The sequence below is a fragment of the Streptococcus orisasini genome (assembly GCF_001431045.1).
GTDB lineage: Bacteria > Bacillota > Bacilli > Lactobacillales > Streptococcaceae > Streptococcus > Streptococcus orisasini.
Window position 1 is genome coordinate 1 of sequence record NZ_BCLE01000030.1, and the last position, 57,671, is coordinate 57,671.

Annotated in this window: 49 protein-coding genes and 1 tRNA gene (1 of these 50 running past the window's edge); 42 read left to right on the forward strand and 8 right to left on the reverse strand. The window is 41.7% G+C overall.

All coding sequences use genetic code 11. From position 1 onward, the window contains the following. Positions 1-348: 348 nt before the first annotated feature. Both SCSH_RS05840 and SCSH_RS05845 read left to right on the forward strand, forming a co-directional pair. On the forward strand, positions 349-1,440 hold the full coding sequence (locus tag SCSH_RS05840) for an iron-containing alcohol dehydrogenase family protein (RefSeq protein WP_057490960.1): 1,092 nt from the start codon (positions 349-351) through the stop codon (positions 1,438-1,440). 28 nt (positions 1,441-1,468) lie between these two features. Further along, complete coding sequence (locus tag SCSH_RS05845; protein ID WP_057490961.1) at positions 1,469-1,846, forward strand: RidA family protein; 378 nt, start codon at positions 1,469-1,471, stop codon at positions 1,844-1,846. 154 nt (positions 1,847-2,000) lie between these two features. On the opposite strand, the gene SCSH_RS10905 is transcribed toward SCSH_RS05845, so the two are convergent. Both SCSH_RS10905 and SCSH_RS10910 read right to left on the reverse strand, forming a co-directional pair. Then, the gene (locus SCSH_RS10905; RefSeq protein WP_082581954.1) at positions 2,001-4,574 is read right to left on the reverse strand and encodes an acyl-CoA dehydratase activase-related protein; all 2,574 of its coding nucleotides are present in this window, start codon (positions 4,572-4,574) and stop codon (positions 2,001-2,003) included. Between the two features lie 11 nt (positions 4,575-4,585). After that, positions 4,586-6,388 (reverse strand): BadF/BadG/BcrA/BcrD ATPase family protein, encoded by a 1,803-nt coding sequence (locus SCSH_RS10910; RefSeq protein WP_082581955.1) that lies wholly within the window; start codon positions 6,386-6,388, stop codon positions 4,586-4,588. A gap of 498 nt (positions 6,389-6,886) precedes the next feature. Here SCSH_RS10910 and SCSH_RS05855 point away from each other — a divergent pair, with 498 nt between their 5' ends. The 10 genes from SCSH_RS05855 (at position 6,887) to SCSH_RS05900 (ending at position 16,008) form a co-directional block, all read left to right on the forward strand. Further along, on the forward strand, positions 6,887-7,495 hold the full coding sequence (locus SCSH_RS05855; protein ID WP_057490962.1) for a TetR/AcrR family transcriptional regulator: 609 nt from the start codon (positions 6,887-6,889) through the stop codon (positions 7,493-7,495). 102 nt (positions 7,496-7,597) lie between these two features. Then, positions 7,598-8,371 (forward strand): DUF1003 domain-containing protein, encoded by a 774-nt coding sequence (locus SCSH_RS05860; RefSeq protein ID WP_057490963.1) that lies wholly within the window; start codon positions 7,598-7,600, stop codon positions 8,369-8,371. Next, complete coding sequence (rapZ, locus tag SCSH_RS05865) at positions 8,364-9,254, forward strand: RNase adapter RapZ (protein WP_057490964.1); 891 nt, start codon at positions 8,364-8,366, stop codon at positions 9,252-9,254. The genes SCSH_RS05860 and rapZ overlap by 8 nt, the downstream gene beginning before the upstream one ends. Then, a complete protein-coding gene (locus SCSH_RS05870) occupies positions 9,251-10,228 on the forward strand; it encodes a YvcK family protein (protein ID WP_057490965.1) in 978 nt (325 codons plus the stop codon). The genes rapZ and SCSH_RS05870 overlap by 4 nt, the downstream gene beginning before the upstream one ends. Next, positions 10,225-11,136 (forward strand): DNA-binding protein WhiA, encoded by a 912-nt coding sequence (gene whiA, locus SCSH_RS05875; protein ID WP_057490966.1) that lies wholly within the window; start codon positions 10,225-10,227, stop codon positions 11,134-11,136. Before SCSH_RS05870 ends, whiA begins: the two co-directional genes overlap by 4 nt. A gap of 15 nt (positions 11,137-11,151) precedes the next feature. Next, entirely contained in the window at positions 11,152-12,549 is a 1,398-nt protein-coding gene (locus tag SCSH_RS05880; protein ID WP_057490967.1) for a C69 family dipeptidase, read from the forward strand. Between the two features lie 325 nt (positions 12,550-12,874). Next, positions 12,875-14,398 carry a metal ABC transporter solute-binding protein, Zn/Mn family gene (locus SCSH_RS05885; protein WP_057490968.1) on the forward strand — a complete coding sequence of 508 codons (1,524 nt, stop codon included), beginning with the start codon at positions 12,875-12,877 and terminating at the stop codon, positions 14,396-14,398. 154 nt (positions 14,399-14,552) lie between these two features. Further along, the gene (locus SCSH_RS05890) at positions 14,553-15,308 is read left to right on the forward strand and encodes a class I SAM-dependent methyltransferase (RefSeq protein WP_057490969.1); all 756 of its coding nucleotides are present in this window, start codon (positions 14,553-14,555) and stop codon (positions 15,306-15,308) included. Positions 15,309-15,362: 54 nt separating this feature from the next. Then, on the forward strand, positions 15,363-15,710 hold the full coding sequence (locus SCSH_RS05895; protein WP_057490970.1) for a cupin domain-containing protein: 348 nt from the start codon (positions 15,363-15,365) through the stop codon (positions 15,708-15,710). Beyond that, a complete protein-coding gene (locus tag SCSH_RS05900; protein WP_057490971.1) occupies positions 15,703-16,008 on the forward strand; it encodes a cupin domain-containing protein in 306 nt (101 codons plus the stop codon). The genes SCSH_RS05895 and SCSH_RS05900 overlap by 8 nt, the downstream gene beginning before the upstream one ends. 49 nt (positions 16,009-16,057) lie before the next feature. Here the strand turns inward: SCSH_RS05900 and SCSH_RS05905 are convergent, their stop codons facing one another. From SCSH_RS05905 to yghU, 3 genes are all read right to left on the reverse strand, one after another. After that, positions 16,058-16,300 carry a type B 50S ribosomal protein L31 gene (locus SCSH_RS05905; RefSeq protein ID WP_057490972.1) on the reverse strand — a complete coding sequence of 81 codons (243 nt, stop codon included), beginning with the start codon at positions 16,298-16,300 and terminating at the stop codon, positions 16,058-16,060. Between the two features lie 93 nt (positions 16,301-16,393). Further along, complete coding sequence (locus SCSH_RS05910; protein ID WP_057490973.1) at positions 16,394-17,329, reverse strand: DHH family phosphoesterase; 936 nt, start codon at positions 17,327-17,329, stop codon at positions 16,394-16,396. Between the two features lie 74 nt (positions 17,330-17,403). Next, the gene (gene yghU, locus SCSH_RS05915; RefSeq protein ID WP_057490974.1) at positions 17,404-18,195 is read right to left on the reverse strand and encodes a glutathione-dependent disulfide-bond oxidoreductase; all 792 of its coding nucleotides are present in this window, start codon (positions 18,193-18,195) and stop codon (positions 17,404-17,406) included. 110 nt (positions 18,196-18,305) lie between these two features. On the opposite strand from yghU, the gene add reads away from it, so the two are divergent. The 13 genes from add to addA all read left to right on the forward strand — a co-directional run bounded on the left by add (position 18,306) and on the right by addA (position 35,066). Further along, entirely contained in the window at positions 18,306-19,325 is a 1,020-nt protein-coding gene (gene add / locus SCSH_RS05920; RefSeq protein ID WP_057490975.1) for an adenosine deaminase, read from the forward strand. 61 nt (positions 19,326-19,386) lie between these two features. Further along, positions 19,387-19,830, forward strand: coding sequence for a flavodoxin (locus tag SCSH_RS05925; protein WP_057490976.1), 444 nt, complete (start codon positions 19,387-19,389; stop codon positions 19,828-19,830). A 215-nt stretch (positions 19,831-20,045) separates the two neighbouring features. Next, positions 20,046-21,428, forward strand: a complete 1,383-nt coding sequence (gene sufB, locus SCSH_RS05930; protein ID WP_057490977.1) for a Fe-S cluster assembly protein SufB — start codon at positions 20,046-20,048, stop codon at positions 21,426-21,428. A 183-nt stretch (positions 21,429-21,611) separates the two neighbouring features. Continuing rightward, positions 21,612-21,881, forward strand: coding sequence for a 30S ribosomal protein S14 (gene rpsN, locus SCSH_RS05935; protein WP_057490978.1), 270 nt, complete (start codon positions 21,612-21,614; stop codon positions 21,879-21,881). Between the two features lie 154 nt (positions 21,882-22,035). Next, positions 22,036-22,713, forward strand: a complete 678-nt coding sequence (locus tag SCSH_RS05940; protein WP_057490979.1) for a TVP38/TMEM64 family protein — start codon at positions 22,036-22,038, stop codon at positions 22,711-22,713. 44 nt (positions 22,714-22,757) lie between these two features. Beyond that, entirely contained in the window at positions 22,758-23,048 is a 291-nt protein-coding gene (locus SCSH_RS05945; protein WP_057490980.1) for a chorismate mutase, read from the forward strand. Continuing rightward, complete coding sequence (locus SCSH_RS05950; RefSeq protein ID WP_057490981.1) at positions 23,032-24,249, forward strand: chloride channel protein; 1,218 nt, start codon at positions 23,032-23,034, stop codon at positions 24,247-24,249. The genes SCSH_RS05945 and SCSH_RS05950 overlap by 17 nt, the downstream gene beginning before the upstream one ends. Positions 24,250-24,307: 58 nt before the next feature. Next, complete coding sequence (locus SCSH_RS05955) at positions 24,308-25,534, forward strand: chloride channel protein (protein ID WP_057490982.1); 1,227 nt, start codon at positions 24,308-24,310, stop codon at positions 25,532-25,534. Between the two features lie 209 nt (positions 25,535-25,743). Next, entirely contained in the window at positions 25,744-26,088 is a 345-nt protein-coding gene (gene rplS / locus SCSH_RS05960; RefSeq protein WP_003087647.1) for a 50S ribosomal protein L19, read from the forward strand. Positions 26,089-26,216: 128 nt separating this feature from the next. Then, positions 26,217-26,288, forward strand: a tRNA-Arg gene (locus SCSH_RS05965). 389 nt (positions 26,289-26,677) lie between these two features. Then, positions 26,678-27,925, forward strand: coding sequence for an FtsW/RodA/SpoVE family cell cycle protein (locus SCSH_RS05970; RefSeq protein ID WP_057490983.1), 1,248 nt, complete (start codon positions 26,678-26,680; stop codon positions 27,923-27,925). A gap of 279 nt (positions 27,926-28,204) precedes the next feature. Then, positions 28,205-31,444: an ATP-dependent nuclease subunit B gene (gene rexB / locus SCSH_RS05975; RefSeq protein WP_057490984.1), complete on the forward strand. Its 3,240-nt coding sequence runs from the start codon at positions 28,205-28,207 to the stop codon at positions 31,442-31,444. Further along, positions 31,434-35,066: a helicase-exonuclease AddAB subunit AddA gene (addA, locus tag SCSH_RS05980; protein WP_057490985.1), complete on the forward strand. Its 3,633-nt coding sequence runs from the start codon at positions 31,434-31,436 to the stop codon at positions 35,064-35,066. The genes rexB and addA overlap by 11 nt, the downstream gene beginning before the upstream one ends. A gap of 130 nt (positions 35,067-35,196) precedes the next feature. Here the strand turns inward: addA and SCSH_RS05985 are convergent, their stop codons facing one another. Further along, positions 35,197-36,195, reverse strand: coding sequence for a LacI family DNA-binding transcriptional regulator (locus SCSH_RS05985; RefSeq protein ID WP_057490986.1), 999 nt, complete (start codon positions 36,193-36,195; stop codon positions 35,197-35,199). Positions 36,196-36,465: 270 nt separating this feature from the next. On the opposite strand from SCSH_RS05985, the gene SCSH_RS05990 reads away from it, so the two are divergent. From SCSH_RS05990 to galE, 3 genes are all read left to right on the forward strand, one after another. Continuing rightward, a complete protein-coding gene (locus SCSH_RS05990) occupies positions 36,466-37,638 on the forward strand; it encodes a galactokinase (protein WP_057490987.1) in 1,173 nt (390 codons plus the stop codon). A 4-nt stretch (positions 37,639-37,642) separates the two neighbouring features. Continuing rightward, positions 37,643-39,118, forward strand: coding sequence for a UDP-glucose--hexose-1-phosphate uridylyltransferase (gene galT / locus SCSH_RS05995; protein ID WP_057491097.1), 1,476 nt, complete (start codon positions 37,643-37,645; stop codon positions 39,116-39,118). Positions 39,119-39,497: 379 nt separating this feature from the next. Further along, positions 39,498-40,493 (forward strand): UDP-glucose 4-epimerase GalE, encoded by a 996-nt coding sequence (gene galE / locus SCSH_RS06000; protein ID WP_057490988.1) that lies wholly within the window; start codon positions 39,498-39,500, stop codon positions 40,491-40,493. A gap of 238 nt (positions 40,494-40,731) precedes the next feature. Here galE and SCSH_RS06005 read toward each other — a convergent pair whose 3' ends face one another. After that, a complete protein-coding gene (locus SCSH_RS06005) occupies positions 40,732-41,553 on the reverse strand; it encodes an AraC family transcriptional regulator (RefSeq protein WP_057490989.1) in 822 nt (273 codons plus the stop codon). Positions 41,554-41,665: 112 nt separating this feature from the next. Between SCSH_RS06005 and SCSH_RS06010 the strand changes: the two genes are divergently transcribed. The 7 genes from SCSH_RS06010 to dexB all read left to right on the forward strand — a co-directional run bounded on the left by SCSH_RS06010 (position 41,666) and on the right by dexB (position 51,610). Next, the gene (locus tag SCSH_RS06010; protein WP_057490990.1) at positions 41,666-43,828 is read left to right on the forward strand and encodes an alpha-galactosidase; all 2,163 of its coding nucleotides are present in this window, start codon (positions 41,666-41,668) and stop codon (positions 43,826-43,828) included. Between the two features lie 13 nt (positions 43,829-43,841). Continuing rightward, on the forward strand, positions 43,842-45,095 hold the full coding sequence (locus tag SCSH_RS06015) for an extracellular solute-binding protein (RefSeq protein ID WP_057490991.1): 1,254 nt from the start codon (positions 43,842-43,844) through the stop codon (positions 45,093-45,095). An 11-nt stretch (positions 45,096-45,106) separates the two neighbouring features. Further along, positions 45,107-45,979 carry a carbohydrate ABC transporter permease gene (locus SCSH_RS06020; protein ID WP_057490992.1) on the forward strand — a complete coding sequence of 291 codons (873 nt, stop codon included), beginning with the start codon at positions 45,107-45,109 and terminating at the stop codon, positions 45,977-45,979. 16 nt (positions 45,980-45,995) lie between these two features. Further along, positions 45,996-46,829, forward strand: coding sequence for a carbohydrate ABC transporter permease (locus SCSH_RS06025; protein ID WP_057490993.1), 834 nt, complete (start codon positions 45,996-45,998; stop codon positions 46,827-46,829). 272 nt (positions 46,830-47,101) lie between these two features. Then, positions 47,102-48,547: a sucrose phosphorylase gene (gene gtfA, locus SCSH_RS06030; RefSeq protein ID WP_057490994.1), complete on the forward strand. Its 1,446-nt coding sequence runs from the start codon at positions 47,102-47,104 to the stop codon at positions 48,545-48,547. Positions 48,548-48,569: 22 nt separating this feature from the next. Beyond that, positions 48,570-49,700 (forward strand): ABC transporter ATP-binding protein, encoded by a 1,131-nt coding sequence (locus tag SCSH_RS06035; RefSeq protein WP_057490995.1) that lies wholly within the window; start codon positions 48,570-48,572, stop codon positions 49,698-49,700. Between the two features lie 299 nt (positions 49,701-49,999). Beyond that, entirely contained in the window at positions 50,000-51,610 is a 1,611-nt protein-coding gene (gene dexB / locus SCSH_RS06040; protein WP_057490996.1) for a glucan 1,6-alpha-glucosidase DexB, read from the forward strand. Between the two features lie 77 nt (positions 51,611-51,687). On the opposite strand, the gene SCSH_RS06045 is transcribed toward dexB, so the two are convergent. After that, positions 51,688-52,452, reverse strand: a complete 765-nt coding sequence (locus tag SCSH_RS06045; protein ID WP_057490997.1) for a DeoR/GlpR family DNA-binding transcription regulator — start codon at positions 52,450-52,452, stop codon at positions 51,688-51,690. Between the two features lie 261 nt (positions 52,453-52,713). Here SCSH_RS06045 and lacA point away from each other — a divergent pair, with 261 nt between their 5' ends. The 7 genes in view from lacA to lacG are tightly spaced (at most 24 nt apart) and all read left to right on the forward strand, a layout consistent with a single transcriptional unit that may run on beyond the window. Further along, a complete protein-coding gene (gene lacA / locus SCSH_RS06050) occupies positions 52,714-53,139 on the forward strand; it encodes a galactose-6-phosphate isomerase subunit LacA (protein ID WP_057491098.1) in 426 nt (141 codons plus the stop codon). A 19-nt stretch (positions 53,140-53,158) separates the two neighbouring features. Then, positions 53,159-53,674, forward strand: coding sequence for a galactose-6-phosphate isomerase subunit LacB (gene lacB / locus SCSH_RS06055; protein WP_057490998.1), 516 nt, complete (start codon positions 53,159-53,161; stop codon positions 53,672-53,674). A gap of 14 nt (positions 53,675-53,688) precedes the next feature. Beyond that, positions 53,689-54,621 (forward strand): tagatose-6-phosphate kinase, encoded by a 933-nt coding sequence (locus tag SCSH_RS06060; protein WP_057490999.1) that lies wholly within the window; start codon positions 53,689-53,691, stop codon positions 54,619-54,621. A 2-nt stretch (positions 54,622-54,623) separates the two neighbouring features. Next, complete coding sequence (lacD, locus tag SCSH_RS06065; protein ID WP_057491000.1) at positions 54,624-55,604, forward strand: tagatose-bisphosphate aldolase; 981 nt, start codon at positions 54,624-54,626, stop codon at positions 55,602-55,604. 24 nt (positions 55,605-55,628) lie between these two features. Continuing rightward, on the forward strand, positions 55,629-55,943 hold the full coding sequence (lacF, locus tag SCSH_RS06070; RefSeq protein ID WP_057491001.1) for a PTS lactose transporter subunit IIA: 315 nt from the start codon (positions 55,629-55,631) through the stop codon (positions 55,941-55,943). A gap of 3 nt (positions 55,944-55,946) precedes the next feature. Then, complete coding sequence (locus SCSH_RS06075; RefSeq protein ID WP_057491002.1) at positions 55,947-57,656, forward strand: lactose-specific PTS transporter subunit EIIC; 1,710 nt, start codon at positions 55,947-55,949, stop codon at positions 57,654-57,656. Between the two features lie 11 nt (positions 57,657-57,667). Next, positions 57,668-57,671: the start of a 6-phospho-beta-galactosidase gene (lacG, locus tag SCSH_RS06080; protein WP_057491003.1), read on the forward strand. It continues 1,403 nt past the right edge of the window; only the first 4 of its 1,407 coding nucleotides appear in the window; it begins with the start codon at positions 57,668-57,670; its stop codon lies beyond the right edge, outside the window.

Consider the following 57,671-nt stretch of genomic DNA (forward strand, 5'->3'; position numbering starts at 1 on the left):
TAAATTTGGGTCTTGTTTCGCTCTTTTTGTTTTAAGATTTTTCTTTCATAAGCAGCAGCCTAATACGTTAGTATAAAATGATAATGACTATCACAGAATTAGCTTTTCCTTGCAGCAATTGAAAAATAGCTTTGATTAAATAAGAAGTATCGTATTGATGATGGAGATTTATAAAAGTCCAGTGTTAATTTTTGAAAATTCTGCTATAATAAGAATTATCGTGATGGAAGTAAGAGCATGATTTTTCTTAAATGATGTTTTTAATTTTACTTTCACCCCTTAGAATTCTTTTGTCACCGCCCAAGAAAAGACGATGACTTTGTTGGCTTATATGAAGGAGGACAATTGATGACAACAAATATAATGGCAAATTATAGCTATGGCGAACATTGCTTTGAAGAGATTCCGGAGGTTTTAAAGCCCTATCGCATTAAAAGTGTTGCTTTTATTGGAGGGAAACGAGCTCTGGCAAGTTCTGAAGATGACGTGAGGGCTGTTTTGGAAAAAGCAAACATAGCAGTTACAGGCAGTTTTATTTATGGGACAGACTCAACTCAGTCAAATATTGATAAGTTGGTAGCTAATCCGCAGGTGCAAAAGGCAGATGCTATTTTTGGATTTGGCGGAGGAAAAGCGCTTGATACAGCTAAAATGGTTGCTAAAGCGCTCAATAAAGATACATTTACTTTTCCTACCATTTGTTCTAATTGTTCTGCTGGAACAGCGATTGCAGTTGTCTACAATGATGATCATTCTCTTTTGAGATATGGTTATCCCGATTCTCCGCTTCATATTTTCATCAATACGCGTGTCATTGCAGAAGCACCTGAAAAATATTTTTGGGCAGGAATTGGCGATGGTATCTCAAAAGCGCCTGAAGTAGAACATGCCATCAAGGAAGCAAAGAAAAGAGGTCTAACAGCATTTCCTCATACTGCAACTCTCGGTGAGGCTGTGGCCTTGTCTTCAAAAGATGCCTTTTACCGCTATGGTCAGCAAGGACTGGAAGATGTTCGGAATAACAAGCCGTCTCGGGCGGTTGAAGAAATTGCGCTTGATATCGTGGTATCAACCGGTTATGCCTCTAATTTAGTTAATCAGCCTGATTTTTACTATAATTCCTGTCATGCTCATGCCTTTTACAATGGCACAACTGCCATTCAGCGGGAAGGAGAATTTTTACACGGGGTTGTTGTCTCATACGGTGTGCTTGTCCTGCATGCTTATTTCAATGAACAAGAGGAATTAGAACGTGTGGCTGCTTTTAATAAAAAACTAGGTCTGCCAACAACACTGAGTGATTTGAACTTATCAGAAAAAGATATTCCTAAAATTGTTGAAGTAGCTCTGACAACCAATGAATACCGCAATACGCCCTTTGATCCTGAAAAATTTGCGGAGGCCATTCGTACAGTTGACCGTCTGGGTCAGCAGTTATAAGTAAACTACCAAGAAAGAAGGAAACACTATGAAAAATATTCACACAGATAAGGCTCCCGCAGCTATTGGACCATATGTTCAGGGAAAGGTTGTTGGCAATCTTTTGTTCGCATCTGGTCAGATTGCCCTCTCACCAGAAACTGGCGAAATTGTTGGTAAAACGATCGAAGAGCAGACGCAGCAGGTCTTAAAAAATATCTCAGCTATTCTGTCAGAGGCAGGCACAGATTTTGACCATGTTATCAAAACAACCTGTTTCTTGGCTGATATTAAGGATTTTGTTCCTTTTAATGAGGTTTATGCGACAGCTTTCGGTCAGGAATTTCCAGCACGCTCAGCTGTTGAAGTAGCCCGTCTGCCAAAAGATGCTAAAATTGAAATTGAAGTCATTGCTTCTATTGACTGATGAAAGCAGACGCAAAAACTCGGGTTTATCGCCCGAGCTTTTGTTTATTTTGAGAACGAAAATCATCGATGAAAAGTTAAAAACGAGAGGGTGGGGCAGCAATCATGGATGTCTGTTCCACACTCTCGTTTTTTATGTCAGTCAGCGGTTTTTGCTAGGCTTTTTGCATTTTCTTGGCAGTGGCCATCATGAGGCGGATACGGTTGAGTTGGTTGACTTCTGATGAGCCTGGGTCGTAGTCAATTGGGGCAATATTGGCTCCCTTATATTGACGGCGCAGCTCTTTGACCATCCCTTTTCCAACGATGTGGTTAGGCAGGCAGCCAAATGGCTGCAGGCAGACGATATTTTTAACATCGTTGTTGAGCAATTCAATCATTTCACCTGTTAGGAACCAACCTTCACCGGTATGGTTACCGATGGAGATAATCTTAGAAGCCCCTTGGGCGATGTCATAGATGGACTCGATGCCTTCAAAGCGCTGCGATTTTTCCAAGGCCTTGTTCATCGGTTTTTCAAGGAAATTGATGACATCAATGCCTAGTTTGGCAAAGCGGCGTGATTTTTGACTCATGTTGAGCTCGTCAGCCTTCCAAATTTGATTGAAGAGGGAGTAGTTCATAAAACCAATCAAGTCAGGAACGACAGCTTCGCCGCCTTCTCTTTCGATGATACCGACAATGTCGTTGTTGGCAGTTGGGGCGTATTTGACCAGAATCTCACCGACAACACCCACTCGTGGTTTTTGACCGAAGTCAATGGTTTCAAGCGTGTCAAAATCACGAATAATGCGTTTCATGTTACGGTTAAATTCAAAGTATGATCCTGATTTGATATTTTTCTTAGCGGCGCTCAGCCATTTTTCATAAAGAGCATTGGCAGAGCCAGAAAGAGCCTCGTAAGGACGGACACGATAGAGGACACGCTCAAAGAGGTCGCCATAGAGGACGGCGATGAGCAGGCGCTTGACAAAGGGTAAAGTGATGTTCCAACCAGGTGTTTCTTCAGTCCCTTGGTTGCCCATGGAAATAGAAACGACAGGGATTTGCGGGAAACCAGCATCCTTGAGACCCTTGCGAAGCAGTGGAATGTAGTTGGTTGCACGGCAGCCACCACCTGTTTGTGTCATCATGACGCTGGTGTTGTTCAAGTCGTACTTGCCGCTTTTTAGTGCCTCTATCAGCTGGCCAATAGTTATAATAGCAGGATAGCAGGCATCATTATGGACAAATTTGAGGCCGACATCAACGGCCTTTCGATCCATAGCAGGCAGGATTACGACATTGTAACCTGCTTGCTTGAAGGCTTCTTCAATGAGGCCGTTTTGGTGGATAGGCGACAACATGGGCATGAGCAGGGTGTGGGTCTTTTTCATTTCCTTGGTGAAGACAGGCTCTTGCTTGTGCTCTTCCTCTTCTAGCTCTTGTGAAAATTGCGGAGCTTGATTGAAGATGTGGTCAAGGTTAGCCTTTTTCAGCTTGGAATCACGTTCTTCCACGGCAGCCTTGAGCGAACGCAGGCGGATGCGGATGGCCCCCATATTGCTGCCTTCGTCGATTTTGAGGACGGTGTAGAGTTTGTTGTGGCCGCGCATGATTTCTTCCACTTGGTCAGTCGTCACGGCATCAAGCCCGCAGCCAAAGCTATTTAATTGGACCAGTTCAAGATTAGGATTTTTAGAGACGACACGAGCCGCCGCATAAAGGCGGGAGTGGTAAACCCATTGGTTGACAACACGCAGGCCGCCAACTTCTTCCAAGCCTGACACCATATCTTCGGTGAGAACATGGAAGCCCTCTTGGGTGATAATATTGGCAATTCCATGGTTGATTTCTGGATCAAGGTGATAGGGACGGCCAGACAGGACAATGGCTTTTTCATTTTTCATGGCAATGCTGGTCAATAATTCATCTGCCTTGTCTTGCAGGTCTTTTTTGAAATCATCCAGTGCCTTGTAGCCGTCTGCAACAGCAGTACGGATTTGTTCAACAGTGATGTCTTGATAGTCAGCGAAAGCCTTTGCCAAAGAATGTACCAGTGTTTCAGGGTCAGCTAAGTTGACGAAGGGATGGTAGAATTTTACCTTACCGTCACGGATAGGGTCCATGTTCTTTTCAATAACTTCAGGGTAACCTTGAACGATAGGGCAGTTGTAGTGGTTGGGAGCCTTGCTATTTTCAATGCGCTCGTAGATAACGCTAGGGTAAAAAATGGCGTCCACCTTTTTATCAATCAAGGATTGGATGTGGCCGTGCACTAGCTTAGCTGGATAGCAGACCGTATCAGATGGAATGGTTTCAATCCCTTTTTCAAATAATTTTTTATCTGACTTAGGCGAAATCTGGACACGAAAGCCAAGCTTAGTCAAGATAGTGTGCCAAAGTGGATAATTTTCGTACATGTTAAGCACGCGGGGAATTCCAATGACACCGTGTAGGGCATCACGTTTTGACAGAGCCTTGAATTTAAAGAGTTTTTTATATTTGTAGTCAAGCAGATTTTCTTTAGCTTGGCTGCGGTCAAATTTGATTTTGGTGACTTTTTCAGCCCCGCGCTCGCAGCGGTTTCCGGTGACGAATTTGGAGCCATCAGGGAAGATAGTGACCGTCAAGGCACAGTTGTTTTCACAGAGGCCACAGCGTGTAAATTCTTTTTGGGAAGTGAATGTATTCAATTCATCTAGACTCATGATGCTTGAACGGTTATAATTTATCATTTGTTCTGTCATAGCATTCTCCTTTAGGCCTTGACTGATTTAGAAGTGACTTCTTGGAAAACAAGAGGTTCTTGAGGTTTCACTGTCAGTTCGTCTTCGTATTTTTCCTGGGCAATGAGGGCACAGCCATAAGCCCCCATAAGACCGGCAATATTTGGCCTGACGACCTGACGACCCGATACTAGTTCAAAAGCGCGCAGAACAGCTTCGTTGTAAAAGGTGCCGCCTTGGCAGACGATTTTTTCACCTAGATCTTCAGGGCGTTTGAGCTTGATAACCTTGTAGAGGGCATTTTTGATAACAGAGTAAGAAAGCCCTGCGGAAATGTCGGCAACAGTTGCCCCTTCTTTTTGAACTTGTTTTACTTTAGAATTCATAAAGACGGTACATTTAGACCCCAAATCAACAGGGTATTCCGCTAAGAGAGCTGCCTGTGCGAAATCTTTGACATCGTATTTTAATGACTTGGCAAAGGTTTCGATGAAGGAACCACAGCCAGATGAGCAGGCTTCGTTGAGTTGGATACTTGAAAGAGCACCATCTCGGACAGACATGGCTTTCATATCCTGTCCGCCGATGTCAAGGATAAAGTCGACGCCAGGATTGAAGTAATTGGCAGCCTTGAAGTGAGCTACAGTTTCCACTTCGCCGTAATCAACGCGCAGGGCGGCCTTAATCAGATTTTCACCATAGCCCGTCACACAGGAACGAGCAATAAAAGCTTCGTCTGGCAGCTGGTGATAGAGCTTTTTTAAAATAGCGATAACTTTTTCAAGGGGCTGACCTTGGTTGTTGCCATAGTGCTGGAAAAGAATACAGCCGCCTGAATCTGTCAAGATAACTTTAGAAGTAGTTGAACCAGCATCAATTCCCAAGAAGACTGGACCAGACGCAGCAGCGATGTCCTTATACTGAGCGCTGGCTTCATTATGATGTGCGCGCCAGTCTTCCAATTCTGCTTGATTTTTAAACAGAGGATCCAGAGTATTTTTAGGAATCAGGGATTTTGAAGTATTTTTTTCAAGGTTTTCAAGAATCTGTGTCAGCTTCATCTGAACATGATTTTCTTCAAGTGCTGCTCCCATGGCCACAAAAAGCTGCGGATTTTCTGGGAAAATCACATGTTCAGGAGCAATATTAAGGGTTTCAATGAAGCGCTGACGCAGCTCACTCATGAAGAAGAGCGGGCCGCCCAAAAAAGCTATATTACCTGTAATTTTACGGCCTGAAGCAAGGCCTGCGATAGTTTGGTTGACCACAGCCTGAAAGATGGAAGCAGCAATGTCTTCCTTACGGGCACCTTCGTTGATGAGGGGCTGCACATCTGTCTTGGCGAAAACTCCGCAGCGGCTGGCAATGGGATAGATAGTTTCGTAGCCCTTGGCCAATTCATTGACACCGTTAGCATCAGTCTTTAAAAGCTCTGCCATTTGGTCGATGAAAGCTCCCGTACCGCCAGCACAAGTCCCATTCATCCGCTGTTCAAGGGTGTCGCCAAAAAAGGTCATCTTGGCATCCTCACCACCCAATTCAATGACCACATCGGTTTGTGGGATGAGTTTTTCAACAGTAGTTGTAGCAGCGATTACCTCTTGAACAAAGGGAATACCAGCTACATCAGACAGGCCGATGCCGCCTGATCCTGTAATAGCAATACTGACTTTTTGGTCACCAATATCAGCAATAGCTTCCTTTAGAACTTTAACAGTGGCTGTTTTGACATCTGAAAAATGGCGTTCATAGCGTGAAAAAAGCAAGTGATAACTATCATCAAATACAACCAGCTTAACCGTTGTGGATCCAACATCAATTCCTGCTTTATACATATTTAAGATACTTTAAGCGGTCAGAAAGCACAGTGAACCTGTGTCAAACTACTATACTCCAAATAACTGAAAGGGATTTTTAAGATATTACTACAGCGTTTTGCAAGCATGAGCACAGTAGTCAGGCGTCTTGCCTTAGTCTTTGGTTTAGAAATGACTGTAGGTAGAAGTAAATACCATGTTTATTCCAGTCTCGTTTTCATTTTGAGTTTAGTCGAAGATTAAAAAATTGGTTCGAGCAGTTTGGCTTTCTGTCCGCATTTAGCTCCTTTCTGCCTTTTTAAACGACAGAGTGTCTGTCTTACAACAAGATGTTGCTTAACCAACAGTCTGTTTGTTATAATCTTATTATAAAACGATGCTTGTCAAATGCAATCGTTGATTTTTTGAAATCTGTTGTTTAAACAACACAATTGCCACAAAGTGTTGATTATCTTGTGGCTGTAAATTTTTTTAATGACTGTATCTTGCTTGGCAAAGCTAATAGAAGGAAAACACATGAAATTTACAGATATTCGTTACCTGCGAACAGAAAAACTTATTTTTGATGCTTTCACTAAACTCTTGAGTGAAAAGCCCTATGAAAAAATTACCGTACAGGACATTGCTGATGAAGCCATGATTAACCGTGCTACCTTCTATGCCCATTATGCTGATAAAGATGAATTGCAACAAGGAATTCAAAAGCAGCTGCTGCAGCAATTATCTGATATGATTGATGCGGCTCAGGTGACAAATGGTGATATTGTACAGGTTAGAAAAGCAGAAGCTCTACTGGCAAATTTTTACCATAGTTTAGAAAAGAACCGCTCCATTGCTAAAATCACTCTGCGGAGTATCTCACATGAAATTATGCAGGAAAATTTTGGCAGACTCTTAAGGGAAAAATATGCTGATTTGCTGGAAAAATTGAATGTCACAGAATCTGGGGAGTCTGTACCGACCGATTTTATCGTTGCTTATCTGACCAGTATTTTTACAGGAACACTTCTGTGGTGGATAAAATCCAACTTTGATATGCCTGCTAAAGAACTGGCTCGCCTTGTCATTACCTTGGTCAGCAACGGTCATTTGACTGTTTTGGGTGTTACCATTAATCGCGATTAAAAATGAGTGGCTAGAGTGAGTGTGGCTAAGCCCTCTTTTTATATTCAGTCCCCATTGGAGTGTTTTTTTGCTATAATAGAAGCAATAGAAAGAAGGCAGAATATGACCAAGGATAAACGGTTGCTGGATGCCATTGACCATAAAAGCTATCTTTTAGAAGAAGGAGTCTTTTTATCCGATTTGGACAAACGCTTGCAAAAACTTCTCTTGCAGCATCATCCGCAGCTGACTGATAAAAGTTTTATTAGTTATAAAAATCTAGCCCAGTACCGCTTGATTTTTTTACAGGAAATCATTGCAAAGGCTAACAAAAAGAATGATTATGTTCGTGAGACAGTTTATGAAGTAAGCAAAAATCAGGATTACAAGGCTTTGGATTTGCAGGAAGAATGGAACAATAAAATTACCTTTGGTCAGCGGATTGCTGATGATGTTGCGCGTTTTGGCGGTTCTTGGACTTTTATCATTTGCTTTGTTGCCTTGATGCTTATCTGGATGGTTTTCAATATTATCAAACCCTTTGGCTGGGCTTTTGATGCCTATCCCTTTATCCTCTTGAATTTAGCTCTGTCTACTTTGGCGGCCATTCAGGCCCCTTTGATTATGATGAGTCAAAACCGCGCTTCGGATTATGACCGTCTGCAGGCCAAAAATGATTATAATGTTAATAAAAAATCAGAAGAGGGTGTAAGACTCCTGCATGCTAAGCTTGACCACTTGGTACACCAAGATCAGTCAGATCTCTTGGAAATCCAGAAGCTGCAGGCAGAAATGCTGGTTTCTGTTACCAAGCAATTAGCGACTGTAGAGGAGCAAAATCAGGCTTTAATTGAAAAAATAGAACAATTAGAACAAAGGAGCAGTGAAAATGTCTGACAAAAAAATTGATCTTGTTATTGTCACAGGCATGAGCGGTGCTGGAAAGACAGTAGCTATCCAGTCTTTTGAAGATTTAGGCTATTTTACTATTGATAATATGCCGCCAGCTCTTGTGCCTAAATTTTTAGAGTTGCTTGAAAGCAGCGGTGAAAATGACAAGGTTGCCCTGGTCGTTGATATGCGCAGCCGTCTCTTTTTCAAGGAAGTTAGCTCTATTTTGGACAAGATAGAACTGAACGATTCTATTAATTTTCGCATTCTCTTTTTAGATGCAACCGACAGCGAGCTGGTGTCGCGCTATAAAGAAACCCGTCGCAGCCATCCTTTGGCAACAACAGGGCGCGTTTTGGACGGCATTGCGCTTGAACGCAAGCTCTTGGCTCCTTTAAAGAATCTCAGTCAAAATGTTGTCGATACGACGGAATTAACACCGCGGCAGCTGCGCAAAACAATTTCGGATCAGTTTTCAGGAGAAAAAAATCAAGACAGTTTTCATTTGGAAGTTGTCAGCTTTGGTTTTAAATACGGTCTGCCTTTGGATGCTGACTTGGTATTTGATGTGCGCTTTCTGCCCAATCCTTATTACAAACCAGAGTTGCGCAATAAGACTGGACTTGACAAGGATGTCTCAGACTATGTCATGAACCATGAGGAATCAGAGGAATTCTACCAGCATCTGCTGGCTCTGTTAAAGCCGATACTACCCGGCTATCGAAAAGAAGGAAAATCCGTTTTAACTATCGCTATTGGCTGCACAGGCGGTCAGCATCGCAGTGTAGCTTTTACCCATCGCTTGGCTGAAGATTTGCAGAAAAAATGGACAGTCCATGAGAGCCATCGGGATAAAAATCGACGTAAGGAGACAGTGAATCGCTCATGAGAAAACCTAAAATAACCCTTATCGGCGGCGGTACAGGACTTCCTGTTCTTTTGAACAGTCTGCGTCATGAAGATGTAGATATCACGGCTATCGTAACCGTAGCAGATGATGGCGGCAGCTCTGGAACTATTCGCCATGACATGCAGCTGACTCCTCCGGGAGACCTTAGAAATGTTCTGGTGGCGATGAGCGATATGCCCAGATTTTACGAGAAAATTTTTCAATACCGTTTCAATGCCGAAGATGGTGCACTTGCAGGGCATCCACTGGGCAATTTGATTATTGCTGGAATTTCAGAAATGCAGGGTTCGACCTATAATGCCATGCAGATTCTGTCAAAATTTTTCCATATTACCGGTAAGATATATCCTTCCAGTGAAAAGGCTCTGACCCTTCACGCCGTTTTTCAAGATGGTCAGGAAGTGGTCGGCGAGAGTCAGATTGCCAAACATAAGGGCATGATAGATCATGTTTATGTGACCAACAGCTACGATGACGCCAAACCAACTGCCAGCCGCAAGGTTGTTGATGCTATCATGGAAAGTGACATGATTGTCTTGGGGCCAGGATCGCTGTTTACATCTATTTTGCCCAATTTAGTTATTGATGAAATTGGCCAGGCTGTCTGTGAGACTAAAGCAGAAGTAGCCTATGTCTGCAATATTATGACCCAATATGGAGAAACTGAGTATTTTACTGATGCGGATCATGTGCGGGTGCTCAACCGTCACTTGGGACAAAAGTTCATTGATACTGTCTTGGTTAATGTTGAACAGGTGCCCAAAGAGTACATGAATTCTAATAAATTTGACGAGTATCTTGTTCAGGTAGAACATGATTTTGCAGGACTCAAAGAAGAGGTGCCTCGTGTCGTTTCATCAAATTTTCTCTGTCTGGAAAATGGCGGCGCTTTTCATAACGGCAAGAGTGTTGTTGCCGAGCTGATGAGCTTGATTAGAATGAAAGAGTTATGAGTTTTACAACATCTGTTAAAGAAGAAATTTTAAATTTAGACACGGCTGACAAAAATGAATTGTCAGCTATTATTAAAATGTCGGGAAATTTAGGTCTGGCTAATCAGGGATTAAACCTATCCATTATTACCGAAAATGCCAAAATCGCCCGTCATATTTATGCCCTGCTGGAGCAGTTTTATCAGATAGCTCCTGAAATCAAGTACCATCAAAAGACCAATCTGAGAAAAAATCGAGTTTATACAGTTTTTCTTGAGCATCATGTGGATAAGATTTTATCTGATTTACAGCTATCTGACTCCTTTTTTGGCATTGAGACGGGAATTCAGAAAAAAATCTTGTCTGATGATGACGCCGGCCGTTCCTATTTACGTGGTGCCTTTCTGTCTGCCGGTTCGATCAGAGATCCAGAATCCGGCAAATACCAGTTGGAAATTTTCTCTGTTTATTTAGATCATGCTCAGGATCTTGCCCAGCTGATGCAAAAATTTATGCTGGATGCCAAGGTGATTGAGCACAAGCATGGTGCGGTTACTTACCTGCAAAAGGCAGAAGATATCATGGATTTTCTGATTGTCATCGGCAGTATGGAGGCCATGCTGGCCTTTGAAAAAATCAAAATCATGCGGGAAACCAGAAATGATGTCAATCGCGCCAATAACGCGGAAACTGCTAATATTGCCAGAACTGTCAGCGCCAGCATGAGAACAATCAATAATATTATCAAAATCAAAGACAGTGTTGGTTTAGAAAGCCTGCCCTTGGAGCTGCAGCAGATTGCTCAGATAAGGGTTGCCAATCCGGATTTTTCTATCCAGCAGATTGCAGACAGTCTGGATACTCCTTTGACTAAAAGCGGTGTCAATCACAGGCTGAGAAAAATCAATAAGATAGCAGAAGAATTATAATAAAGGAGAATTTATATGACATGCACAACTATTTTGGTTGGTAAAAAGGCCAGTTACGACGGCTCTACCATGATTGCAAGAACCGAAGATTCACAAAGCGGTGATTTCTGCCCTAAAAAATTCGAAGCAATCACTCCTCAAAAACAGCCTCGGCATTATCAGGCCGTTTTGTCATCTTTTCATATGGATTTACCAGACAGTCCTTTATCTTATACCTCCGTTCCCAACGCTTTGGATAAGGATGGCATCTGGGGAGAAGCAGGTATCAATAAGGCCAATGTAGCCATGAGTGCCACAGAGACCATCACTACCAACAGTCGTGTATTGGGGGCAGATCCCTTAGTTGAATCAGGCATTGGCGAAGAAGACATGCTGACCTTAGTTTTGCCCTATATTCGTTCCGCGCGGGAGGGTGTTGAGCGTCTGGGAAAACTCCTTGAAGAATATGGCACCTATGAGTCAAATGGTATCGCTTTTTCGGATAGTGCTGACATTTGGTGGCTGGAAACCGTTGGCGGCCATCACTGGATTGCCCGACGCGTTCCAGATGATGCTTATGTTGTCAATCCTAATCAGTTAGGAATTGACCATTTCGAATTCAATAATCCCGATGACTATCTTTCTTCCAGTGATTTAAGAAATTTTATTGAAGAAAACCATCTTGATTTAACTTATTCCAATGAGCATTTCAATCCGCGTTATGCCTTTGGCAGCCAAAAGGATAAGGACAGGCATTATAATACACCTCGTGCCTGGTCCGTACAGCGCTTTTTCAATCCCGAAATGGAGCAGGATCCTCGCAGTTTCTTTCTTCCTTGGTCGCAGAAGTCTTACCGCAAGATTACTGTGGAAGATATTAAGTATGTTCTAAGCAATCACTATCAAGACACGGCTTTTGACCCTTACGGTCCCGAAGGAGATCAGATTAGTCGAACTGCTTTTAGAACGATTGGCATCAATCGTACCAGTCAGACTGCCTTGCTGCAGATAAGGCCTGATAAAGCTCATTCAGCAAAAGGAATCCAGTGGCTTTCTTATGGTTCCATGCCGTTTAATACCATGGTGCCCTTCTTTACACAAGTAACAAAAACACCAGACTACTTTGCCAATACCACTGATAAGGTATCTACAGACAGTTTTTACTGGGTCAACCGTTTGATTGCTGGGCTTGCCGATCCTCATTACCATCAGCATGAGAGTGACTTAGATGCTTATGTTGAAAAAACAATGGCAAAAGGGCATACCATGCTTCATCGTGTTGATAAGGCCTTGGCAGCAGGAGAAACCGTTGATTTTGAAGCGGAGAATCAAGCCATGAGTGATTTTATCGAGCAGGAAACACAAATACTCCTTCAAAAAATTCTCTTTGATGCCAGCAATCTGATGACCAACCATTATGGTGTCAGTGACTAATCTGGTCTTCTTGCTTTCCCAAAATTTATATCAAACTAAAAATACAGAAGCTGAATGCTGCGCTGACTTTCCAAGCTGTTTTTTCTGTCTAGCTATTGAGCGGTGCAAGCTGCAGCTTCTTTTTTAGTTAGAAAAATTGATACTCTGCAAAAATCAAAACGATAGGTTCTTGCCTTCACTTTGCCCTACCTTTGTACAGCCTGCAGCTTATCTCCTAGTCTATTTTGATTTTTATTGAGTATTTAGTGTAAAAAGCTTGCAAAAATTTTTAAATGTGATATACTTAACCAGTAAACAATTAACTGGTTAATAAAAGGAGTTTTAAATGAAGAAAAAACCTGTTATCATCATATCGCTGCTCGTTGCAGTATTAGTGGTGTCAATCGCATTTTTAATGGGTCAGGAAAAGACTAAAAAAACCGATGGCAAGATAGATGTCGTTACGACCTTTTATCCTATGTATGAATTTACAAAAAGCATTGTCGGTCATGAAGGACAGGTTTCCCTCTTGATTAAGGCAGGAACAGAAGTTCACGATTTTGAGCCTTCGACTAGAGATATCAGTAAAATTCAAGAAGCCAATGCTTTTGTCTATGATTCTGACAGCATGGAAATGTGGGTCAAATCAGTTAAAAAATCTATTGATACTAAAAAAGTACCCTTCATTGAGGCTACTGAAAATATGATTTTAGCACCAGGAACTGAAGAGGAAGGCCATGAGCATGGTCATGAAGGCCATCATCACGCTTATGATCCCCATGTATGGCTGTCACCTAAACGAGCAGTCAATCTGGTAGAAAATATTCGTGACGGACTCTCACGCAGCTTTCCTAAGAAAGCCAAGGTCTTTAAGAAAAATGCTGCTGCCTACATTAAGAAATTACAAGTCTTGGATAAAGAATACAGCGATGCCTTGAGCAAAGCACAGCAAAAATCTTTTGTCACACAGCATGCAGCTTTTGGTTATTTAGCTCTTGATTATGGTTTGACACAAGTCCCTATTACTGGTCTGACAGCAGAGGCTGAGCCATCAGCTAAACGTTTAGCTGATCTTTCCAAATATGTTCAAGAATATGGCATTAACTATATTTATTTTGAAGAAAATGCTTCTTCGGCAGTTTCCAAGACATTAGCCGATGAGGCTGGGGTTAAAACCGCTGTACTGAGTCCTCTTGAAAGTTTGACACAAAAACAGATGGATGCTGGTGAAAATTATTTTTCTGTCATGCGCAGTAATTTAAAGGCACTTCAAAAGACTACAGAGGTTACTGGTAAAGAAATCAAACCTGAAACTGACAGTGACAAGACTGTTGAACATGGTTATTTCAAAGATGAAGATGTTACAAACCGCAAACTTTCTGATTGGACAGGCCATTGGCAGTCTGTTTATCCTTATTTGAAAGATGGAACACTGGACAGTGTTTGGGATTATAAGGCTAAGTCTAAAAAAGATATGACTGCGCAAGAGTACAAAGATTACTATACTAAAGGTTATAAGACAGATGTTGAAAAGATTATCATTGATGGTAAAAATAATACGATGACCTTTGTGCAAAATGGTAAGAAACACAAGTACACTTATAAGTATGTCGGCTATAAGATTCTCACTTATAAAAAAGGAAATCGCGGCGTGCGTTACCTCTTTGAAACCAAGGATAAAAATGCTGGTGAATTTAAACATGTTCAGTTTAGTGACCACGGTATCAAGTCCCAAAAAGCAGAGCACTTCCATCTATTCTGGGGAGACGAAAGTCAGGAAAAAATCTTGGAAGAATTGGAAAATTGGCCAACCTATTATCCAGCTAAGCTAACAGGTCAAGAAGTTGCTCAAGAAATTGTTGCTCATTAATTAATCTTTAAAAGAGCTTGGAACAAAACAGCAATTATGGTTGTTCCAAGCTCTTTTTATAATGGGGTTTGTTAAGTATAAAGTTGCGTATTTTCAGAATATTTTATAAACTAAACTTCTAAACAAAAATTTTTTTCCGAAAGGATGGATATAGATGACAAAAAAAGAAGTTGGACATAACTTTCTTGCCAGATTAGGTAAGAAACGCTTACGGCCCGGGGGCATTACAGCTACCAATTGGTTAATAGAACAAGGACAATTCAATAAAGACAGCAAAGTTCTAGAAGTTGCTTGCAATATGTGTACAACTTCAATAGAACTTGCTCAAACCTATGGCTGTTCAATCGAAGGTGTAGATATGGATCCCAAAGCTTTGGAAAAAGCGCGTGCTAATATCCATAGAGCAGATTTAGACGACCTAGTTCATGTGCAGCAGGCCAATGCCATGAAGCTTCCTTTTCCTGATGATTCCTTTGATATTATTATTAATGAAGCTATGCTTACCATGCTACGCGGTGATGCCAAAGTTAAGGCCATTAAGGAATACTTGCGTGTTTTAAAACCTAATGGACGTCTCTTAACACACGATGTCTCTTTTATTAAAGAAAAGATGGAAGCCCAGTTAGCAAATTTGCGGCAAACCATCAATGCTAATGTTGAACCCCTACATGTTGATAAATGGCAAAAGTTATTTGAAGAGCAGGGGTTTTCATCTGTCAAACTGAGTTATGGCAAAATGACACTGATGTCTATTTCAGGAATGATTAAAGATGAAGGATTTTGGGGAACTCTGAAGATCACTTACAGAGGGTTGAAAAAAGAGAACCGTCAGCAATTTCTGAAAATGTATCGTTTCTTCAATAAGGCAGGAAAAGATCTGACCTATATTGCAGTTTGCAGCACAAAATAATATACTAAAGGTGTGTTAAAACTTATTGAACAAAGTTAAAAGAAAGGAGTTTTTATGGTTTATATTGATAAAATTCAGCATAGTCAGGTCTTAGATTTAAAAACAGAAGTTCCTATCGAGGAGGAACAAATGCTTAGTAAAACTTTAGTTCAGCGAAAAGATTTGGGCATGACTGTTTTTTCCTTAGATAAAGATCAAGAAATCGGCCGTCATTCATCACCTGGTGATGCCATGGTTAATATTTTAAGCGGTCTAGCAGAAATTACCATTGATGACGATGTCTTTGAAGTAGCTGCTGGTCAGACTATTGTTATGCCAGCAAATATTCCTCACAGTCTGTACGCAAAAGAAGCCTTTCAAATGCTTTTAGTCGTAGTAAAACCAGAGGTGGATCATGATTGACAATCTTTTAGATTTAATAAAATATCATGATGGTCAAATTGCCAGCCGCTCTTTAACTAAGAAGCTGAAGGTGGCTCATCCCATTACTCTCTATGCTATGTCTGCTGGTGAGTCCATCAGCAATGAAAGCAGTAAATTAAGCAAACTAATTCAGGTTTTAGAAGGCAGTCTGCAGGTAGAAATAGCAGGAGAAAAGCACGTCATTAAACATCAAGGTTTGATTAGCATTGCTGCCAATCAGCTGCATAATCTCTATGCACTGGAAGATACTAAACTGCTGCAGATAGAAGTAGAGTGACAGAGATTTGAATAAGAAAAAACCTCGCTTTTGGCAAGGTTTTTTCTTATTATTTGAAACCGTATTTTTTGTTGAAACGATCGACACGTCCGTCTGCTTGAGTGAATTTTTGACGTCCTGTGTAGAATGGGTGTGAATCTGATGAAATTTCAACACGGATAAGCGGATAAGTTTCACCTTCAAATTCAACTGTTTCGTTTGAAGTCTTAGTTGAACCGCTGAGGAATTGGTAACCTGTTGAAGTATCCATAAAGACAACTGGACGGTATTCTGGATGAATATCTTTTCTCATTTTAAAAAATTTCCTTTCTGCCATAACTCTTTTCGAGCCATAGTTAATAACCATTTTATTTTAACAAAAAAGCTAAACTTTGACAAGCTTTTTCTACGATTTTAGCACATTTTTGAGTTCTTGGTAAATGTCTTCGTTTTCAGCCAAACTGTAAGAATTCGCACCGCTTGCTAAGGGATGGCCGCCGCCGGCATGTCTTTTGGCGACTTCATTGATGATGGCGGATTTGCTGCGAAGTCTGACGCGGTAATGACCATCCGCTTGTTCTACAAAAATGGCCCAAACCTGAACAGTATCGATTTTTCCTGGGCTGGAAACAATAGCAGATGTTTCAGCATCGCTTAAATCAAATTTTTTCAAGATGTCTTGACTTAAAACAACACGTGCCGCTCCGTTTTCATCAATTTCGAGGTTTTCAAAAACATAAGATTGTAATTTGGCAATTTTATAAGGGAAGGAATCCATCTGCCGTGCTAGAGCAGAAAAGTCAAAATCGTATTTTAGCAGTTCGCTGGCAATACGAAAGGTTTTTGATGTCGTTGCTGAGTAGAGAAAGCGTCCTGTGTCACCGATAATACCGGCGTAGAGCAGGCGAGCTGCCTGAGCAGACAGCTGTAGCTGATTGTGCAGGGCAAAATCAGTGATAATCTCACTGGCACTGGAAGCTGTTGTGTCAACGTAGGACAAATCACCGTAAAAGTCTTCATCTGGATGGTGGTCAATTTTTATTAAAAAGTCACCTGTTAAATAGCGTTGATCATCAATACGCGGACGATTAGCTGTATCCGTCACAATGACCAGCGCCCCCTGATAATCTTCATCAGCGACCACATCCATTTGAGCCAGCCAATCTAGGGTTGGTTCATCATAGCCAGTCACTTTAACGGTTTTTTGAGGAAAATTAGTTTTAATAATTTCTTTTAAACCGACCTGACTGCCTAGTGCATCCGGATCTGGCTTCATATGGCGGTGAATGATAATAGTATCGTAAGCTTTGATTTTAGCTAGGATGTTTTTGTAAGCAGTCATAAATTCCTCAATTCATCTTTTTTTAAAATTATATCATAGAAAAAGCCAATCATAGAAAGGATTGACTCTTATTTTTATTTGATAGCTTTATAATTAACTTCCAAAGCTCGTTTAACAGCTGGACGCTGAGCAATTCTTTCGGTCCAGTCCAATAAGTGCTGGTAGGTATCTAAAGCGAGAAATTCATAGGCACCTTCATAGAGAGCATCTTGTGCCAAACGTCCATACCAAGACCAGATAGCGATATCAGCAATAGTATATTCATCACCAGCAATATAGGGTTTATTGGCTAATTCTTTATCCAGTAAATCCAATTGGCGCTTGGTTTCCATGGTAAAGCGATTGATAGGGTATTCTAATTTTTCAGGAGCGTAATTGAAGAAGTGTCCAAAACCGCCACCGACAAAGGGAGCTGCTCCCATCTGCCAAAAGAGCCAGTTAAGAACTTCTGTTCTTTGAGCCCAATTCTTCGGAATCAGCTGCTCAAATTTATCAGCCAGATAAAGTAAGATAGAGCCCGATTCAAAAACACGGACAGCTTTTTCTTCAGACTTGTCCAAGAGAGCAGGAATCTTTGAATTGGGGTTAATAGCGACAAAATCAGAACCAAATTGGTCGCCGTCCATAATGGAAATTTTAAAAAGATCATAATCAGCTTCTTTGACACCAAGCTCGCGCAGCTCTTCCAGCATTACGGCCACTTTTAAACCATTTGGCGTTCCTAATGAGTAAACCTGCAAGGGCTTATCTCCCTGAGGAAGCTTTTGTTCAAAACGGCTTCCAGCAGTCGGACGGTTGATGCCAGAAAATTTTCCTTGGTTGCTGTTCTCAGCTGACCAGACCTTTGGCGGGATATAATGAGACATCGTTTCTCCTTTCATGTTTTCGATTTATTTCCAAAATATATCACATAAAAATGAGAAAATCAACTAAAATATGTTATTATAGATAGCAATACAGAAATAGGAGTTACACAATGGAAAACCACTTGCACCAATTAGCAAAAGCAGAATTGCACTGTCATTTGGATGGTTCCTTATCGTTTGAGGCTATTCGAGAATTAGCTAAAATGGCTAATATAGCTTTGCCTGAATCAGACAGCGAACTAGCAAGATTAGTAACTGCTCCTGAGAACTCAGAGACCTTGCTTGATTATTTAAAGACATTCGATTTTATTCGCCCACTGTTACAGACACAGGAAGCTCTTCGTCTGGCGGCTTATGATGTAGCTCGGCAGGCAGCAAAAGAACATGTTATTTATATTGAGATTCGGTTTGCACCCGAGCTGTCTATGGATAAGGGGTTGACGGCTGTTCAGACGGTGGAGGCAGTAGAAGAAGGGTTGAGGCAAGCTCAGGTTGACTTTGGTATTGTCGCTAAGGCCTTAATTTGCGGTATGAGACAGTCTTCTCAGCAGCTGACAAAAGACATTTTTGAGCAGATTGATGGTGCGGAAGGACTGGACTATGCTGGTTTTGACTTTGCTGGCAATGAACATGATTTTCCACCAGAAGCTATAGCTGAGCTTATCCGTCACACACAGAGTTTAGACCGGCCTATGACCTTTCATGCTGGCGAGTGCGGCTGTCCCAGCCATATAGCTCAAGCTCTTGCTCTAGGAATTAAGCGTTTGGGACATGTAACGGCTATCCATGATCACCCTGACATCTTAGAGGAATTTGTAAAAAAGGGAGCAACTGCTGAACTTTGCTTAACCAGTAATTTACAAACCAAGGCTGCTGAATCGCTAGCAGACTTTCCTTACCATGAACTGTATGATAGTGGTGCTAATATAACCATTAATACGGACAATCGGACTGTTTCTCATACAAATCTGACAAGGGAATATCAACTGTTTGCTAAATATTTCGGCACCAGCACAGCAGACTTTTACCGTTTTAACCGAAATGCTTTGCAAGCTTCCTTTGCATCTAACTCTGAGAAAGAAGAACTTCTTGGAAAACTAAGAGCTGTCTATGCTTCTTATCTCAACTAAAGGTATTTTAAAAGTCATGAAACTGTGATATAATCAGACTAGTTTTATTTTGGAGGATATTATGGCTTTCGCTAAAATTGTTTTTGCCAGTATGACAGGAAATACAGAGGAAATTGCTGACATTGTTGCTCAAAAGTTAGAGGAATTAGGACACACAGTAGATGTGGATGAATGCACGACAGTAGATGCGGATGAATTTCAGGATGCTGATATTGCTATTGTAGCCAGCTATACCTATGGTGACGGCGAACTTCCTGATGAGATTGTAGATTTTTATGAAGATTTGCAGGATCTTGATCTTTCAGGCAAGATTTACGGTGTTGTTGGTTCTGGTGATACTTTTTACGATGATTTTTGCAAGTCTGTCGATGATTTTGAATTGGCTTTTGAAGGAACAGGTGCTACAAAGGGAGCTGATTCTGTCAAGGTTGATTTGGCGGCAGAGGATGAAGATATTGACAATCTTGAGCGATTTGCAGAAGAAATTTCTAATAAAGTTGGCTAAAAAATACAGTAAGATGAGGAGTAAATTGCTTTAACCCCTAGGTTAAAACAGTTTGCTGCTTTTTTTTATAATTGTTGTTTGTAAAAATCTTTGCTGCTCAGCTATGAAAACTTGGAGTTAAATATCTGAATTTTCAGTGGAAAAGGAGTATAATGAAAAGGAAAGTGAATGCTGTCACTGACTAATTTTACACCTTACTGTGGAGGTGAAAGGTATTGAAAAATAGAGACTATGCTTTTGGTTTTCATGATGATATAAAACCTTTGTATTCAACCGGCAAGGGTTTAACAGAAGAAATTGTTAGGGATATTTCTGAGATAAAAAATGAGCCTGAGTGGATGCTGGATTATCGCTTGCGCAGTTTGAAGCTCTTTCATCAACTGCCCATGCCCGATTGGGGGCCAGATTTATCCGGTATTAATTTTGATGATGTTATTTATTATCAAAAACTAAGCGGAGAGCCTTCCAGAAGCTGGGAGGATGTTCCCGAAGATATTAAGAAAACGTTTGAGCGTTTGGGCATTCCAGAAGCAGAACGTCAGTTTTTATCTGGAGCGGTGGCTCAGTATGAATCAGAAGTGGTTTACCACAATATGAAAGAGGAATTTGAAAAGCAAGGGATTATTTTTACGGATACAGACACAGCCCTGCAGGAATATCCTGACCTTGTTAAAAAGTATTTTGCGACAGTTGTCTCGCCGGCTGAGCATAAATTTGCTGCCTTAAACGGGGCTGTCTGGTCAGGAGGGACTTTTATTTATGTTCCTAAAGGTGTTCAGTGTCAGATTCCTGTGCAAACCTATTTTCGGATTAATGGTGAAAATGCCGGTCAATTTGAACGTTCTCTTATAATTGTTGAAGAAGGAGCTTCCATCCAATACATTGAAGGCTGTACAGCACCTACCTATTCGACAAACAGTTTGCATGCAGCCACTGTTGAAATTATTGTTAAGCGTGATGCGTCATTCCGCTACACCACCATTCAGAACTGGTCCGATAATGTTTACAACCTTGTTACCGAACGCGGTACGGTTGAAGAAAATGGAACGCTGGAATGGATTGACGGCAATCTGGGCAGCAAGGTCAATATGAAGTATCCGTGTTCGATTTTAACTGGCCCGCATGCTAGAACATCTGTTTTGTCCATGTCCTTTGCCAATTACGGCCAGCATCTGGACGCCGGCTGCAAGGTTTACCATAACGCACCCCATACATCCAGCACGCTGATTTCAAAGTCGGTTGCCAAAGACGGCGGCAAAACAGATTATCGAGGTACGGTTAAGTTTGGCAGGGACAGCTCGGGTTCTAAATCACATATTGAATGTGATACGATTTTGATGGACGGTGAGTCCAGTTCAGATACCATTCCTTTCAATGAAATTCATAATTCAAACGTTTCTTTGGAACATGAAGCTAAGGTTTCCAAGGTTTCCGAAGAGCAGCTCTATTATATTATGAGCCGAGGAATCAGCGAAGAAGAGGCTACTGCCATGATTATCAATGGCTTTATGGATCCGATTACCAAAGAACTGCCGATGGAATATGCAGTAGAGCTAAATGCTTTAATTAACATGAGCATGGAAGGTTCAGTTGGTTAACAAAATTTTATTAAAAATCAAAAGGGAGTGGGACAGACAGCCATCATGGTTATTGTCCGCTCCCTAAATTTATGGTTTTATTGGCAAAGCAGCAGCTAAGGCTTGTCTATTTTTGAGAAAATGCTATAATAGTAATATACTTAACCAGTTAAGTATATTAAGTTTTTTTCAAGGGAGATAATAATGGCAAAAAAATCTAAGATTGCAAGATATCATAGACAGTTAGAACTTATTGAGAAGTATGCAGATTTACGTCGTGAGCTCAAGGCCAAAGGGGACTATGAAGCTCTGCGCAAGCTTCCGCGGGATTCCAATCCTAACCGTCTTAAAAATCGCGATCGTATTGATGGCCGTCCTCATGCTTATATGCGAAAATTTGGTGTCAGCCGCATCAATTTTAGGCAACTGGCTCATGAAGGGAAAATTCCAGAGGTAAAAAAGGCTTCTTGGTAATGAATTGCGAGCATGGGAGTGCAATAGGCCTGAGGACATGGAAAGCTACTTATTTGATTGAGTTGGCAGAAGCTTGAATTTTCTGATGCTTTCTTTTATAATAGGCAAACAAATAGACGTTTTACTGGATATTTATGTTTGTCTTAGAGAAATGATGAAAAAAATACATGTAAGATATAAGCAAATCAGGCGTTTCTTTTTGCTGCTGGGGCTGATGATAATGGCTGCTTACCTTGTCTTTGTGCTCTGCCGGTATTGGAATCGCTGGCTGCTGCTTTTAAATCCTCAGTCAACCATCAAAGATTTTGAACAGCATTTGCGCTCAGAAAATATTTTAAACTTTGTTATTTTAACGTTTTTAACAAGTCTGACGTCCGCCATTCCTTTTTTGTCCAGCTCTGTTTTGTCAATTTTTAATGGTCTGGTTTTTGGACCTTGGCTGGGTATTTTGATGAATATCAGCGGTAATATGATAGGGCATTTTTTCCTTATTCAAATCATGGCTCGTGTCGATTTAACAGAAAAAGATAATCAGCTAAATGAACAGCTGGATAAACTTTCACAGCTTAAAAATCCTTATTTGGCTTTAACACTGGGGTATATGATTCCTTTTATCCCGTCGTTTTTAGTGGATTATACGGCTCTTGATACCAAGGTGCCCTGGCAGCGCTGGCTAGTCTGCTTGTTGCTGGGAGTGACGCCAACCAGTGTCCTCTATGCTTTTGGCGGCCATGCTATTATACGAGGTAATGTGAAGCAACTAGTTATCATTGCTGCCATTATCCTTGTTTGTCTTTTCATTTATAAAATTTTTGAGAAAAAGAAAGGCTAGAAGCAGGGCCTTTTTTTTGCTATAATGAAGCAAAGGAGTATATGATGGATTTACAAGATATTAGAAGGCAGATTGATGCTGTTGATAAAGAATTAGTTTCTTGTTTAGAAAAGCGAATGGATTTAGTCAGTCAGGTTGCTGCTTACAAAAAGGCAAGTGGCAAGGCGGTGCTGGATTCCAAACGTGAGGAGCTCCTGCTGCAAAGAATAGCAGAACTGACTGCCAATAATGCCTACCGTTCGGCTGTTTTAGCGACTTTTACGGATATTCTCAAGCATTCAAGAGAGTATCAGATGAAAGTATTGGGAGAGGATGCAGATGAAAGCCTTTCTTGATTTAGAGAAAAATATTCGCCTGCTGCTGGTATCGGCAGCAGCTATTCTTGTTGGCTTGCTGGTTGGTGTTGTTGACATGGTTTTTGGTGTTGTTCTAAATGCCTTGACAGTCTTTAGAGCCAGTCATTTTTTATTTCTTATTCCCTTTTTGCCTCTATCTGGTCTTTTGATTGTTTTTCTTTATGACCGTTTTGGCGGTAAGAGTATCAAGGGAATGGGGCTGGTTTTTGATGTGGCTGATAAAAAGGAAGTAGCTATTCCTAAAAGACTGGTTCCTTTAGCCATTTTTTCGACCTGGCTGACCCATCTGTTTGGCGGCAGTGCCGGCCGTGAAGGAGTGGCTGTTCAGATAGGAGCAGCTCTGTCTCATGCTTTCTCCCCTATTTTTACATTTAAGGAATCTTCAAGAAGTTTCCTAGTTATCGGAATTGCAGCTGGTTTTGCAGGACTTTTTCAAACACCTATAGCAGCCATATTATTTGCTCTTGAAGTTCTTGTGATTGGCCGATTAGAGCTAGCCGCACTTCTGCCAACTTGTTTAGCAGCTTATACGGCAAGCTATACTTCACATTTGCTGGGATTGAAAAAATTTACCCGCTTGATAGAGGTAAATATGGAACTCAATCCTCTGCTCTTTTTAAAATTTGCTCTTTTGGGCATATTGTTTGGGTTGACAGGAACTTTTTTTGCCTATTTATTAAGAAGAACCAAGCTAGCCTTGGTGTTGCGTTTTAGAAGACCTTATCAGCGCATATTGATCATAGGTTTGCTGCTCAGTGTTCTTTTGCTCGTATTAGGGACTGGACGTTATTGTGGTTTAAGCACTGATTTGATAGTAGCTAGTTTTTCAAAGAATGGTAGTGTTTACCCATTTGACTGGTTTCTCAAACTGCTTTTAACCGTTCTGACTTTGTCTGCAGGTTATCAAGGCGGTGAAGTAATGCCCATGTTTACAATCGGAGCGACTCTCGGTGCGGTACTGGCTCCTTTATTTAGCCTGCCGACAGCCTTTGTTGCTGCCCTTGGCTATGCCAGTGTCTTCGGCAGCGGAACAGGAACTTTTTTAGCTCCTATTTTCATTGGCGGTGAAATTTTTGGTTTTAACAATATTCCTTACTTTTTTATTGTGGTTTGCTTTGCTAGCATTGTTAAAAAACGGATCAGCGTTTATGGTGCTCAAAAGGTAATTCCCAAAATTTAATAGGAGGAATGTATAAGAATGAGCTGCAGGCTGTGTTTCTTATTTTTAAGGGAGTATCATGATTGAAAAGAAAATTCAGGAAGTCAAGGAACTTCCTTATTCTGTCTTGCTCTTACTAGCTTTTATGGGCATCTTTATAGGTGTTGTTGCAGGAGCAATTGCTGCTGTTTTTGGCCGTGTGCTTTTGTACCTGACTGCTGTTAGAGAGATGAATCCGTGGCCCTGGCTGCCTTTTTTAGGCTTTATCGGCTTAGCCATCGTCTATGCTTACCGAAATTTTGGCGGAAAGAGTAGCAAGGGCATGAGCCTGTTGTTTCAAGTTGGTTTTGATGAAGAAGAAATTATTCCCAAGCGTTTAGTACCCATGGTTATTGTGACCACCTGGCTGACCCATCTGTTTGGCGGTAGTGCTGGTCGTGAAGGTGTTGCAGTGCAGCTGGGAGCAACTGTTGCTCATTGGTTTAGCCGCTTTTATCATTTTCCCAATAAATCGCATATTTTTCTCCTTACTGGAATGGCCGCTGGTTTTGCAGGCCTCTTTCAGACACCGATGGCAGCGATTTTATTTGCCTTAGAAGTCTTGGTTGTTGGCAGCCTTGGGCTTAGTGCCTTGCTGCCGATGACTCTAGCCTCTTTTACTGCCAGCCTGACTTCGCACAGTCTGGGTTTGGAGAAATTTTCCCATGCGCTTTCTAAGACCTTTCCTTTGACCCCAAAACTATTTGGAATCCTGCTTGTTCTTGGTCTTTTCTTTGGTTTGGCTGGAAATTTTTTTGCTTATCTTTTGGCATGGTTCAAGCAAGTACAAGCGCGCCTATTTCCTAATCCTTACCTAAGAATTTTGTTGGTCGGATCAATACTGGCTATTCTTTTTCTCAGCCTTCATCAGGGACGTTATTCAGGTCTTGGAACTAATCTGATTGAGGCCAGTTTTTCCGGAAAGCAGATTTATGCTTACGACTGGCTGCTTAAATTACTATTGACAGTTCTGACTTTGGCAGCAGGTTTTCAAGGCGGTGAAGTAACGCCTTTATTTGCAATCGGCTCTTCCTTGGGTGTCCTTTTGGCTGGAATTTTTGGTTTGCCAATTGAACTAGCAGCAGCCCTTGGTTACATTAGTGTTTTTGGCAGTGCCACTAATACCTACCTAGCACCAATTTTTATTGGAGGAGAAGTTTTTGGCTATCAGAATCTGCCGGCTTATTTCATTGCAGTAACCTTTGCTTATATTGTCAGTCGCAGGCATTCCATCTACCCGCTTCAAAAAATCAGAGAAAGGGTCTAGCAGCCAGTAAAGCCCCAATTAACTTCAGTAGTTTGAAGATATTGAGTCATAAATATTGTCATTTGATTGCTGAGTATAGCTTTTGTAATATTTTACTTTACAGTTGCTGCAGATTTTGTTACAATATTTTTTGTGTGTAATGGACGCACAAAAACGGCTAATCCGCTGGGACAGAGCTCTTATGATTAGTAAGATAAGGAGAAGAAAAAATGAATCCATTAATTCAAAGTTTGACTGAAGGTCAGCTTCGCACTGATATTCCAAGTTTCCGTCCTGGTGACACTGTCCGCGTTCACGCTAAGGTTGTCGAAGGAAACCGCGAACGTATTCAGATTTTTGAAGGGGTTGTTATTTCCCGTAAAGGTCAAGGCATTTCAGAAATGTACACTGTTCGTAAGATTTCAAGCGGTGTCGGAGTTGAACGTACTTTCCCAATTCACACACCACGTGTTGAAAAAATCGAAGTAGTTCGCCATGGTAAAGTACGCCGTGCTAAACTTTACTACCTGCGTGCCTTGCAAGGTAAAGCTGCACGTATCAAAGAACGTCAGTAAAAATCATTTAAAAAGGTCTTCCATTAGTGAGGCCTTTTTGAATTTTCAAAATTAACAGGGCTATTCTTTATTTGCAAATAGGAGTTGCATTCCTTTTTAGTCTACGATACAATAGAAAGAGTTAATCGGTCCCCTTAGTTAAATGGATATAACATCTTCCTCCTAAGAAGCAGTTGCTGGTTCGATTCCGGCAGGGGATATTTTGAAACGTTAATTAGAATAGTTTCATTGTTTTGAAAGCCTTTAAGCGATGTTGACTGTTGAAATAAGTCGCTTTTTTTATTTTTGAGGATAAAAATTTTTCCTCTACACTAAAACAAAGCCTTTTGGACAGTAGCCAACAAGAAATCGAGCCGCAGCTAAGGGCTTTTTTAGTATATCCATTTTTAGATTTATCATCAGTAAATTAAAAGGTAATTAAAGCAAGGATAATGGTTAAGTATCAAAGAACTGACAGGCAATGCAGCGAAAAAAAGTGATTGGTTTGTTCAATGATTATTTTAATCTTTGTTAGAGGATTTTAGCTTTTAAGATACTATGAAGTCATAAAAATGATATAATATTTTCTATAATATTCTTAGGAGCAAGCATGGCAACGAAAAAAAAACCTATTGACAGTCGAGTTGATTATTCCCTTATTTTACCAGTCTTCTTTTTAGTGCTTATTGGACTTTATTCTGTTTATACGGCAACTATTCATGACTATCCCAGTAAGATTATTTTTGTGATGGGACAGCAGATGATTTGGCTGATAATGGGAGCTGCCATTAGTTTTGTTGTCATGCTTTTTAGCACAGAATTTCTCTGGAAAATCACACCGTATTTATATGGTTTAGGCCTTGTCCTGATGGTTCTGCCTTTGATTTTTTACAGTCCGGAGCTAGTGGCTTCAACTGGTGCTAAAAACTGGGTTTCCCTTGGCTCAATCACGCTCTTTCAGCCCTCTGAATTTATGAAGATTTCTTATATTCTGATTTTAGCACGTCTGACCGTCAGCTTTAAGCAGAAATATAAGAATGGGGAAAAGGATTTGCGGGAGGATGGCAAGCTATTGCTGTGGTTCGCCCTTTTGACCATGCCCATTATGGTTTTGCTGGCCTTGCAAAAGGATTTGGGAACGGCTATGGTCTTTATGGCTATTTTAGCAGGTTTGGTTCTCATTGCTGGTATTTCCTGGCAGATTATTTTGCCAGTCGCAGGAGCAGCAATCCTTATAGTTGCACTCTTCATGGTTGTCTTTTTGATTCCAGGAGGAAAAGAGTTTCTCTATCACCACATGGGCATGGACACTTATCAGATTAATCGTCTTTCTGCTTGGTTAAATCCCTTTGATTATGCCGGTAGTATTGCTTATCAGCAGACACAGGGGATGATTTCGATTGGCAGCGGCGGCTTGTTTGGTAAGGGACTTAATGTTGTTGACTTGCCTGTCCCTGTACGTGAAAGTGATATGATTTTTACAGTCATTGCTGAGAATTTTGGCTTTATCGGCGGCAGTATCGTTTTAGCCCTGTATTTGATTTTAATTTATCGCATGTTGCGCGTTACTTTTGCTTCCAATAATTTATTTTATACTTACATTTCAACTGGCTTTATCATGATGATTCTCTTTCATATTTTTGAAAATATCGGAGCAGCCGTTGGGATTTTGCCTCTGACTGGTATTCCGCTGCCCTTTATTTCTCAGGGCGGCAGTTCCCTGATTTCAAACTTAATCGGTGTCGGTCTGGTGCTTTCGATGTCTTACCAAAATAGCCTTAATCAGGAAAGGGAAATGGAAAAACACTTTAAATCCCCTAAGAAAAAAACAGGAGCTAAAAAAGCTTCTAAGGCTTAGAACAGACTTGTCAGTGCTGTCAGAACTCTTATCATGAACTTTTGTTTTACAAGTATCGTTTTTGTGAAAACGATGCTTTTTATTGTCTAGCTGCTCAATGATTGTACAAACATTTAAACAAGCCAAGTTAATGTGTTTTGAGATAATAATTATCATAAAGCAAAACAGTGACAAGAGAAGTAAAATATTAGATAATAGAACTAAGAAGCTTAGGTTCATAAGCAAGTTAAATTTAAACTTATCTTGTTAAAAATTAAAAAGTTTTACAGAGGATTATTTATGAAACTTTTATACACCGACATTCAATACGATATGACAGAGATTTTGGCTGCTGAGGCTAGGCAGGCTGCTAAAGAGGGCAAGCGTGTTTTTTATATTGCTCCTAACTCTCTGTCTTTTGAAAAGGAGCGGGCGGTTTTGGAGGCTCTGCCTGAAGAGGCCTCTTTTGCCATTACCATTACGCGTTTTGCGCAGATGGCCCGTTATTTTGTTTTAAATGAGCCCCATCAAAGAGAAGTTATCGATGACAATGGTCTGGCTATGATTTTTTACCGGGCCTTGGCTAGTTTTTCTGAGCAGGATTTGCCTGTTTTTGGCCGTTTGAAACAGGACACCAACTTTATCAGTCAATTGGTCGATTTATATAAGGAGCTCAAGGCTTCCAATATGACGGTTTTAGAACTGACAGAGCTTAATTCTCCAGAAAAGCAGGAAGATCTGATTAAGATTTTTAACGAGGCTGAGGCGATTTTAAAGGCTGGAAATTTTGACACTCAGACTAAGACAGCCTTTTTTGCCCAACAGCTTAAATCAGGCCATCTGGACAGTGAACTTAAGGATTTGCTGATTATTGTGGATGGTTTTACCCGTTTTTCTGCCGAAGAAGAAAACCTCATCAGCCTCTTGCATGAAAAAGGGGTGCCCGTTGTTATCGGTACTTACATCAGTCAAAAGGCTTACCGTTCAGCATTTTCAAATGGGAATGTTTATCAGGCCAGCCTGGATTTTATGCGCGGTCTGGCTGCTAAATTTCAAACGAAACCAGAGTATGTAACCTCCAAGCAAAAGGGACTGCAGGCTTTTGCTAATCTTTCCAGTATTTTTGAGAGTCGTCATGATTTCTCTGCTGATAGCCGAATTCTAACAGAAGAAGATAAGGAACACATTGTTATTTGGGATGCCATCAATCAAAAAGAAGAAGTAGAGCATGTCGCCAGAGCCATACGCCGGAAACTTTATCAAGGCTACCGCTACAAGGATATTTTAGTTTTGCTGGGCGATACAGACGCTTACCGCCTGCAGGTGGGTAAAATTTTTGATAAGTATGAGATTCCTTATTATTTCGGCCGGGCTGAATCCATGAGTTCTCACCCTTTGGTGCATTTTGTCGATAGTCTGGAACGGGTAAAGCGCTATAATTTTCGTGCCGAAGATGTCATGAATCTGCTTAAGTCAGGCTTATACGGCCGATTACGGCAGGAAGAACTGGATAAATTAGAATACTATATCATGTATGCGGACATCAAGGGACAAAGCAAGTTTTTTAAGGATTTTACTCTGGATAAGCAGGGACAGTTTGATCTGAAACAGATAAACCGGTGGCGAACTGAGCTCATGGCTCCCTTGCAGCAGCTGGTTAAAGCGCAAAAGCAGCTGGGAAAAAGTCTTTTGAAAAAATTGACCGGCTTTTTAGAAGCAATTCACCTGCCGGAAAATTTTGCTCTGCTGACAGCAGAAAGCGGGGAAATCGAAGAGGAACAGCACCAGCAAGTCTGGAAGACATTTACAGCTATTTTAGAGCAGTTTCAGAGTATTTTCGGCCAGGAAAAGCTGACGCTGGATGAGTTTTTATCCTTGCTTCGTGCCAGCATGCTGGCTGCTGATTACCGTATGATTCCTGCCACAGTTGATGTTGTAACGGTTAAATCTTATGATTTGGTAGAGCCGCACACCAATAAAATTGTTTTTGCCATGGGCATGACACAGTCCAACTTTCCTAAAATTGTCCAAAACAAAAGCCTGATTTCGGATGAGGAGCGTTCACGAATCAATGAAGTAACACCGGATAATCGCCGCTTTGATATTGTCAGCAGTGAAAATCTCAAAAAAAATCATTTTGCAGCCCTGTCGCTCTTTAATGCTGCGACTGAGGAATTAACTCTCAGCCTGCCGCAAATTTTAAATGAAGCAGAAGATACTACGTCATCTTATTTACTGGAATTAGCAGAAATTGGCGTGCCGGTAGTGGAAAAGGGCCGGAGCCGCCAATTGGCTGACCCGGAAGACATTGGCAACTATAAAGCGCTCCTGTCGCGCGTGATTGAACTGGAACGTGCTGCCATTGACCAGGAAATGTCTAAGGAAGAGCAGACCTTCTGGTCGGTAGCTGTGCGCTACCTGCGCAAAAAACTTAATGAGCAGGGGATTGTAATCCCTGAGATTAATGACCGCATGCAGACCAAACCGCTGACTCCTTCGGTGATAAAAGCGCGCTTTCCGGCAGATGAGCCCTTAAATCTGTCATCGTCCGCCCTAACTGCTTTTTACAACAATCAGTATCTTTATTTCCTGCAGTACGTGCTTGGCTTGCAGGAACTGGAGACCATTCACCCCGATGACAGAAATCACGGAAGCTACCTGCACCGGATTTTTGAATTGGTGATGCAGGATACGGCAGCTTCTGATTTTGATGGCCGCTTAAATCAGGCAATAGCCAAGGCCAATCAGGAAAACAGCTTTAAAATGCTTTATGAAGAAGATGAGGAAAGCCGCTATTCTTTAGATGTTTTAGAAGATATTGCCAGAAGCACAGCCAGCATTTTGCGTGATGATGACCACATTCAAGTGGAAAGCGAAGAAGAAGCTTTTGAGCTCATGCTGGGAAATGCAGTGAAAATCCGCGGTTTTATTGACCGCATTGATCGTCTGTCCGACGGCAGTCTGGGGATTGTTGATTACAAATCAAGCAGAAATACCTTTGATATCCAGAAATTTTACAATGGCCTCAGTCCGCAGCTGCTGACCTATATGGAGGCAGTCAAAAATAAAGAAGCTGTGCCTAGCGGCCAGAAGATCTTTGGCGCCATGTATCTGCACATGCAAGAGCCAAAATTAGATTTAAGCAAGGTCAAATCCCTAGATAAGATTCCTGAGGCAGTCCATAAGGAGTTGACTTACAGAGGGCTTTTCTTAGATGAGGAAAAAGCTTATCTAGCTGATGGCAAATATCATTTGAACGACTCGGTCTACAGTCAGGAAGAAATTAATCTTTTGCTGGCTTATAACCGCAGGCTGTACCAAAAAGCCGCCCAGCAAATTCGAAGCGGCCATTTCCTGATTAATCCTTATACTGAGGACGGCAAATCGGTGCAGGGAGAGCAGCTTAAAGCGATCACAGGTTTTGAAGCTGACCGCCACATGCCTTATGCGCGCAAGCTCTATCAGCTGCCGCGCAAAGAAAAACGCCAGGGCTTCCTGCAGCTGATGCAGGGAAAAGAGGAGGAAAACAATGACCTTTAAAAACTTTTTAACTGCTCAAGAGATCGCCTCCCTGCAGCTTGAAGAGGCCGGATCTGACAAGCAGCAAAAACGCACTCCTGAACAAATTGAAGCGATCTACAGTTACGGCAATAATATTTTGGTCTCTGCCTCGGCAGGTTCTGGAAAGACTTTTGTCATGATTGAGCGTATTATGGATAAGCTCTTGCGCGGTGTCAAAATTGATCAGCTTTTTATCTCAACGTTCACTGTCAAGGCGGCAGGAGAGCTAAAAGAGCGCTTGGAAAAAAAGCTGATTGAACAGCTGCAAACAAAAGACGAACCCGAACTCAAACAGTTCTTGGCTGAACAGCTGGCCGGTGTTCAGACGGCTGATATTGGCACGATGGACGCCTTCACGCAAAAATTGGTCAACCAATACGGCTATACGCTGGGGATTTCGCCCAGCTTTCGGATTATGCAGGATAAGAGTGAGCAGGACATTCTAAAAAATGATGTTTTTGCAGATCTTTTTGCGGATTATATGCGCTCTGAGAACAGGCCGGTGTTTATCAAGCTGGTCAAGAATTTTGCCGGCAGCCGTAAGGATTCAGATCCTTTTAAGCAATTGGTTTATAAGATTTATGATTTCAGCCAGGCGACAGACAATCCTAAAAGCTGGCTGACAGACAGTTTTTTAAAGGGAGCTGAGACCTACACAGATTTTTCAGCCATTCCAGACCAGGAAGTTGCAGCATTTTTGGCAAGCATGGAGGATACGGCCAAGGCTTTGCGTGATGTAACCGATTTGGAAGACTACAAGCAGGTCACTGGCAAGGGTGCTCCGACAGCCAACTATAAAAAGCACCTCAATATGATTGACAAGCTGCAAGACTGGGCTTGGCATTTTGAAACGCTCTACGGGCGTGATGGTCTTGGAAAACTGGCCAATGACCTTGCCCAACTCCTTCCGTCCGGAGACAGTGTCACGGTTGCTAAGGTCAAATACCCTGTTTTCAAACCCCTGCAGAGCCGCTTGGCTGACTTGAAGCATTTAGAGACGATCTTTGCCTACCAAGCTGAAAGCCTGCCCTTGCTTAGGATTTTGCAGCAGTTTGTCATCGATTTTTCTGACCAATACCTGCAGGCAAAAATGCAGGAGAATGCTTTTGAGTTCTCGGACATTGCGCATTTTGCTATTGATATTTTAGAAAAAAATCCCTCTATCAGACAGCTCTATCAAGACAGGTACCATGAAGTCATGGTCGATGAGTATCAGGACAACAACCATACACAAGAACGCATGCTGGAACTTTTGTCTAATGGGCACAATCGCTTTATGGTAGGAGATATCAAGCAGTCTATTTACCGCTTCCGTCAGGCAGACCCGCAGATTTTTAATGCGAAATTTAAGGATTTTCAAGAACATCCTGAACATGGCAAGCTGATTTTGCTCAAGGAAAATTTCCGCAGCCAGTCAGAAGTTTTAGCAACAGCAAACAGTGTTTTTCGTCACCTGATGGATGAAACTGTCGGCGAGATTGTCTATGATGACAGCCACGAGCTGCTGGCAGGAAGCGACCGTCAAAAAGAAGTGCATCCCGAAAATGAAACTCAGGTATTACTGTATGATACAGATGAAAATGATGACTCTCTGCCTGATGATGACAGCGGGCAAATCAGCCCTGCTGAGGTTAAATTAGTGGCCAAAGAAATTATTCGTCTCCATAATGAAGAAAAGGTTCCTTTTGAAGAGATTACCCTGCTAGTAGCTTCAAGAACCCGCAATGACGGCATAATACAGACCTTTGAGCAATATGGGATTCCTTTGGTAACAGACGGCGGTGAGCAAAATTATCTCAAGTCAGTTGAGGTTATGGTTATGCTGGATACCTTACGTTCGATTGACAATCCGCTCAATGACTATGCCCTGACGGCGCTTTTGCGCTCGCCCATGTTTGCTTTTGACGAAGATGAGCTGACGCGCTTAGCGCTGCAAAAGACCATAAACAGCCAGAAGGAAAATCTCTATGAAAAACTGCAGAACGCTAAGAATAAGCTAGGACAGCATCCAGAGCTCATCACAAGAGATTTAGCTGCCAAGCTGAAGGACTTCTTATATGTTTTTAACAGCTGGCGCCGCTTTGCCAAACTGCACTCGCTCTATGATTTGATTTGGAAAATTTATAATGAAAGGTTTTACTATGATTATGTAGGACGTCTGCCGAGAGCAGAGCAGCGGCAGGCCAATCTCTATGCGCTGGCTCTGCGTGCCAATAATTTCGAGCGGACCGGATTTAAGGGACTGTCACGTTTCATTGGGATGATTGACCGTATTTTAGAAAGTCAGAATGATTTAGCTGATGTTGAGGTTGCTCTCCCTAAAAACGCTGTTACGCTCATGACTATCCATAAGAGTAAGGGCTTAGAGTTCAAGTATGTCTTTATTCTTAATATTGACAAGAAATTCAGCATTCAGGATATGACCTCACCGCTCATCTTATCGCGTCAAAATGGTGTAGGAATCAAGTATCTGGCTGATATGAAAGAGGAGCTGCAGGAAAAACTGCTGCCGGCTGTCAAAGTTAATATGGCAACTCTGCCCTATCAGCTCAACAAACGTGAATTGCGCTTAGCGACCTTATCAGAACAGATGCGGCTGCTTTATGTCGCTATGACACGAGCTGAAAAAAGACTGTATCTGGTCGGAAAGGGAAGCGCGGAAAAGCTGGCGGACAAGTACAGCGGAAAATCTGAAAACAATCATCTGCCGGCCGCGGAGCGCGAAAGCTATCTAACCTTTCAAGACTGGCTTTTGGCCATTCAGCAAGCCTACAGCAGTGAAAATCTGCATTTTAAAACTATTTTTGTGACCGATGACGACCTGACCGAAGAAAAAATAGGAAAGGTCAGACGAGAGCATCTCTATAATCCTGATGATCTCAAGGATAACCGTCAGTCAGAAGATATTGCGCGTGCTTTGGATATGCTGGAGGCTGTTGAGAAGCTTAACCAAAATTATCAGCCAGCCATCACTTTGCCGACTGTCCGCACACCCAGTCAGGTCAAGAAATTCTATGAACCTGTCATGGATACTGAGGGTGTTGAGATTATGGAAAAGGCTTTTGCGGCTAAGCCGAAATTTAAACTTCCTGATTTTTCTGGGAAAAAGGCTCCTGAACCTTCAGCTGTTGGCTCCAGTCTGCACGAATTGATGCAGCGCCTGCACCTGAGTGAAGAAGTCAGCATGGCTGACATTTTGCAGGCCTTAGAAGAACTGCCGGTAGAAGCTGAAGTTAAAAAAGCTATCCAGACGGACAAAATCCTAGCTTTCTTTCAGACGACAGATTTAGGAAAGCTGATTCAGAAAAATGTTGATAAAGTTCGCCGTGAAGCACCTTTTGCCATGCTGAAAAAAGATCCGGAAAGCGGAGAAAACTTCGTTGTCCGCGGTATTATTGACGGCTATATTCTTTTGGACGATCGCATCATTCTCTTTGACTATAAAACCGATAAATTTACCAACAGTCAGGAGATTAAGCAGCGCTACCAAGGTCAGATGGCACTGTATGCTCAGGCCTTGAGCAAATCCTATGCTATTTCGGCCGTTGAAAAATATTTGATCCTGCTGGGCGGCGAGCAGCTGGAAGTTGTATCAGTGTGATAAAGCGTTTGGGCAATGAGAGAGTCTTGCAAACCAGTTTTTGCTTTACACTTACTTTTTCATAAAAACAGTTCCTTATGGTTTTGTTGCCAATAAGGAACTGTTTTTTTTAACGGTAAAAGAGCAGCCATTACAAACTGCTGTCTCTTAGAGTGAGATGGGTTGCTAATCTTGTCATAGTTGGAACAGTATTAGGATTTAAAAGCTGACGGTTGAGAACATCAACAGCTATGCGCCCCATTTCCTGAGTATAGACAGTGATACTGCTGAGTGTAGGAAAGACTTGTCTGGTCAAGGAGGTGTCATTAAAAGAGATTATGCTGACGCGCTGAGGGACAGCAATGGCAGCCTCCTGCAGGGCACGCAGAGCACCTATAGCCAGAGTATCATTGGCAACAAAGAAGGCCTGTGGCAAATCATTGCCCAAATCATGGATAGCCTTGCTCATTAATTCATAGCCTGACTGGCTTGAGAATTCTCCGATGTAAACGTAGTGGCTTTTATAGATACCCTTTTCATGGGCATAGTTTTTAAAAGTGCGAAAGCGCTGGTCAATGAGGCTTTCTTTGCCATCGGCTGTCTTTTCCTCGCCAGCAATCATTCCAATCTTAGATAATCCTTTTTGCAAGAAATGATCTATAACTTTAATAACAGAATGATCAAAATCAGTCGTAACACATGGATGTCCTGCTGTCAGCGTATCGCTGTCCACAAATACCAGCTTATCGGTATAGCTTTCCAGCTTTGCAATTTGTTGGCTGCTGAATTTGCCAATGGCAATGATACCGACAACATTTTCGGATAGGGTTAAAATATCATTGTTAAAAAACCGCAAAATTTCATAGTCCAGCTCTTGAGCCCGCTTTTCAAGACCGATACGGATAGTGTAGTAGTAGAGGTCATTGAGTTCTTCGTGTTCACTGTACCACTGAACAACAGCAATTTTTTGTCGGGCTTTTGTAAAGTTACCGCTCTTTTGATGCTTGGTATAGCCGAGTTCATCAGCGATACTGAGAATGCGGTGTCTAGTTTCTTCGCTGACTGACAGTGTCTCATCACGGTTAAGTACCCGAGAAACTGCAGCGGGAGAAACTCTTGCTAATTTTGCAATATCTTTTAAAGTAGCCATAAAAATGAGTGGGAAGAACCTAAAAAATAGATGACATTGGAGAGCTAGAGCAGTATTTAGAAAACGTCTAAGCTTTTTTAGACTAGTCGTCTGATGAAGCACGCTGCGTCTGCCATTTTAAGTTTTTAGGTCTGTCTTTTTCTCCTTTCTTGAGATGTTAGTAAATTTAGTATAGCATAATTCTATTTTTTAGTAAATTTTTAGTAAATTTATTGACGAAGACCTATATTGGATTTACAATAGAAGTAACAAAAGATTTTGGAGGGTCATATGGACACAAAAGAACTTGAAGAGGCCTTTGCTGCAATATTTGGCAAAGAGGCTGATGTTACGGTCTTTTCACCCGGCCGCATCAACTTGATCGGTGAGCACACGGACTATAATGGTGGTCATGTTTTTCCGGCAGCCATTAGCTTGGGAACCTATGGTGCTGCTCGCAGACGTGATGATAAGAAATTACGTTTTTTCTCAGCTAATTTTAAAGACCTAGGGATTATCGAGCTTGATCTTGATAATCTTATCTTTGACAAGGCAGATGACTGGACCAATTATCCAAAAGGCGTTATCAAATTCTTGCAGGAAGCCGGCCATACGATCGATAAGGGATTTGAACTTTACGTTCGTGGCAATATTCCCAATGGTTCTGGGCTGTCTTCATCAGCTTCGCTGGAGCTTTTAGTCGGTGTTGTAGCAGAAGAACTCTTTAAGCTCAAATTGGATCGCTTAGATTTGGTAAAAATTGGTAAACAAACAGAAAATGACTTTATCGGTGTCAATTCAGGTATTATGGATCAATTTGCTATCGGTATGGGTGCTGATCAAGGTGCTATTTATCTTGACACCAATACTTTGGAATATGAGCTTGTTCCGCTTAATCTTAGCGACAATGTTATTGTCATTATGAACACCAACAAACGCCGTGAATTGGCTGATTCTAAGTACAATGAACGCCGTGCAGAATGTGAAAAAGCCCTTGAAGAATTGAATGCCTTGCTAAATATTAAAACCCTGGGTGAGCTTGATGAGGCGACCTTTGACGAATATGATTACCTCATCAAAGATGGTAATCGCATCAAGCGGGCACACCACGCCGTTTCTGAAAACCAACGGACTTTGAAAGCCAAGGCTGCTCTTGCAGTAGGTGATTTGGAAAAATTTGGTCGTTTGGTTAATGCCTCACATGTCTCACTGGAGCATGATTATGAAGTAACTGGTATTGAACTCGATACACTAGTCCACACTGCCTGGGAACAAGAAGGTGTTCTCGGAGCTCGTATGACAGGAGCAGGCTTTGGTGGTTGCGCTATTGCTATTGTGGCCAAAGATAAGGTTGAAGCTTTCAAGGAAAATGTGGGACATGTTTATACCGAGACTATCGGCTATGCGCCAGACTTTTACATTGCGGAAATCGCTGGTGGTTCACATGTCCTCTCAAGGAAATAAGATTATGACCGCATTACTAGATACTTTTGTTAGCAAAATCATCGAAAACAGTAGCTACACAGAATTAGATGACATTTATCTCAGAAACCGTATCCTTGCTCTTGTGGGGGAAGATAATGCTCAGCAGGAAACCAGTCAAACGGAACTCATCGCCCTCAAGGATGAACTGCTTGAGCTGGCAGTAGCAAATGGTAAGTTGGGCGAATTAGCAGAAGAAAAGGATTGCTTGGGTGCAGAATTGATGAATTTTATTACCCCAATACCAAGCCAAGTCAACAAGGAATTCTGGGATACTTATGCAAAATCTCCTCAAAAGGCTATTTCAGATTTCTATAATCTTAGCAAGCGTAATGATTACATCAAAGTGGCTGCCATTGCTAAAAATATTGCCTTTTCAACGCCTTCAGACTATGGAAATATTGATATCACCATCAATCTGTCAAAACCTGAAAAAGACCCCAAGGCTATTGCAGCAGCCAGGTCAGCTAAAAGTTCCAGCTACCCTAAATGCCAGCTCTGTCTGGAAAATGAGGGCTATCAAGGCCGTATCAATCACCCGGCGCGTGCTAACCACCGTATTATTCGCCTGAATTTGGGTGATGAGAAGTGGGGCTTCCAGTATTCACCTTATGCCTACTTCAATGAACACTGTATTTTCCTTAACACTGAGCATGTGCCCATGGTTATCAGTCAAGACACATTTAGACAGCTCCTTGATATTGTGGACATTTTCCCCGGTTATTTCGCAGGTTCCAATTCTGATTTGCCAATTGTTGGTGGTTCCATTTTGACACACAACCATTATCAGGGCGGTCGTCAGATTTTCCCTATGGAAATAGCAGAGCTGGACAGGGAATTTCATTTCAAAGGTTTCCCAGATGTGACAGCGGGCATTGTTAAGTGGCCCATGTCAGTCATCAGACTGCGTGGAGCAGCCAAGCCTCGCTTGGTTGAATTGGCTGAAATCATTCGTCTAGCTTGGCGCAGCTACTCTGATGTCAGTGTTGGTATTGTGGCCTTTACTGGTGACACGCCGCATCACACGGTTACACCGATTGCCCGCAGGCGAGATGGCCTTTTTGAACTTGATCTTGTTTTACGTGACAATCACACAAGCGAGAAGTACCCTGACGGGGTTTACCATCCCCACGCTGATGTGCAGCATATCAAGAAAGAAAATATCGGACTGATTGAGGTTATGGGCTTGGCTATTTTACCACCAAGATTAAAGGACGAATTAGAAGAAGTTGAAAAATACCTCCTAAACCAGTATAATGAAATGGCAGACTATCACAGGGACTGGGCAGATGCCATTAAGGCAAAATATCCAGATGTGAGTGCAGAAACTGTTTCAGAAATTGTTAGACAAGCTGTCGGTCAAACCTTTGTCCGTGTTTTGGAAGACGCAGGTGTCTACAAACGCGATGCCAAGGGGCAAGCAGCCTTTATGCGCTTTGTAGAAAGTGTTGGCATCGAGTAAAAAATGGGGTTACGAGTTTACCTCACTTGAACTCGGCTGCCTTTTTATTGACCTTAGTATAAAAAGAAAAGAAAAAGTTTAATTCTGATACCCTATTATCGGAATTGAACCCGCCTAACGCCTGTGCAAAAAGATAAACCTTCCTAGATGTAAATATCTAGGCCAGATTTCTTATTTTTGCTTTGTGTTTTGGTTCTTTCTAAAATTGGTTTGCACAAGAGGTAAAAATTTAAAGAAAGGATAGGGTTGACTGCGGGTTCATTGCATTTGAACTCAGTCGGAAAGCCGTGTCAAAAAGATGTCTTGGCTAGAAAATCAGGATTTTCTGCCAAGCCCTTATTTTGACTTTGCTTTCTATCGACCTTAGTATCGTGATGTTATGGCTATTTTAGTTTTGGGTGGGGCTGGTTATATTGGTTCTCACATGGTTGATCGCCTTATTGAAAAAGGTGAGGAAGAGGTCGTTGTCGTTGATAATTTGGTGACTGGGCACCGCGCAGCGGTACACCCAGATGCAAAATTCTATCAAGGCGATTTGGCGGATCAGGATTTTATGCGCAAGGTTTTTGCTGAAAATCCTGATGTGGATGCGGTGATTCACTTTGCAGCCTATTCTCTCGTTGCAGAGTCCATGGAAAAACCGCTCAAATATTTTGACAACAACACTGCTGGCATGATTAAGCTTTTGGAAGTCATGAATGAATTTGATGTTAAGTACATTGTCTTTTCATCAACAGCAGCGACCTATGGTATTCCTGATGAACTTCCTATCAAAGAAACTACACCGCAGCATCCTATCAATCCTTATGGTGAAAGTAAACTCATGATGGAGACCATTATGAAATGGTCCGACCAAGCCTACGGTATTAAATTTGTGCCGCTTCGTTATTTCAATGTAGCAGGTGCCAAACCAGACGGTTCTATCGGTGAAGACCACGCTCCTGAGACGCATTTGCTGCCAATCATCTTGCAGGTTGCCCAAGGTGTGCGTGAGAAAATCATGATTTTTGGTGATGACTACAAGACACCAGATGGTACTAATGTCCGCGACTATGTGCACCCATTTGATTTGGCGGATGCCCACCTACTGGCTGTTAACTACCTGCGTGAGGGTAATCCATCAACGGCCTTCAATCTCGGTTCATCAACAGGATTTTCAAATCTGCAAATCCTTGAAGCCGCTCGTAAGGTGACTGGCAAAGAAATTCCAGCCGAAAAAGCTGACCGCCGCCCTGGTGACCCAGATATACTGGTAGCCAGCTCAGAAAAAGCGCGTGAAATACTTGGATGGGAACCGCAGTTTGATGACATTGAAAAAATCATCGCCTCAGCTTGGGCTTGGCATTCAAGCCATCCGAGAGGTTATGATGATTAGGAAGAACAGCGGTTTTCAATAATAAAAAGAGTAAGACTGACCTTATGTTGACTCTTAAAAGCTAGATTTTTTCCAGCTTAAAGAGTGAGGCTCATTTGTCTTACTCTTTTTTTGTTGCAGATTTGCAATAGACACTGACATAAACCAAGCCTATTCTTAAGTTAGATAAAAACATCAGCTTAAGAAATAGGCTTGGTTTTCATATGGGACAAAACTAATTTTTGGCTTTGATTCGAAATTACATGTGTTCTTTACGGTATTGGCTGGGACTTGTTTGGAAATATTTCTTGAAGGCTTTGCTGAAAGCAAGCGGATCAGAAAAGCCGACAGAATGTGATATTTCGCTAATGTTTAGCTCAGGATTTTGCAGCAGTTTGGAACTTTTTTCCATTCTGATTTGAAGGATATAATCTTTTATTGAGCAGCCAGTCTCTTCCTTGAAAATCTTGTACAGGTAACTGCGGTTCAAATTCATTTTTTCGGCAATTTTAGCTACTCGCAAGGGCTTATCGTACTGACTGTGAATTATTTTCAAAACCTGGCGGATATAATGTTCGGTTTGCTGGCTGCTGTTAGGATTAGGAAATGCGGTAATGAGGTAGGCTAGCAGCTGATAAAAATCACTGATAAGCTGTAGTTCACCAGCGGTATTTAAGGGCTGAGTGTTCGAATCAATCAGCCGCAGCAGCTGTTTCAAAATGGGAGAATGAATAGAAGAGTGGCAGTAAAAATGATTGAAGAGACTTGTTTGACGCAGGATACTTTCTGTATGTGAACCGCTGAATCCTACCCAGAGGTAGGTCCAAGGATCGTCGTAATCAGCCTGATAAAAAGTGAGCTTATCTTTGGGAAGTAAAAAAATATCGCCGGTCTTTAGAAGAACGGTTTTTCCATCAACTGTAAAACGTCCGCAGCCGCTGATGATAAAGTGTAAGACATAATTATGACGAACACTGGGGCCGAAAGAGTACCCGCTATCACAAGCTTCAGCACCATAGTGATCCACATTGAGGTCAAAATGGCTGCTGCTAAATTCACTGTAGGCATTTAGAACATTCATACTTTTACTCACTTTCTATTAAACAACATTATACCATATAAAGGAAACAAAGAACTATTTTTTAAAGCGTTTTCAAGTATTATAATAATATCATGAAAGGGGAAAACGTTTAATGGGTATTAAAATTGAAGACAATCTTTTTTACATACAAACAAAAAATTCCTCAATGATTATTGAGAGAAGAAATGATGATTTGCTGCTGAAACATTTGGGTAAAAAAATTTCGCAGTATCATTTTTCCAATACACTGTCTGAAAAAGATCATGCTTTTTCCGGCAATCCTAGCCCTGATGTTAGAACCTACAGCTATGATACTCAGCGGCAGATAGTAGGGCTCCATGGATTTGGAGATTTTAGACGGCCTTCTTTTATTATTCAGCATGATAACAATGAGCTGACCCAGTTTAAATTTAAAAAAGCTAGAGTTATCGATGGGATAAGAGAGGCTAAAGGCTTGCCTAACCCTTATTCTAAAGCAGACTCTGAGACTTTGGAACTTACCCTAGAAGACAGCCTAGCACAGATTGAACTGAAGCTCTACTATACAGCCTATTCAGATAATGCTACCATTTCAGCTTTTGCCCGTCTGGTAAATCATTCTAAAGAAAGTATTGTTGTGCATCGTGCTCTTTCAGCTATGTTTGATTTTCCGGCTGACAGTTATGATCTTATCAGTCTTCAAGGAGCTTATGCACGTGAGAAAACCGTTCGTCGGCAACAGGTAGAACAAGGAACTTTTTGTCTTGCTTCCAACCGCGGTGCATCCGGGCATGCTCAGACACCAGCTCTTGTCCTCTGTCAGCATGAAACTAATGAATATTATGGCGAAGCTTTGGCTCTACAGCTGATGTACAGTGGCAATTTTCAGGCTTTTGTTCAAAAAAATCAATTGAATGAGGTGCGGCTGGGTATCGGGCTGAATGATGATAATTTTGCTTGGGAATTAAAATCTAATGACCATTTTGATACACCAGTTGCACTAATTACCTATAGTGATAAGGGGCTGACAGCTCTGACCCAGGAAAGCCAGCATTTTGTGACGCAGCATATTATTCCTTCTAATTTTGCACAGCAGGAGCGTCCAATTCTAATCAATAATTGGGAAGCAACCTATTTTGACTTTAAGAAGGACCAGCTGCTTGAATTGGCAGATGAAGCCAGCCAATTGGGTATGGAGCTGTTTGTCCTAGATGATGGTTGGTTTGGTCAGCGCTTTGATGATAATCGATCTCTGGGAGATTGGTCTGTCAATGAAGAAAAATTAGGCGGCAGTTTGTCACAGCTGATTAAAGCCATTCATGAGAAAGGTTTAAAATTTGGCCTTTGGGTGGAACCGGAAATGGTCTCAGAGGACAGTGACCTTTATAAGGCCCATCCGGATTGGATTATTCAGGCTGAAGGGCGAGGGCATACCTATTCGCGCAATCAGCTGGTACTTAACTATGCCAATCCTCAGGTAGTAGCTCATATGAAGCATGTCTTTGATGAGCTCTTGACTGACAATGCCATTGATTATATTAAATGGGACTACAATCGCAACATAACGAATATCGGTAATGGCTCAACCTATCTGGAAACCCAGATGCAGTCTCACGCCTATATGCTGGGGCTTTATGAACTTGTTAGTTTTTTGACCCAAAGACATCCTCATGTTTTATTTGAGAGCTGTTCGGGCGGCGGCGGCCGTAATGATTTGGGCATGATGCGCTACTTTCCGCAGGTATGGGCTAGTGACAATACGGACGCCATTGCTCGTTTGTCCATTCAATATGGTTCGTCTTATCTCCATCCAACGATTTCTGTTGGAGCGCACGTCTCTGCTGCTCCAAATCACCAGATGGGGCGGCTAACTCCGCTTGCAACACGCGGTCATGTTGCTATGATGGGAAATCTTGGCTATGAATTGGATCTAACAACCTTATCTGCAAATGAAAAAGGAGAGATTGCTCAGCAGGTTAAAACCTATAAGCAGATTCGGCCCATTGTCCAATTTGGCAAGCAATATCGGCTCTTAAATCCAAATGAACACTCTAATGAAGCAGCTGTCCAATTCAATCACGAAAAAGGGATAGTAGTCACTTACGTGCGGATTTTGTCAACCATTGAAAGCATTGAAACAACATTGAAACTAAAAGGTTTGGAGCCAGATGCTTTTTATGAACTTGTCGGTGAAGGCAAGATTTATTCGGGAGCAGAGCTCATGTATGCGGGTCTGACCATGACCTTGCCACAAGGAGATTATCTCAGCCAGCAACTTTACCTAATCAAAAAATAAAGGAGGTTATTTGATGAAATGGTATAAAAAAGTCACTTTACTTGCTGTGCTTGTAGTTACAAGCCTAGCCTTAGCAGCTTGTCAGAGCAGCAGTTCCAAAGGCAGCAAGGTAACGCTTGAGTACTTCAATCAAAAAAAGGAAATGTCGGGTGTCTTAAAAGAGATTGCCAAAGATTTTGAAAAAGAAAATCCTGATATTCACGTTAAAGTGGTTGATGTTCCAAGTCCTGGAGAAGTTTTAAAATCGCGCATGCTGTCGGGCGATATTCCTGATGTTATCAATATTTATCCGCAAAACGTCGACTTTCAGGAGTGGGCCAAGGCCGGTTATTTTGAAGACATGACAAACAAAGCCTATGTCAAAAACATCAAAAATAATTATGCCAGAAAGTATGCCATTAAAAAGAAAATTTACAATGTTCCTTTGTCAGCCAACGCTTACGGCTTTTTCTACAATAAAACAGCCTTTGATAAATTAGGGCTCAAAGTTCCCCAAACTTGGGATGAATTTGAAAAATTGGTTGATACGATTATTCAAAAGAAAGAAACGCCGTTTGCCATTGCTGGCTCTGAGAGCTGGACGCTTAACGGTTACAATCAGCTAGCCTTTGCCACTGTTGCAGGAAGCGGCAAAGCCGTTAATAATTATTTACGTTTTTCAAAACCTGGTTCCATCAAAACTAGCGATGCCATCTTAAAAGGAGATTTAAGACGTCTTAATCTGCTGCGTAAAAAGAAGGCCTTGCAAGCTAACTGGCAAGGAGCCAGTTACAATGATGCCTTGGTAAGTTTTGCAAAGGGTGATGCCCTGATAACGCCTAATGGTTCTTGGGCACTGCCTATTATTAAACAGCAGGAGCCAAACTTTAAGGTTGCCACCTTTGCCTTTCCAGGAAAGAAAAAAGGGGAAGAACTGACAGTAGGTGCCGGAGATCTAGCCTTATCGATTTCTTCTAAAACCAAGCATAAAACTGAAGCTAATAAATTTGTAGCTTATATGACAAGTGCCAAAGCGATGCAAAAATACTACAACGCTGACGGCTCGCCTGTCGCAGTTAAAGGGGTTAAAGAAAAGACAAATTCAGAATTAGCTGGGCTCAGCCGTTTGGCCTTCACAGACAAGCATATGGTCTGGCTGGCACAAGATTGGACCAGTGAAAATGATTTCTTTACCCTGACGACCAATTACCTTATGACAGGAAACAAAAAGGATTATGCAGATGATTTGAACGCTTTCTTTAATCCTATGAAAGCAGATGTAGATTAAGGGAGGAAAAGATGAAACTTAGAAAAGTTTTTAATAAATACTGGGGCTGGACATTCTTGATTATTCCTATGATTTTGCAGGCTGTTTTCTTCTATTTTCCCATGGCGCAGGGAGCTTTTTACAGCCTGACAGATTGGACAGGATTGACCTATAATTTTCACTTTGTCGGTTTGAACAACTATAAGATTTTGGCAACAGACGGCAAATTCTTATCAGCTATTGGCTTCACCCTTATTTTGACACTGTGCTTGATTATTGGTGAAATCGGCATCGGTCTCTGGGTAGCAAGGGCTCTTAACTCTAAAATTAAGGGCAGAACCTTTTTTAGAGCTTGGTTCTTTTTCCCAGCAGTTCTGTCGGGTCTGACGGTATCTTTGATTTTCAAACAAGTTTTTAACTACGGTCTGCCTGCTATTGGCAATGCGCTTAATATTGATTTTTTAAAGGTCAGTTTATTAGGAACCAGTGCAGGAGCAGTTTTCTCGGTTATCTTTGTCCTCTTGTGGCAGGGAGTTGCCATGCCTATTATCATCTTTCTTTCAGGTTTGCAAAGTATTCCCACAGAGATTATTGAAGCTGCTGAAATTGACGGAGCTTCCAGCAGACAGATTTTTTGGAGGGTTGAACTGCCTTATTTGCTTCCAAGTATCTCCATGGTATTTATCTTAGCATTAAAGGCCGGTCTAACAGCCTTTGATCAGATTTTTGCACTGACCAGCGGTGGTCCTAATGATGCGACAACTTCACTGGGACTTTTGGTTTACAATTATGCTTTTAAGAACAATCAATATGGCTATGCCAATGCCATTGCTCTGGTCTTGTTTGTGATTATTGGCCTTATCTCTGTTTTACAGATTAAGCTTTCCAGAAGATTCGAAATCTAGCAGGAGGTTTTCAGTTATGAAAAAAGAAGAAGCACTTAATAATTTTTGGAAATATGTTCTCCTTGCAGTCGGTGGTTTTCTTATTTTAATCCCTCTGCTGGTGACAGTCTTTAGTTCTTTTAAGATAACTAAAGACATTATGAATAATTTTTTCTCTTTCCCTAATCCTTTTACCTTGGATAACTATCGGCGGCTCTTGGCAGACGGAATAGGTGGGTATTTTTGGAATTCAGCGCTTATCACAGTCCTGTCAGTTGTTTTAGTAACGCTGCTTATTCCTGCAGCAGCCTATTCTATTGCCAGAAATATGACACGTCAAAAGGCTTATGCAATTATGTACAGTCTTTTGATATTAGGCATTTTCGTTCCCTTCCAAGTTATTATGATTCCTATCACTGTTATGATGAATCGACTGGGAATTGCTAATATGTGGGGGCTTATTCTGCTTTATCTTACCTATGCCATTCCACAAACCCTCTTTCTTTATGTTGGTTATATCAAGATGAGTGTTCCTGATAGTTTGGATGAAGCTGCAGAGATTGATGGTGCAGATAAGTTTACAACTTATTTTAAAATCATCTTTCCTATGCTAAAACCCATGCATGCAACAACCTTGATTATTAATGCTCTGTGGTTTTGGAATGACTTCATGCTGCCGCTCTTAATTTTGAATAAAGATTCAAAAATGTGGACCCTGCCACTCTTTCAGTACAACTACACCGGTCAGTATTTCAACGACTACGGTCCAAGTTTTGCTTCCTATGTCGTTGGTATCATTACCATTACCATTGTCTACCTCATTTTCCAGAAGAATATCATTTCTGGTATGAGCAATGGTGCTGTGAAATGAGGCCTAAAAAGTTGGCGATTCAAGCTGACTTATTTTTCAGCAGGTCTTACAGGATTTTCCAAGGCATTTCACGATGTCAATGATTTAAGTGCTGCTGATTTGAAACTTCTGGTTGTCGGAGATAGGGCCTTCTGTTGAGGTCTTTATAATCACGAGAAACACTGTCTAGGATCTTTTATGAAAAGGCTGATACCTTAAGTCTCAAAGAATAACAGTATCCAAAGAATTATCTATTGCCACTATTAGAGTTAACTGAAGATGAGGAGTTCACTATGTCTATAAAAAATCAAACCATGCTCATTACTTACTCGGACAGTCTGGGTAAGAATTTAAAAGAATTAAAAACCAATCTGGAACGCTACTTTGGTGCTGCCATCGGCGGTGTGCACTTGCTGCCTTTCTTTCCGTCAACTGGTGACCGAGGTTTTGCCCCCATTGCCTACGATGAGGTTGACCCTGCCTTTGGTGACTGGACTGATGTCAAGCGCCTAGGGGAAAAGTACTACCTTATGTTTGACTTCATGATCAATCATATATCGCGTCAGTCGAAGTACTATAAGGATTTTCAAGCTAAAAAAGACGCTTCTGCCTATGCAGAACTGTTCTTGCGCTGGGAACAATTCTGGCCGCAAGGCCGTCCGACTCAGGCTGATGTGGATCTGATTTATAAGCGTAAAGACCGTGCTCCGATGCAGGAAATTGTCTTTGCGGACGGCAGTAAAGAACACCTTTGGAATACCTTTGGCGAAGAACAGATTGACCTTGATGTCACCAAGCAAGTAACCATGGACTTTATCAAGGAGACCATTGAATACTTAGCTGCCAATGGCTGCGATTTGATTCGTTTGGATGCTTTTGCCTATGCTGTTAAGAAAGTAGATACCAATGATTTCTTTGTAGAACCTGAGATTTGGGACTTGCTTTCCAAAGTGCAGACCATGGCTCACTCGGCCGGAGCTGATATCCTACCGGAAATCCATGAGCATTATTCCATCCAGTTTAAGCTGGCCGAGCATGATTACTTTGTGTATGATTTTGCCCTGCCGATGGTGACGCTCTACTCTCTCTACAGCGGAAAGGCGCAGCGTCTGGCAGACTGGCTGAAAAAGAGCCCTATGAAACAATTTACTACCCTTGATACTCATGATGGTATTGGTGTCGTAGATGTCAAAGATATTTTAAGCGATGAGGAGGTCGCCTATACCTCAGACCAACTCTATAAAGTGGGTGCTAATGTCAACCGCAAGTACTCAACCGCCGAATATAATAATCTGGACATCTATCAGATTAATACGACTTATTACTCAGCTCTTGGTGATGATGACCGCAAGTACTTTGTCGCTCGTCTCATCCAAGCCTTTGCGCCGGGGATTCCGCAGGTCTACTATGTTGGCTTCTTAGCTGGCAGGAATGATTTAGACCTACTTGAAAAGACCAAGGAAGGGCGTAATATCAACCGCCACTATTATACGAGTGAGGAAATAGCCCAGGAAGTTAAACGCCCAGTTGTTAAAGCTCTGCTTAAGCTGTTTACCTACCGCAATCAGTCAAAAGCCTTTGACCTTGATGGAAGCATCGCTGTCAGCAATCCGGATGAAAATACCTTGATCATTACCCGCCGTAATGCGGCTGAAACGGTGGAAGCAAGAGCTGAGATTAATTTAAAAACACTTGCTTACCGTGTCACTGAAAATGGCCAAACCATCTATTTTGATTAAAAAGGAGTAAAGAGAAAAGCTTATGGTAGAATTACGTTTAAATCACATTTATAAACAATACCCTAATACCAGTCACTATGCGGTAGAAGACTTTGACTTAACCATCAAAGATAAAGAATTCATCGTCTTTGTCGGCCCGTCAGGCTGTGGGAAGTCCACTACTTTGCGCATGGTGGCAGGGCTGGAAGATATTAGCAAAGGAGAGTTGAGCATTGATGGTGAAGTGGTCAATGATAAGGCTCCTAAGGACCGCGACATTGCTATGGTCTTTCAAAATTATGCCCTCTATCCACACATGAGCGTTTATGATAATATGGCCTTTGGGCTCAAACTGCGTAAATATTCTAAAGAAGCCATTGATCAGCGAGTTAATGAAGCGGCCCAAATTCTTGGCTTGAGCGAATTTTTGAACCGTAAGCCAGCAGATCTCTCGGGTGGTCAACGTCAGCGGGTGGCTATGGGACGAGCCATTGTACGCGATGCCAAGGTCTTTTTGATGGATGAGCCGCTCAGTAACCTTGATGCTAAACTCCGGGTGTCCATGCGGGCTGAGATTGCTAAGCTTCATCGCCGTATTGGTTCCACAACCATTTATGTCACTCACGACCAAACTGAAGCCATGACTCTGGCCGATCGCATTGTCATCATGAGTTCAACCAAAAATCCTGACGGCTCCGGTACCATTGGCCGAGTGGAACAAATTGGGACACCGCAGGAGCTCTATAATCAGCCAGTCAATAAATTTGTGGCAGGGTTCATTGGTAGTCCAGCTATGAATTTCTTTAAAGTGACTGTCCGAAAGGATCGTTTAGAAGGAGATGGTTTGAATCTTGCCTTGCCTGAGGGGCAGCTGAAACAATTAAAAGCTAAGGGTTATTTGGATAAGGAAGTGATTTTTGGGATTCGTCCAGAAGATATTTCCAGCCGTCAGCTGGTGCATGAGACCTACCCAGAAGCAAGTGTAAGAGCAGAAGTGCTGGTTTCAGAATTGCTAGGTGCTGAGACCATACTTTATGTCAGACTGGGAAGCCACGAATTTACAGCGCGTGTTGATGCCAGAGATTTCCATCAGCCAGGGGATCAGGTTCAGCTGACCTTCAATGTAGCTAAAGGACACTTCTTTGATGTCGAGACAGAAGAAGCTATTCGATAGGCCTGATTGTGTAAAGAGGCTGAAAGGCCTAGTCGTGGATAAGTTTTTGCCAACCTTAAGCTGTCTGCGGCTGCTTGTGACGCCTGTTGGCGCTGTAATCGACTGCACCAAGTCAGATTTTCTTTAGATATAAAGCAATCGTTTGGGTTGTACTAAAGGCAGTTCCGCTTGATGAGAGAACTGTCAGTCCTTTGAAAAGGTCTGGAAGTTCTTGTTTAAACGAAAAAGCTTGTAATGCAAACGCTTGCATTATTCTAGAAAAGAGCTACAATAAATTTAACAGGACAAAGGAGGTTTTTATGCAGAAACATTGGTGGCACAAGGCAACAATTTATCAAATCTATCCTAAATCATTCATGGATGCTAATGGTGATGGCCTTGGCGATTTAAAGGGAATTACCAGTAAACTTGACTACCTGCAAAAACTGGGCATTACAGCTATTTGGCTGTCACCTGTTTATCAGAGTCCTATGGATGATAATGGTTATGATATTTCGGATTACCAAGCTATTGCTGATATTTTCGGCAGTATGGCAGATATGGATGAGCTGCTAAAGGAAGCAAATAGCAGAGGAATCAAAATCATTATGGACTTGGTTGTCAACCATACTTCAGATGAACATGCTTGGTTTATTGAGGCGCGCAGCAATCCTGAAAGTCCCGAGCGTGATTATTACATATGGCGAGATCAGCCAAATGATTTGCTTTCCATTTTTGGAGGGTCCGCCTGGGAATACGACCAAGCTTCCAATCAGTATTACCTGCATTTTTTCAGCAAGAAGCAGCCTGATTTGAACTGGGAAAATGCTGAACTGCGCCAGAAAATTTATGACATGATGAATTTCTGGATTGCTAAGGGCATCGGCGGTTTTCGTATGGATGTTATTGACATGATTGGTAAAATTCCCGATCAGAAAATTTCCAGCAACGGTCCCAAACTGCATGACTACATCAAGGAAATGAACCAAGCGACTTTTGGCCAGCATGATTTACTGACCGTTGGTGAGACTTGGGGAGCTACTCCTGAGATTGCCAAACGCTACTCTGAACCTGATGGTCAAGAGTTATCAATGGTCTTTCAATTCGAGCATGTCAGCCTTCAACACAAGCCTAACGCTCCTAAATGGGATTATGAAAAGGAACTGGATGTCCCTGAACTTAAAAATATTTTTGCCAAATGGCAGACTGAATTGGCCTTGGGACAAGGCTGGAATTCACTATTTTGGAATAATCATGATCTGCCACGAGTGTTGTCTATTTGGGGCAACACGGGTACTTATCGTCAAAAGTCAGCTAAGGCCTTGGCCATCCTTTTACATCTTATGAGGGGAACTCCTTATATTTACCAAGGCGAAGAAATTGGCATGGTCAATTATCCCTTCAAAGATTTAAGTGAAATCAACGACATCGAATCACTTAACTATGCTCAAGAAGCCTTGGAAAATGGCAAGACCAAAGAACAGATTATGGACAGTATTTGCATGATCGGCCGTGATAATGCCAGAACACCCATGCAATGGGACAGGACAAAACAGGCAGGTTTTTCAGTATCCGACCAAACGTGGCTGCCAGTCAATCCCAATTATAAAGACGTTAATGCAGCAGCAGCTCTAGCTGATCCAGATTCTATTTTTTACACTTATCAGAAACTGGTAGGGCTGCGCAAAGAATGCGATTGGCTGATTGATGCAGACTTTGAGCTTTTAGAAACGGCTGATAAGGTTTTTGCTTATAAGCGCAGTCTGCCAGATGAAAGCTACCTTATCGCGGTCAATCTTTCTGATGAAGAACAGGACTTTGAACTGACAGATAGCTATAAAGAAACAATTATCAGCAATACAGATGAAAACCAAGCTTTCGCAAATCATAAACTCCAGCCTTGGGATGCCTTTTGTGTCCGGCTAAACTGAGTTTTAAAATTTAAGATAAAACAAGAGATGACAGCCCTTTTTATTGGCTGTCATCTCTTGTTTTTTGTCACTGAATGCTACTTACCATCAGCTTTGAGAACCTTGGTGAACTGATTATAGAGAGCCTGTCTCTCATCTGAAATCTTAGAATCGGTCACTACATAATCAAAAGCACTGGTCTTATAAAAGACGAAGAAATCATAAGAATCAAATTTTTTATTGTCAACTAAGAGATATTTTTCCAGAGCTTTATTTAAAGCGAGTTCTTGAATGGTTCCTTCAGATTCGCTGTAAGTGGCTACCGAATCTTTATAGACTGCATTGGCACTGATGAAAGCCTTGGAAAAGGTCAGTGAAGCGATATTACTGCTGGCTAAGGAACCGACAAAAGCTCCAGTAACAGGACGGTATTCTCCGCCGATAAGTAAGAGGTCGATGCTTGAGCTTTCTTTTAAAATATCAAAAACTGGCAGACTATTGGTAATAATGCGCAAGTTACGCTGAAGAAGTTCCTGAGCAAAATATTCCAGTGTGGTTCCTGGACCGATAAAAATAGTTTCACCGTCTTGGACCCACTGAGCAGTAAAGGCAGCGATTTCTTTTTTCTCAGCAACTTGTTCGGATTGTTTTTCAATGTTTGATTTTTCAGGTTTGTCCAATAAGTTGATACTTTGAGCACCGCCGTGCACCCGAATTAATTGGTGTTCCTTTTCAAGCTCTGCCAGATCGCGGCGGACAGTCATATCAGAAACGCCCAATTCTTTTATAATGTCGTTTACTGTAATGATTGATTGATGTTTTAACTGTTCTACTATCCAATTTAATCTTTCTTTTTTTATCATATCTGACTCCTATACAGTAATCATTTGACCATATTATAGCATAAAAATTTAAAAATATCACATTTATAAACAAAAAAGAACAAAATGAAAATTTAAATATTTTATCAAAAAAATAAGAAATATTATATAGAAAACAAGAAGAAACAAATGTTTATTAGATTTTTTAAAGTAAACAAAAATATTCGTTTTCCTCTTGACAAAATGTTTGATTTGGTTTATTATTATCTTGTAACAAACAAAAACAAACAAAGGAGAAGAAAAATGGCAATTGTACTTGGTGCCGATAAGGCAGGAGAAAGACTTAAAGATGTTGTCAAGGATTATCTGCTGGCAAGAGGCTTTGACATTGTGGATGTCAGTGCAGAAGGACAAGATTTCGTTGACGTTACCTTAGCAACGGCAGCTGAAGTCACTAAAGCAGACGACAATGTAGGTATTGTTATTGATGCCTATGGAGCCGGTCCTTTCATGGCTGCTACCAAAATCAAAGGTATGATAGCTGCAGAAGTATCTGATGAACGCTCTGCCTACATGACCCGTGCTCATAACAATTCTCGCATTATTACGATGGGGGCAGAGATTGTCGGTGACGAATTGGCAAAGAATATTGCTAAAGGATTCGTTGAAGGCCACTATGATGGCGGTCGCCATCAAGTCCGCGTTGACATGCTGAATAAGATGTGCTAAGGCAAGGGAGGAAAAGAAAATGAAAATCGCTATCGGCTGTGACCATATTGTAACAGATGAAAAAATGGCTGTCTCAGAATTTTTAAAATCAAAAGGCTATGAAGTGCTTGATTTTGGGACTTACGACCATGTCCGCACCCACTACCCTATTTTTGGGAAAAAAGTTGGAGAAGCTGTTGTCAGCGGACAGGCAGATCTGGGTATTTGCATCTGCGGTACCGGTGTTGGTATCAATAATGCTGTTAACAAAGTACCGGGTGTTCGCTCAGCTTTAGTGCGTGATATGACTTCCGCTCTCTACGCTAAAGAAGAGCTCAATGCTAATGTCATCGGCTTTGGCGGCAAGATTACCGGCGGACTTTTGATGAATGATATCATTGAAGCTTTCATCAAGGCAGAATACAAAGAAACTGAAGAGAACAAAAAATTGATTGCTAAAATTGCTCACGTTGAAACTTCTAACGCTGATCAAGCAGATCCTGACTTCTTTAAAGAATTTCTTGACAAATGGGATCGCGGGGAATATCACGATTAAGAAAGGCTGACCTTATGATTCTTACCGTAACGATGAATCCTTCCATCGATGTTTCCTATCCGCTGGACAAGCTCAAGCTTGATACTGTCAACCGTGTCTCAGAAGTCACCAAGACACCAGGCGGCAAGGGACTGAATGTGACACGTGTCTTAGCAGAAGCAGGCAATGACGTTACTGCGACGGGTTTAATTGGCGGCAGACTCGGTGATTATTTGACCGAAAAGCTGACACAGACAGGCATCAAACATCAGTTTTTCCCTATTCATGGTGAAACACGCAACTGCATTGCAATTCTGCATGAAGGACTGCAAACTGAAATTTTAGAGGGCGGCCCTTTGATTGACCCTGATGAAGCTGAAGGCTTTCTGCATCATTTCAAACTAATCTTGAAATCCTTTGATGTCATAACGATTTCCGGCAGCCTGCCAGAAGGCCTTGAAAAGACCTACTATGCTAAATTAATCGGACTGGCTAATTTATACCGGAAAAAAGTGGTCCTTGACTGTTCAGGTGCAGCGCTCGAAGCTGTCCTTAAATCTCCAGAAAAACCAGCTGTCATCAAACCTAACAGTGAAGAATTATCACAGTTATTGGGCAGAGATATTTCAGAAGATATAGACAGCCTGAAGGAAGTTCTGCTGGAACCTTTGTTTGAAGGAATTGACTGGATTATTGTCTCTCTGGGAGCAGACGGTGCTTTTGCCAAGCATAAGGATAAATTCTACAAGGTGGATATTCCTAAAATCGATGTTGTCAATCCAGTTGGATCCGGCGACTCAACTGTAGCAGGAATTGCATCGGCATTGGCACACGGTGAGGACGATGCTGCCCTTTTAAAAAAAGCAAATGTTCTTGGCATGCTGAATGCCCAAGAAAAAATGACGGGTCATGTCAACATGGCTAACTACGATACTTTGTATCAACAAATTCAAGTAAAAGAGGTTTAAAAATGGTACTGACAGAACAAAAACGCAAATACATGGAAAAACTGAGCGATGAAAATGGAATTATTTCAGCACTTGCCTTTGACCAACGCGGCGCTTTAAAACGTTTGATGGCGCAGCATCAAACACAAGAGCCAACCGTTGCACAGATGGAAGAATTAAAGGTGTTGGTAGCACAGGAATTGACTCCTTACGCTTCTTCAATGCTGCTTGATCCAGAATATGGTCTGCCTGCAACAAAAGCTCTTGATAAGAACGCAGGTTTGCTTTTGGCTTATGAAAAAACAGGCTATGACACCACCAGTACCAAACGTTTGCCGGACTGCTTGGATGTTTGGTCAGCCAAACGCTTGAAAGAACAAGGAGCAGATGCTGTTAAATTCTTGCTTTATTATGATGTAGACAGTTCTGACGAGCTCAATCAGCAAAAACAAGCTTATATTGAACGTGTTGGTTCTGAATGTGTGGCAGAAGATATTCCTTTCTTCTTGGAAATTTTGGCTTATGATGAAAAGATTGCCGATGCAAAGAGTCCTGAGTATGCTAAAGTTAAACCTCATAAGGTTATCGAAGCGATGAAAGTTTTCTCAGATCCACGCTTTAACATTGATGTGCTTAAGGTTGAAGTTCCTGTTAACATGAACTATGTTGAAGGTTTTGGCGATGGCGAAGTTGTTTACAGCAAGGAAGAAGCAGCAGCATTCTTTAAACAACAGGATGAAGCAACTAACCTTCCTTATATTTACCTGAGCGCTGGTGTATCTGCTAAATTGTTCCAAGATACTCTTGTTTTTGCTCATGAATCAGGAGCAAACTTTAACGGTGTTCTTTGCGGCCGTGCTACTTGGGCAGGCAGTGTCAAAGATTACATTGAAGAAGGCCAAACAGCAGCGCGTGAATGGCTGCGGACAACAGGTTTCCAAAATATTGATGAACTCAATAAAGTGCTGCAAAAAACAGCAACATCATGGAAAACAAAAGTTTAATGTTTTTGAAAAGGAGGAACTATCATGAACAGAGAAGAAGCGACGCTTTTAGGATTTGAAATTGTGGCTTATGCTGGGGATGCGCGTTCAAAACTACTTGAAGCATTGAATGCTGCTCAGGCAGGAGATTATGCCAAAGCCGAAGAACTCGTCACAGCAGCCGAAGAATGCATCACTGATGCTCATAAAGCTCAAACCAGCCTTTTGACCAAAGAAGCGCAGGGCGATGCAATTGAACTGAGTGTTACCTTAATGCACGGTCAAGATCATTTGATGACAACCATACTGCTGAAAGATTTAATGAAGCACTTAATTGAATTATATAAGAGAGGGAACTAAAATATGAACGCATTGATTGCTCAGATTGAAAAAGGAAAACCCTTCTTTGAAAAAATCTCTCGCAATATCTATCTGAGAGCTATTCGGGACGGATTTATTGCCGGTATGCCGGTTATCCTGTTTTCAAGTATCTTTATCTTGATTGCTTATGTTCCCAATTCCTGGGGCTTTCATTGGAGCAAGGGAATTGAAAACCTCTTAATGACACCATATAACTACTCTATGGGGATTCTGGGTTTCTTTGTTGCAGGGACAACAGCCAAGGCTTTGACAGATTCTATGAATCGTCAGCTAGAAGATACCAATCAGATGAACTTCATCTCAACGATGCTGGCATCTATGGTTGGATTTCTTATCATGGCGGCAGAACCGGCAAAAGAAGGCGGCTTCCTGAGTGGCTTTATGGGAACTAAAGGTTTGCTGACAGCCTTTATTGCAGCCTTTATTACCGTTAACATTTACAAGGTCTGTGTTAAAAATAATGTTACCATTCACATGCCTGAGGAGGTACCACCTAATATTTCCCAAGTCTTTAAGGATTTGATTCCATTCACCTTGTCAGTTGTTGTTCTTTATGCTCTTCAGCTGCTTGTTCAGCGGTTCCTGGGTGTTAATGTTGCCGAATCAATCGGAACTCTCTTAGCACCTTTGTTCTCAGCTGCGGATGGTTATGTCGGAATTACCTTTATCTTTGGAGCTTTTGCCTTCTTCTGGTTTGTTGGTATTCATGGTCCTTCTATTGTTGAACCAGCTATTGCAGCCATCACTTATGCGAATGCAGAAGTCAACCTCAATCTCTTGCGCGCTGGTGAACATGCGGATAAAATCTTGACTTCAGGCACACAGATGTTTATCGTTACCATGGGTGGTACAGGTGCGACACTTGTTGTTCCTTTCATGTTCATGTGGTTGACTAAATCAAAACGTAACAAGGCTATCGGACAGGCTTCTGTCGTACCTACTTTCTTTGGGGTTAATGAACCGATCTTGTTTGGTGCGCCTCTTGTCCTCAACCCAGTTTTCTTTATTCCATTCATTTTAACACCGATTGTCAATGTCTGGCTGTTTAAATTCTTTGTGGATACTTTGGGAATGAACAGTTTCACTTCCAATCTGCCATGGGTAACCCCAGCACCGCTTGGTCTGCTTTTGGGAACAAACTTCCAAGTTCTGTCCTTTATTCTCGCAGTACTTCTGATTGTAGTTGATATAGCTATCTACTATCCATTTGTTAAGGTTTATGATGAGCAGATCTTGGCTGAGGAAGCTTCTGGAAAATCTGGCTCTGATGCTCTTAAGGAGAAAGTTGCTGCTAACTTTGATACCAAAAAAGCAGATGCTATTCTTGAAAATGCTGGCGCTGCAGACGGAAAAGCAGCTGACAGCAGTATCACTGAACAGACAAATGTTCTAGTTCTCTGTGCTGGCGGCGGTACCAGCGGTCTTTTGGCCAATGCTCTCAATAAAGCTGCAGCTGAATACAAAGCACCGGTCAAGGCTGCAGCCGGCAGTTACGGTGCCCACCGCGAAATTCTGCCGCAGTATCAATTAGTTATTTTGGCACCGCAGGTAGCTTCTAACTATGAAGATATGAAAGCCGAAACAGACAAGCTTGGTATTAAATTAGCTAAGACTGAAGGAGCTCAATACATTAAGCTGACTCGCGATGGTCAGGGAGCCTTGGCATTTGTTGAAGAGCAATTCAAAGATTGAGAGGTCATAAAATGA

Bases quoted from the DNA above. Each gene is read 5' to 3' on its own strand.
- SCSH_RS05845 (WP_057490961.1), top strand. From the start codon at position 1,469: ATGAAAAATATTCACACAGATAAGGCTCCCGCAGCTATTGGACCATAT.
- SCSH_RS05905 (WP_057490972.1), bottom strand. From the start codon at position 16,300: ATGAGAAAAGATATTCATCCAGAATACCGTCCAGTTGTCTTTATGGAT.
- SCSH_RS05940 (WP_057490979.1), top strand. From the start codon at position 22,036: ATGAAAAAAATACATGTAAGATATAAGCAAATCAGGCGTTTCTTTTTG.
- SCSH_RS05910 (WP_057490973.1), bottom strand. From the start codon at position 17,329: ATGACTGCTTACAAAAACATCCTAGCTAAAATCAAAGCTTACGATACT.
- SCSH_RS06075 (WP_057491002.1), top strand. From the start codon at position 55,947: ATGAACGCATTGATTGCTCAGATTGAAAAAGGAAAACCCTTCTTTGAA.
- add (WP_057490975.1), top strand. From the start codon at position 18,306: ATGGAAAACCACTTGCACCAATTAGCAAAAGCAGAATTGCACTGTCAT.
- SCSH_RS05900 (WP_057490971.1), top strand. From the start codon at position 15,703: ATGATTGACAATCTTTTAGATTTAATAAAATATCATGATGGTCAAATT.
- rplS (WP_003087647.1), top strand. From the start codon at position 25,744: ATGAATCCATTAATTCAAAGTTTGACTGAAGGTCAGCTTCGCACTGAT.
- SCSH_RS06015 (WP_057490991.1), top strand. From the start codon at position 43,842: ATGAAATGGTATAAAAAAGTCACTTTACTTGCTGTGCTTGTAGTTACA.
- SCSH_RS05840 (WP_057490960.1), top strand. From the start codon at position 349: ATGACAACAAATATAATGGCAAATTATAGCTATGGCGAACATTGCTTT.
- SCSH_RS06035 (WP_057490995.1), top strand. From the start codon at position 48,570: ATGGTAGAATTACGTTTAAATCACATTTATAAACAATACCCTAATACC.
- lacF (WP_057491001.1), top strand. From the start codon at position 55,629: ATGAACAGAGAAGAAGCGACGCTTTTAGGATTTGAAATTGTGGCTTAT.
- SCSH_RS06045 (WP_057490997.1), bottom strand. From the start codon at position 52,452: ATGATAAAAAAAGAAAGATTAAATTGGATAGTAGAACAGTTAAAACAT.
- lacD (WP_057491000.1), top strand. From the start codon at position 54,624: ATGGTACTGACAGAACAAAAACGCAAATACATGGAAAAACTGAGCGAT.
- SCSH_RS05890 (WP_057490969.1), top strand. From the start codon at position 14,553: ATGACAAAAAAAGAAGTTGGACATAACTTTCTTGCCAGATTAGGTAAG.
- SCSH_RS05970 (WP_057490983.1), top strand. From the start codon at position 26,678: ATGGCAACGAAAAAAAAACCTATTGACAGTCGAGTTGATTATTCCCTT.
- rapZ (WP_057490964.1), top strand. From the start codon at position 8,364: ATGTCTGACAAAAAAATTGATCTTGTTATTGTCACAGGCATGAGCGGT.
- galT (WP_057491097.1), top strand. From the start codon at position 37,643: ATGACCGCATTACTAGATACTTTTGTTAGCAAAATCATCGAAAACAGT.
- gtfA (WP_057490994.1), top strand. From the start codon at position 47,102: ATGTCTATAAAAAATCAAACCATGCTCATTACTTACTCGGACAGTCTG.
- SCSH_RS05895 (WP_057490970.1), top strand. From the start codon at position 15,363: ATGGTTTATATTGATAAAATTCAGCATAGTCAGGTCTTAGATTTAAAA.
- SCSH_RS05925 (WP_057490976.1), top strand. From the start codon at position 19,387: ATGGCTTTCGCTAAAATTGTTTTTGCCAGTATGACAGGAAATACAGAG.
- yghU (WP_057490974.1), bottom strand. From the start codon at position 18,195: ATGTCTCATTATATCCCGCCAAAGGTCTGGTCAGCTGAGAACAGCAAC.
- SCSH_RS05880 (WP_057490967.1), top strand. From the start codon at position 11,152: ATGACATGCACAACTATTTTGGTTGGTAAAAAGGCCAGTTACGACGGC.
- SCSH_RS05985 (WP_057490986.1), bottom strand. From the start codon at position 36,195: ATGGCTACTTTAAAAGATATTGCAAAATTAGCAAGAGTTTCTCCCGCT.
- SCSH_RS06010 (WP_057490990.1), top strand. From the start codon at position 41,666: ATGGGTATTAAAATTGAAGACAATCTTTTTTACATACAAACAAAAAAT.
- SCSH_RS05855 (WP_057490962.1), top strand. From the start codon at position 6,887: ATGAAATTTACAGATATTCGTTACCTGCGAACAGAAAAACTTATTTTT.
- SCSH_RS06005 (WP_057490989.1), bottom strand. From the start codon at position 41,553: ATGAATGTTCTAAATGCCTACAGTGAATTTAGCAGCAGCCATTTTGAC.
- SCSH_RS10910 (WP_082581955.1), bottom strand. From the start codon at position 6,388: ATGTATAAAGCAGGAATTGATGTTGGATCCACAACGGTTAAGCTGGTT.
- addA (WP_057490985.1), top strand. From the start codon at position 31,434: ATGACCTTTAAAAACTTTTTAACTGCTCAAGAGATCGCCTCCCTGCAG.
- whiA (WP_057490966.1), top strand. From the start codon at position 10,225: ATGAGTTTTACAACATCTGTTAAAGAAGAAATTTTAAATTTAGACACG.
- SCSH_RS05945 (WP_057490980.1), top strand. From the start codon at position 22,758: ATGGATTTACAAGATATTAGAAGGCAGATTGATGCTGTTGATAAAGAA.
- SCSH_RS05990 (WP_057490987.1), top strand. From the start codon at position 36,466: ATGGACACAAAAGAACTTGAAGAGGCCTTTGCTGCAATATTTGGCAAA.
- lacB (WP_057490998.1), top strand. From the start codon at position 53,159: ATGAAAATCGCTATCGGCTGTGACCATATTGTAACAGATGAAAAAATG.
- SCSH_RS06025 (WP_057490993.1), top strand. From the start codon at position 45,996: ATGAAAAAAGAAGAAGCACTTAATAATTTTTGGAAATATGTTCTCCTT.
- SCSH_RS05885 (WP_057490968.1), top strand. From the start codon at position 12,875: ATGAAGAAAAAACCTGTTATCATCATATCGCTGCTCGTTGCAGTATTA.
- SCSH_RS05955 (WP_057490982.1), top strand. From the start codon at position 24,308: ATGATTGAAAAGAAAATTCAGGAAGTCAAGGAACTTCCTTATTCTGTC.
- SCSH_RS05950 (WP_057490981.1), top strand. From the start codon at position 23,032: ATGAAAGCCTTTCTTGATTTAGAGAAAAATATTCGCCTGCTGCTGGTA.
- rexB (WP_057490984.1), top strand. From the start codon at position 28,205: ATGAAACTTTTATACACCGACATTCAATACGATATGACAGAGATTTTG.
- galE (WP_057490988.1), top strand. From the start codon at position 39,498: ATGGCTATTTTAGTTTTGGGTGGGGCTGGTTATATTGGTTCTCACATG.
- SCSH_RS06020 (WP_057490992.1), top strand. From the start codon at position 45,107: ATGAAACTTAGAAAAGTTTTTAATAAATACTGGGGCTGGACATTCTTG.
- SCSH_RS05870 (WP_057490965.1), top strand. From the start codon at position 9,251: ATGAGAAAACCTAAAATAACCCTTATCGGCGGCGGTACAGGACTTCCT.
- lacA (WP_057491098.1), top strand. From the start codon at position 52,714: ATGGCAATTGTACTTGGTGCCGATAAGGCAGGAGAAAGACTTAAAGAT.
- SCSH_RS10905 (WP_082581954.1), bottom strand. From the start codon at position 4,574: ATGACAGAACAAATGATAAATTATAACCGTTCAAGCATCATGAGTCTA.
- SCSH_RS05860 (WP_057490963.1), top strand. From the start codon at position 7,598: ATGACCAAGGATAAACGGTTGCTGGATGCCATTGACCATAAAAGCTAT.
- SCSH_RS06060 (WP_057490999.1), top strand. From the start codon at position 53,689: ATGATTCTTACCGTAACGATGAATCCTTCCATCGATGTTTCCTATCCG.
- rpsN (WP_057490978.1), top strand. From the start codon at position 21,612: ATGGCAAAAAAATCTAAGATTGCAAGATATCATAGACAGTTAGAACTT.
- dexB (WP_057490996.1), top strand. From the start codon at position 50,000: ATGCAGAAACATTGGTGGCACAAGGCAACAATTTATCAAATCTATCCT.